This window comes from Chryseobacterium hilariae, from assembly GCF_051400735.1.
GTDB lineage: Bacteria > Bacteroidota > Bacteroidia > Flavobacteriales > Weeksellaceae > Chryseobacterium.
In genome coordinates this window covers 397419-455089 of the sequence record NZ_JBLFFJ010000001.1, presented here as the reverse complement: position 1 = coordinate 455089, position 57671 = coordinate 397419, and the positions used below count along the sequence as shown (strand labels likewise).

Below are 57671 nucleotides of genomic sequence, written 5' to 3'. Positions count from 1 at the left end.
CTTTTTTTCCGGCATCAGTAATTTCCATAGCAGCAGTTAATCCTGCTAATCCTGTTCCCACAATAATAACATCAGGCTGGAATTTTTCTTCCATTGTATTGAATTGCTTTTATTTATACTTGCATATATCTATAATAAATATATAAAATATTCAGACGTAAACCTGAAGATTTTTATCTTCAAATATCTCATTAAGATCAAAAAACAGGTCAGAAATATTCTAACCTGTTTTCATTTTACTCAATAAAGCTTTAATTATTATCATAGTGGCCTTTTGCCGGAAATGATATTATAAAGTATTACAATAATGGCAATTACCAAAAGAACATGCACTAAGTAACCGGTACTCATTCCCGGCACAATACCTAACATTCCCAGAAGCCAGACAACGATACAAATGACGGCTACTAACCATAATAAATTTCTCATGACTTAAATTTTTTAATGTTATTCTCTTTATTTAATACATATTCCATGCCTTTATGAATAAAATTCTCAATAGTAATGAAAATGTGGTACTTATAATATATATTTAAGAAATAAAAACAGCTAGTAAAAGTATTTCAAAAAGTATTGAAATGCTTATAGATAAAACGTTTGCAGGCATATAAATTCAAAATATAAAGAGATTGAAGTTAAATATCTTTAAAATTACCTTATCTTAAAGCTATGAAAACAAGTGCCGGCATTTTGCTGTTTAAAAGAGAAAAAAACAGTCATTATTATTTTCTTGTTCATCCGGGCGGTCCGTTCTGGAAAAATAAAGATGCAGGCTCGTGGTCTATTCCAAAAGGCGAGATCATGCCTGATGAAAATCCGCTGGAACGGGCTGTAATTGAGTTTAAAGAGGAAACAGGTCAAACCATAGAAGGAGAATTTATCGCTTTATCACCTGTTAAACAGAAAGGTGGTAAAACTGTTTATGCATGGGCTTTGGAGAGCGATCTTGAAACATCAGGACTTTACAGCAATACATTACAGATGGAATGGCCACCAAAATCCTCTAAAATGATTGAAATTCCTGAGGTAGACCAGTGGGAATGGTTTGAATCGGAAGAAGCTCAGAGAAAAATCAATCCCGCGCAGGCGGCTTTTATAACAGAACTTGAAAAAATACTAAACGAATTGAAATAGCTTTTTATTTTTTGATTCCGATAGACTCCAAAGCATTAACCGTCAGATAAATATCATTAAAAACCGTCAGTGATTCAATATCTTGAAATGCAGATGACATCATATCGCTTTTGTTAAAAGAGAGTTCAACTGCTTCATCATAGGAAGCTACGATTCTTACCACGGAATATCCATTGTAAGCAATGGTAAAACCTTCGAACAGGCAGTTCTTTTCTGCAGTCTGATATTCGCTGTATTCTTCAAATCCTGCAGTATCAGTTCTTTTTACAGCATTATGATCAAGCGATTTCCAGGAGGTATAATTCTTCGGCTCTTTCAATACATTTCCTTTTAGATCTACAGGAACAAACATTCCAAGCATCAGAGGACGTCTTAGAAAATTAGCATAGTTTTTCATCAGACGTAATGTCTGAAGATCGGCATATCCTTCGTTAGAGTAGTACTCAATAACAAAATCTGTCATAGGAATCAGCTTGTGGGAAGCTTCAGTCGGCATAATTAGTGTTTTCTTTTATGAAAATAAAAATAGTACTTTTATTTGCTTTACCAAACATTAATCTGTTCCAGATACAGGAAAAGCTGATGCCGGAATTTTATAAACGTCCGGAAAGCAAACAAACGATCAGGCGGCGGTGCACTAGGTTCTATACTTTGGAACATTTCGGACATATTCCGCTTACTATAAAATTATATTCCTGTGCTATAAAGTCTGGCGGAAGGCTGATATCAGGAACCACATTTTCAATGCAGGTCACTGAATGGCATTCTTTACAGTTGAAATGAATATGATTGTGGAAATGCTTTTCTGAATTACATTTTCCACTGCATTTTGCGAAATTCACAACACCGTCAACGTTAACAATTTTATGAATAAGCCCTTCATTTTCAAGTCTTTCAAGAACCCTGTAAATTGTCACTCTATTGCAGAGATCACCCAGCTTTTTCTGGATATCCGGTTGTGAAAGAGCTACATCAGAATGATTAATGACATTTAAAATTTCAGTTTTAGCCTGTGTATTTCTGGTTTGTTTCATTTTTAATGCAACAAAGTTGCGTTATTTGGAATTTTATCTATACTTTTGCAACAAAGTTACAATAAGAAATTTAAATCCCCATCTTTATGAAATCAAAAATTCTTGATGCAGTAGGAATTTCTGCAGCGGTCCTCTGTCTTATCCATTGTATTGTTTTTCCTCTGTTAATGATCATTCCGTTGGGAATATCCCACAATCCTTATATTGATCTTGCCTTCCTTATCATTGGTGCTGTTGTAGTCTATAGAGTGACTAAAAATATAGCCAGCCGCTGGCTTAAATTCCTTTTTTGGATTTCTATTATCCTTATCTCAGTTTCTGTTTTGGCCGATTTAATCTTTGAAACCCATATTCCTTTGATTTATGCAGGAGCAGCGGGATTAATTACAGGCCATATCGTCAATTTTAAAAATCACAAGCATTAAGTATAATGATTCTGATTAGTTTGAGATTCCTAAGCCGGAATGGTTTGGAATATTAAATATGAAAATTCATAATTAATTAACGCAACGTGATTTCATTAGTTAGTATTACCCTCTAAATTGCAATACGAAATTTATCAAGATGAACAGACGCAAATTTTTAAAAGGTTCTGCATTGCTGTCAGGCCTATTTACCCTAAATCCGGTTGATTTTTTTGCCAACAGTGCAAAGGAAATTTCGGGTCCCGGGAAAAAAGCAAAAAATATTATTTTCATGATCAGTGATGGGATGAGCTCAGGAACTTTGGCAATGGCTAATCTGTATTCTCAGAATATCATGGGAAAAAACGGAAACTGGATGAATCTTTATCTTGAAAATAAAGTTTCCAGAGCTTTGATGGATACTGCTTCTGCCAGCTCTATTGTTACAGATTCTGCTGCAGCCAGTTCATCTTTTGGAAGTGGATTCCGTGTGAAAAATGGTGTTCTTAATATTGGAGCCAATGGAGAAAGATATGTTCCAATCTGGCAAAAATTTAAAAAGGCTGGAAAAAAGACAGGCTGTGTGACGACAGTAACTATTACCCATGCGACTCCGGCAGGTTTCTGCGTTAATTCAGACAGTAGAAATGCAGAAAATGAAATCGCAGAAATGTATGCTGAAATAGGTTTTGATGTGATGATGGGTGGCGGAGATGAATTTTTTAATCCCTTAAAAAGAAAAGATAAAAAAGATATTTATGCCTTTTATAAGCAGAAAGGCTATCAGGTTCTTAAAAATAGGGCAGACATGAAAACTGCAGAAAATGGAAAGAAAGTTTTAGGGGTTTTCAATTCCGGTGCTCTGCCATATTCCATCGACAGGGCGAATATTCCTGAGCTGCAACAGATGCCTTCTCTTGCTGAAATGGCTAAAACCGCTATTCATCAGATGAAAGATCATCAGGAAGGTTTCGTCTTACAGATCGAAGGCGGAAAAGTTGACTGGGCAGCACATGCCAATGATATTTCTGCTTTAATTCATGACCAGCTGGCTTTTGATGAAGCTATAAAAACCGTAATGGATTTTGCAGAGAAAGATCAAAATACATTGGTGATCATCACAACAGACCACGGAAATGCTAATCCAGGAACAATTTACGGACCGGATGCCACCAAAAACTTTAACAGCATCTCCGATTACCGATACACCAATGAATATATTCTGAACGCTATTCACCCGGATTTTAATCTTCAGCAGATGAAAGACTGGATCTATGAGACCAACAAAATACGTCTTGCTGATGATGAGGCCAAACATTTGCTCAGTTTTTATTCAGGGCTTGAAAAGCAGGAAGCTGGACTTTATAATTATAAAAAATTACCTTTTAAAGCCTATTCGGAAATTCAGAGAAAACATAATTCTGTCGGATGGATCAGTATGGACCATTCGGGAGATTATGTAGAAGCTGCTGTTTATGGCCCGGGGAAAGAACTTCTGTCACCTTTTATTAAAAATACAGACCTGCATTACCTGATGTTAAAAGCTGCACAGATATAAATACCACGAACAGACATTTTTATTGATATTAACATTTTTAAACAAGAATTCTCAGGATCTGGGTTTGCTTACATATTTGTTGCCTCTGACATAAAAACGCCATAGCAGCAATGCATCTTCCTGAGCGTAGGCAACTCCAATCCGCGGTCCCGAAACAATCTCGTCCGGAGAATATTGAATTCCGTGGTCTTCGATCCATATTTCATTTCCGGTTAAATCTTTTTTATTAAAAGAACGGTCAATACCCAAAGCTTTAGCAGCTGACCCCGGCCCTGATGAAATAGCAGTTTTAGAAGCCGGCATATTCCGCCTGAGCTCCATAATTTCGGAGCCTACTAATGGTTCTACGGCTCTTACCAATACTGCATGGGGCTCGCCTTCAACGGAGCTTACGACATTAAAGAGATGATGAATTCCGTAACATAAATAAACATAGGAAACACCGCCTTGGGTATATAATGTTTCGGTACGTCCGGTGCGGCGGCCTCCATAAGCATGGGAAGCTTTATCTATGACACCGAAATAGGCCTCGGTTTCTACGATGATTCCCGCTGTGATGTCCCCATTTATTTCAGTGAAAAGTACTTTTCCCAAAAGATCCTTAGCCAGGAAAATAACATCCTGATTCAAATAGTAAGAAAGTGGCAACTTCAAATCCGTTTATTTATTTGCAATTTTAAGATAAAACAAAGTTAAACAACTGATATTAATTATTGTTATGATGATAAGCTTAAAAACAAAACTGATATAAAAATTATATCTAAGATTAACCTAAGTTCAGGATAAGATTATTCAAAATTCAAGTTAAAATTATTAATTTCAAGGATGAATGATTTAACTTAGAAGATTATTGATTAGAATAATTTAAACTTATGGACAATTATCTTTTTTCAGAAAGACCGGAACCGGACTCCGTTGCGTTTGGAGTAAGGCTCGCCAATCTTGTTGCGGATAAATTACAAACCGGCGCTGTTCTGGGCTACAGTCACAGGGATTATTGCGGAATGGGTATGAAAGTAAATGAAGATCAGAAGTTTATATACGGAGAAATATATGACGGTGATTTTGATCCTCCCAGAATCTTTGAAACCCGGGAATTATTTGTGACCTGGCTTTCCTCTCAATCTACGGCATCACTGGCACGCTTAGATGATGAAGAATTCTATAAAGAAAACCAGGTGATCACAAAAAAGCGTCTGCTGGATTTTATAAGCTGATAAAATGGTATAAAAATCAAAATTTCTGTTATGAAAGCATTCAATATTTCAAAAGGCAAGTATGAAAAAAAATCAAGGGAAATGATAGTCTCTTTCAAATCAATTCATATGGTATTAGTCCTTCCTTTTTATATTATTTCCTGTACGCCGGATGTTACAAAAAAAACCGCGCAAAAAACAGAACCTCTCTGCTGGAAAGATATCCGGGTGGGCGAACTTCCCCCGGAAGGAGCCTATAGCGGTATAGACAGTCTGGTGAAAAAATGGAATTTGTGCTATGAGCGGATAGAAACCGGATGCGAGATAACCGACAGCATTACCCGATTACAAAAACAGTATGAACATTCCAATACTATTTATTTCAAAAGCCTTGAGAAAAAGTTGGGAAAGAACTGGAAACAGCAATTTGACAAAGAACTCCGGGTATCAGACAGTATCAACTGGATAAAGATCAACCGGGAAATAGACAGTCTGAATCAGTAATTGAACAGACATGATTATTAATAATAAAAAAAGAGACCTGTTTCCAGGCCTCTGTCGATTTATTATATAATATTATTTTGCTTTACTGTTAATGGCAGTATCCGCAATTTTAGTGAGCAGTTCATCACATTTTTTTTCTTCATTAAGAGTTGCCAAAAGGTTTTTTAAGCATACTTTCTCATTCAAAACTTTAGCATAGGCGGCCAGCGATCCATAAGTTGCAATTTCATAATGTTCCACTTTCTGTGCAGCTGAAATTATTCCTGCATCCCTTACAGCTCCTGCCTGGGTTTCTTCCATGATGCTTTTACCCTCATCTAATAGTCCCTGCATGGCATCACATTTTTTAGCCTGTGCTTTTTTGCCAAGAGCAGCAAAACATTCTTCAAGTCTTTTTACGTGAATTTCTGTTTCATTAAGATGCTGTTCAATAGCGGTTTTCAGTTTTTTGTCTGTTGCATTCTTATGCATTTTAGGAAGCGCCTTTACAAGGGCTTTTTCTGCCCAGTAAATGTCTTTAAGTGAGTCTTCAAACAAATCTTTCAGTTGCTTGGCCGCATCTTTTTTAGCAGGCGTTTTTCCTGTTTTTTTTGCTGCAGTTTTCGAAGCTGCTTTTGCTGTTGCTTTTTTAGTTTCCATAATAATATAATTTAGTGATTGATTATTCGATGATACAATATCTGCAATTATGGGACCAGCCTGTATTTTCGGGTATGTATGTGGCAGATCATAACAGTTTATGAATACGGAAATTTTTAATAAACCAATAGGGAAGAGGCTCTTAATCTTCCGTTTCCTTTTTGAAGCTCATCACTTCGTACTCATCATTTGAACAGTATTTTTTACAGCTGCTGTCATTAAAATCATCAGGATTTTTCGAAAAATCCTCTATATATTTTGCGCTTTCTCCGGTATCCGCAGGGGTAATAATGATATGAAAATTCTGGAGTACAGATTTATCCGCTTTTTTTAGAGCTTCTTTTTTATATTCTAAGGCTTCACTATATTTCATAAGCTTCTTTTTATTTTTCAAAAATAATTCTGCCGTCGAATGGCTCACTCCATTTTATAAAGATGCGGTCATTCAGCCTGGTGATCATAATCTGAACTGTTTCAAATTCTCCGTTTTCGTTTTTCCTTTCAACGATAAGGTTCGATCCCTGACCAATTTCCTGAATGGTAAATTCTAACTGGTACTGATTTTCATTATTCAGTACAAATTCTGCTTTTGTGAAATTTTTATTTAACATGGAATAAAATTTTATTTTTAATGTAATGAATAAATTATGCCAATATAAAACGAAATTTTATTTTAATTATAAAATGTATTCTACATTTAAAATACCTTATTGCTGTTCAGTATGATGGAATAATTATTGCCTCATAAATACAGATCCAGAGTTTCTAAATCATCTCAATATGAAAATAGCAACATATAATGTAAACGGAATCAATGGCCGATTACCGGTCTTGCTGCAGTGGCTGAAAGAAGCCGGACCGGATATTGTCTGTCTCCAGGAATTAAAAGCGCCACAGGAACGTTTTCCTCTAAAAGAAATCAATGCTGCAGGATATGAGGCTATATGGAACGGACAGAAAAGCTGGAATGGGGTAGCCATACTTGCCAAAGACCTGGAGATTACAGAAGTTCAGAGGGTCCTGCCTGGAAATTCTGAAGACGTGCAAAGCCGTTATATTGAAGCTATTATTGACCAGATGGTGATTTGCTGCCTGTATCTTCCCAACGGAAATCCTTATCCAGGGCCTAAATTTGATTATAAACTAGACTGGCTTAAACGTTTTAAAAAGCGAACTAATGAATTCATCAAAATGGAGCTGCCCGCAGTACTTATCGGTGATTTTAATATTATTCCCGAGCCCAGAGATGTTTATAAGCCTGAACGCTGGGAAAATGACGCATTATTCAGGACAGAAGTAAGAAAAGTCTAGAGAGAGCTGTTAAATAAAGGCTGGCTTGATTCCATCCGTACGCTATATCCCGACGATACTGTTTACACTTTCTGGGATTATCTGTATAAGGCATATGACCGTAATGCAGGCATTAGGCTGGATCATATTCTGTTAAGTCCATATCTCCATTCAGGCTTACGGTCCGGCGGTGTCGACAGCCATGTCCGTGGCTGGACGAAAAGCAGTGATCATGCGCCTGTATGGATTCAATTGGAGAAATAAATACCTGCTTCCTATATTTCATGAACCAGACGGAAAGTAAGGTTAATCCGTGGTTTCATCAGTTTTGCAGATTTGGCAATGCGGTGTTCCCAGTTTACCTGCAAATCACCTTTCATAATCAGCAGGGATCCGTGCTGAAGTGGTAAGCTGTATTTATTCCGATGGTCATCTGCCTTCCGAAAATCAAAATTTCTTACCTGACCCAGGCTTACGGAAGCAATGACGGGACGGTTTCCCAGCTCACTTTCTTTGTCACGATGCCAGGCTACCGAATCGTTTCCGTCACGGTATAAATTCAGCAGTACAGAATTAAACTTATAACCGGATGATTTTTCTATCTGCTGTTTTAAGGATAATAATTCAGGAAGCCATGGATTGACATTAAAAGAGTTGCCACCTAACTGATAGGTCCTGCTTGCATCTCCGTACCATGCTGTCAGTCTCGGAGTGAGAACCATTTTATCATACATTTTCTGGGTTCTCTGCTTCCATGGAGCCGTACGAAGCAGAAGCTCCTCAAGTTTTGATGCTTCATCTTCCGGCAGAAAATGCTCGGTGTATTCGAGCAATTCTTTCGGGAACCGGAAATATTCATCTGAATTAAATAAGCTTAATTGATCCATTATACTGTTGATATCAGCTTTATTTAGATTTACGGCGTCCGGAAACCTTTTTGTCCAGCTGCTTAATATCCTGCTTCAGTTCGCGGAACATTTCTTTAAAATTATAGTTATCATAGTCACCCGGCTCAAAGTCTTCAGGAAAAATTCCTGATGCATACTGCCAAATCTCTACAATTTCTTCAAAAGGAATATCATAAGGTTCGTAGAATGAATTATCGGCACTTACACAGATGGTGTTTCCTTTTTTTTCTTTGAAACGTTTGTAGGTAATTCCGTCATTTAAGGTGATGAAAACATAGGTTTTTCCCGGCTTCAGTTCATCAATTCCCTCTACATATTTCCCTACGATATAGGAACCGTTCCTAAAAGGCGGCATGGAATCTCCATCTGCAGGAAAAGCTCTGTATTTGCCGTTAGTCAGGAAGGGTAGGGCAATTCTCTGCAGACTTTCAATATAACCAACATCACTGTAGCCCTCAAGGTAACCCATTGAGGCTTTCTGCGGAATAATCTCAATAGTATCATTTCCCAGATCATCTACAGCTACCGGAAGGACAATCCTGTTGTCCGAAAGCTTCAGCATGTCTTCAACCGGATATTTTTGGATATCTACAGAGACCAGAAGATCAATACTGACGTGAAAATATTTAGATATTTTTATAAGAAGCTCAATAGGTGGTTCCGAGACTCCGTTTTCATATTTGGAATACCGTACACGGGAAATTGTTAATTCATTGGCTACAGATTGCTGGGAGAGTTCTCTTTTATCTCTCAAAAATCGAATATTGTTTGAAAAAATAGACATTGATACAAAATATATCAACAAAAATACAAATTCAGATTAAAAAAGCATCTGTTTTTACAGTACAAAACTTATAAATCACATGCAACCTGTTTTTTAGGTAAATGCCTATCCGGTTATTTTTCCTTAAGATCGCTGTGAATCTGCTTTTCCGCATTTTTAGCTTTTTGTTCCTGAGCCTGTTTTTCCTTCCGTTGCTGGCGCCTTGTTTTTTTCTCGGCACGTCTTTCTTCACGAATTACTTTATTGGTTTTTTTATTATACAGGGCATCAATAATTCCCTGGCCTGTTTTACTGAAAATTTTAATTTTCGGTTGCGCATGGGTTCCGGTTACAACTATAGGAAAACCAATCCATCCGCCCGGCGGCAGCCCAACTCTTATTCTGAGGTCCAGTAGTCCATTGAAGCTTGTTGTTCCGCTTATGGAAGGTCTCAGTACGGAAACTTTAAATGTAAATTTGTCAACATGGATCAGGTTGTTTTTGATATGAGACTCAATATTAACCCCTTTCATATCAGGATTATCAAAAGCCTGCGCGCCGATATTATCACCTACAGCAGAAAGCATTTTTAAGTTTTTCACTTCCACATCACGAAGATTAACAATTCCACCGCCTTCCAAGGATGGATAAATGGGCTTCATATTTTTATCAAAATCACCTTTCAATTTGTAATCCAGCGACACGATTCCTTTAACATTCTTTGCCGCTGTGGCCATTTCACGCACCATCTCAATTTCTTTATAGGCACGCTGAACATCAAAATCCTGAACTTTGAGGGAGATATCATAATTGGCAGTCAAAGGAGACTCATCCTGATAACGGGCATCAATGTTCATGCGGCTTCCGATAATGTCGAATGACGTGTTTTTAAGATAAACCTGGCCCGTATTAACAGAAGCATTTCCTTTAAGATGATGAAACGCCAATCCTTTGAATTCAACTTTTTTTGCATTGGCTTCCAGGGAAACATCAAGGTTTTTCGGAATAATGACAACACCGCTGCTTTCCGGGTTTTCTACTTTTGCATATTCAACTTCTATAGCCTTATCGGTATTATCTCCGCTTTTAAGTGCCATAAACTCATCAATTAGGATATAATTGGAGTTTAAGCTAAATTTTCCGTGAAGAGTTCCTTTTCTTTCAATAAAATAGTTGATGGTATTTAAAAGATAACCGTTTAATGCAAAATCGGATTTCCCATAAGTAGCAAAGAATTTTCTGAACCACATTTTTTCATTCTCAAACCGAAAATTTCCTTCTTTGATAAAAAATGACTTTGGAAGATATTCTGTAGTCGCTTTAATATTCTTTAAAATCAAGGTTCCTTTATTGTCAAGCTTGCTGTACTGGCCTGTTGTTGCATAGCTTTGCCGGCCATTGAGCGAGAGATCCGCCATGATGAGTCCGCTGACATCAAATCCTTTTTTGGCAAAAACTTTATAAATTCTTCCAACATTCAGGACTCCTTTTGCCCGCACTTTATACAGCAGGTCTTCAAAATCCTGCAGATCAGCATCGACGAAAACAGGGTTTCCCTCAAAATCGAAGCTGAAAGGATCCAGTTTCACACCAAGACTTCTGAAAGTACCGTCTGTATTGATAATGTTGGCTACCAAATTGATATTCTGGATAGGATTGGGGTAATATTTTGTTTTGATCAGACCGTTTCTAAGATGAAGATAACCATCGGTTTTCGGGAACAGCTTTTTGTCCAGACTAAAAATACCATTGGCTTTGATATTGGTGTTCATTAGTCCCCGGACATCAATATCTTTCAAGCCTAAAGCCTGGTCAAGCGTCTGAAGATCTACAACACCTTTTATATCTGCATTTACCTGCATTTCATTCAGGCCTTTGGTTTTCACAAAAGCACGGAATTTGTTGTTTGGGCCGAGATCAAAGCTCAGTTTTTTTAAATCTACAGCAAGCTGATTGGTATCTAATGACGGGAGATCTATATTCAGATCCATATTCAGGTTATTCATAGGGACGGGTGCCTTTCCGTTGGAGACAAAACCGTTTTTAACCAAAAGACGTACTTTGAGTCTTGGCTTGATGTTTTTAGGCTCGCTGAACCTTCCTTTTATATGGAAATACAGATCGCTGTTCCCTTCAATTTGGGTATCTTTTGCCCAATCGAGATACTGTGGCGGTAATACGGAAATCATTTCCCGGATCGTAGTTTTTTCCGAAGCGGCATTGATATCCATATTGTAGCCATCCCTGAGAATACTGATAAAACCAATGAATTTTAAAGGAAGATCATTAATTCTTAATTCATTTTTCTTCAGAACAAAAGTTAAGGCATTGGTATTAATTCTTGTAATCAGGTCAGCATGCAAGGTTTTTTGTCTGGCATAATAAATCCTGTTCAGGCTAAAATCCACTTTATCAATATCAAGATTAGTCTCAAGATCGAAAATATCTTCACTTAAGCCGCCTTTGCCGGTATAGTTCAGGCCTTTAGCATTCACCAGAACTCTTGCAGAGTGATCATTGTATCTGATATTCCAATTTCTGAATTTAATCAGATCCAGCTTTATAGATGCTCCTGTTTCTGCAGTATTTTTGGACTTTTCGGAAGGTTTGGAAATGTATACGTTGTAGTTTGCCTCGCCTTTACTGTTCACAAAAACATCCGCATTGGCATCGGTTACATATATTTCATCAATTTTTACTTCACGGTTGAAAATCAGATTTTTAAGATTAATTCCTACCGCAACCTCTTTCGCTGTCAGTAAGGTATCATTTTGAAAAGGTTTTGAACCCTGTAAAACAAGATTATCCACTGAAACCGTAAGGGAAGGGAAGTGCCGGAAAAAAGTAAGATGTGTCTTTTTATAGTCGAGTTTTCCCGCAAGATGTTTATTGGCAAATATTTTTACCTGCTGAGAAATTGTTCCCGGAAACAGTATGGGAATAATAAACATCAAAAACAAAATGGCAGCTATTGAAATTCCTGTCCACTTTAGAATTTTCAAAATTATTTTTTTAAACCTTTCCATGGATTCATAATTTTGATTGGTTACGTTATAAACCTTATAACAATAATGAGTTATTACAATCTAAAATCAAGCCATTTGTTAAAATTTTTATCCTAAAGCAAAGTCAAGCCCATACCATATCCATCCGCAGGAATTCCTAATATCCCTCCGTTTTGTAAGCAGATAAGGAAATTAATTACAAAGAAATCCTGACCGAAACAGCCAGGATTTCTTTGCAATTGAGAAAATTTTTCAGGTTTTCATCAGTTCTACATTTTAATTGAGGTGATTTAAATTTTTAGCAATACTTTTTATGTCACCTATTTTAATAAAAGTTTTAAAAGGCTCATTGTACTGGTCTTTAATACATCCTATGATTTTGCTATCCACATTATCATCGAATTTTCTTGCAAAAAGATGGTTTCCTGTTTGTAAAAAGTCCAAATCTGTTTCAGTAAAAGTTTTTGGTCTCAATTTAATATCCCCATCGGGAATCCAGATAATTGCTCTTTTATCATCATCTACCAAAATGCCATCAAAAGAAGTATTCATCAAAACGGTCTGGAAGAAAGACTCATCTGCAATTAAGGTATTCAGATAATAATCCTCAAATCTTTTCACCTCATTGCTGTTGCAGATGAATTCACAGCAGCTTCTGGTGAGGATCATCCATTGCCCGCCAATATAGGGAATGACACCTTTCATAAAATCTCTTTTATAGGTTTCCTCCGAAATTTTATCTTCTGATTCTTCGAAGTAATTTTCAATCCGGTTCATTGTTTCTGGCCTGCTTTTCTTCTGGTCCGCAATTTTTATATAACTCTTCCCATTGTTTTTTGACAGAAATTCTTTGATGATCTCCTGTGATTTCAAAGGGTAATCCTGGCCGCTCAAGTTGATAAAGTAGTCCCATTTCATCTCCATGTCCAGCAGGTATTTCATTCCGTCCAGCTCTGCCTGAACCATGCTGTAGCCGCCCCAAATAACATTTTTACTTTTAAGAATATGTACATTAGGATATTTCTGCAAAAAGACACTGATTTCTTCACCGATTTCCTGATTGGCTTTTTTATCGATGTGAATAAGGTAAAAATTGGAAGGATCGTAAAGTGCCTTAAAAAGTCGCTTGAATTGATCAGGTAAACGATGTACTAAGATTAAGTACGCAATATTGATAGATTTCATCGGAATATTGCCGATATCGTGTCCATTACTGTCGTCCGGGTAAATATTTATCATTTTACATTTATTTAAAAATTATGAATGTTTATAACTTATTTTATAAAGTATTAATAGACATTTTCGTAAATATACAAAAATTTAATGACATTTTTTGTATAATAAATAATCCAAAAAAACTACAATCTCTAATTGTCCTAAAACTATTCTATTTTATTTTTAAAGATAATCTCTGAAAATTCAAATAAATTAAGATCATCAAAAAGCAATTTATTAAATGTCTTGTAAATTATTCATTTTCATTAAAATAAGCATGACAAATCAAATAATGACATATTCATTAAATACAATTTATTATAATCAAATACTAATAAATAACCATTTTTAATTATTTATTTAAAAATAAATGAATCATATTATAATTATTCCTATATTAGTGAAGTAATAATCACATAAATTTTATATCATGAAAAACTTTAAAAAATTAGACAGAAAAGAATTGAAAGCTATTTCAGGTAACGGGATATTTGATAATATCGGCGGCGTTATTGGTGGCCTTGGCGGAGTAGTAGGTGGTGTTGGTACTATTGTTGGCGGCGTAGTTGGCAGTGTTGGTGGTGCAGTAAATGCAACAGGTCAGCTTGTAGGAACTACATTATGCAACGTACAGTGCGTAATCAATGGAGTAGTACACATTCAGGTACTTTCATGCGGTTCTACTTGCTAATCCAAAGAAGCAAGAATATAATGTATACCGCTCTTTCAGAGCGGTTTTTTTATGGACTTATCTATCGAAGTAAATAAGAGTATTTTTAATTAAAATTAATGGCATACTTTTTTATATAAACTACTTAAAAAGTGTGATGAAAATAATTAAAAGTATTGGAGTTATTATGTTAGTCGGATTATTCGTAACATCTTGTGCTCCGAGATTAAAGCCTAACGGAAATCATGGCCTTCCGCCTGGACAGGTCAAAAAAGTAACTGGTGCTAAATCAGCAAAACATTACGCACCAGGAAATTATAAAAAATAACAATTTAGAACCTCTCAATTCAATTGGGAGGTTTTTTTATGCACGCTATTTATACAGTTACTAAGTTGTTTGCTTTCTTGCGCAAAGTAACCTGAAAAAAATAGATTATCTTGGCAAAATTGAGTTGTAAATATTATTCTGTTGGAGAATGGATAAAGTATCAGAAAATACAAAAAAGATTTATTACTTCCGAGAATGGTTTGCCCTTTAATCAAAAAACGGCTAAAATTAGCCGTTTTTTAATCAGTTACTTCCAAACGTTGTATTTGTCCGTCAACAATTTCAAAATGAAATTTTAATACAATTGGACTCCCAGGAAATGTACCTGAACACTCTGCAGATAAGACACTTGAACTGCCATTTTCTTCATAACTGACAGGCGTCATAACCGATTTGTAACGCTCGTTGGAATCTGCGATCCAATGCTCTATTTCTTTTCTTCCATTGTGTGTTTTTCCTTCATCAAAAACAACAGCTGTATCAGAAAAACAATTTGCGTAGGCAACGCTATTAAAATCGTTCTGAGCTTTTACTAATTCTGTGATTACTTTTGGTAAATTCATTTTTTATTTTTTAAATTATTAAATTGTTGGTACAGTACCACCGTCGATTACAAATTCAGTTCCTGTTAAATAATTGGCTCTTGGTGACACAAGAAAACCAACTAATTCAGCTACTTCTTTTGGTTCGGCAGGTCTTCCGAAAGGTATTCCACCTAATGCATCCATTACACCTTGTTGTGCTTCTTCTACAGTACTATTTGCGGTTCTTGCAATTTCACCAAGCCAAGCTTCAGATGCTGTCGTATTAATCCATCCTGGGGAAACAGTCAGTACCCGAACACCTTTAGGGGTAACTTCGTTCGATAAACTTTTACTGTAGTTTCTTAATGCTGCTTTTGCAGCTGCATAAGGCAAAGTTGAATCATAAAGAGGTAATTTACCCTGAATTGAAGCGATGTGAATGATAACACCACTTTTCCTATCGATCATTTGTGGTAAAAAACCTCTGTCCAGTCGAACAGGAGCAAGCAAATTAGCTTGTAGGGTTGATTGCCAGTCATCATCTGTTAGTGCAGCAAAACCGCCTGCAGGCGTAGATGATCCCCCAAGGTTATTTACAAGAATATCCAGTCTTCCATAAGTAGACAATACTTCGCTGATTACTTTTTGTGTTCCTTCTTCCTTGCTCAGATCGGAGGCAATAAAATGCAGATTGCTGTTTTCTTTTTCAGGTGTATTTCTAGCAGAAATGATAACTGTTGCGCCAGCTTGTAGCAACCTTTCTGCAATTGCTTTTCCTGCACCTTTTGTACCTCCTGTTACCAATGCAATCTTGCCTGATAACTCATTGTTGAAATTAAATTGTTCCATTTTCAAGAATTGTTTATAGGACAAAATTGGGGTATAACAACAGTTTGCACAAGTACGGAATTACGATTCATATAGGGATAAATTATTCCCCTATTGCACTAATCGGAACATACGTTTAATTTTGCAATATGTATGAGAGAAAAATAATACCGAACTTAAATTGCGGTCTTGATCTGATCGGTGAAGTACTTTATGGTAAATGGAAAATACGTTTGCTTTGGTTCATTGATCAGGGACATAAAAGACCAAGTGAATTGCAGCGTAAGATACCGGATGCAACACGACGGGTTTTAAACATTCAGTTAAAGGAATTGGAAGACCACGAATTGGTTACAAAGAAAATTTATCCGGTCGTACCTCCAAAAGTAGAGTATAGTTTAACTGAGTTTGGTAAAAGTTTGATTCCTGTAATAGGTATTTTAGGTCAATGGGCGGATCAACATGAGGATCGGCTAAGAACGTTGATTATAAAAAGAATTCAAGGATCTGCTGATATAGAAAATTTCAGCTAAATTAATCTCAAAAAATAATTATTAATAATTGTAATCTTTTATATGAAACTTTATTAAACGTTCTAATAAACATACAATTAATTCATTAATATAAATCTAGTAATTAATTAAATATTAAGCTTTTAATTAGTATGAACAAATATGCTATTATATGCAATTTAACATAATATAAATTATAGGACAAATAATATTCCAACAGGATAGAACTGTAACCTCTTCAGATTCTGCTATTTTCAAAATTTTCCTGCTAAATAGTCTCTAACGGATTCTGAGAACTTTTCTTATTCAATCTTCCCAAAACTTTTAAAGCTTCCATCATTTTCAATCTCATCAAATAAGATTCGTGGTCTCAGCTGCTAAATTTTTTTTTTCTGCTACAAGCCTATAGCCGGCTAAATTATTCCTGATCTGCTTAGCATGCTTATATAGCGTAAAAATCCAATCTCTGAAAAAAAATGACCGTACGGCATCTCATTGTCATAAAAAAATGTTCAAGCAGTTCTCCATGATTTTCCTATCATAAGATGATTGAAACTGATGCTCTGTCGGTTTCAGCAAAGTTTTTCCCAGTGTTCACTCTCTTCATTTTACTAGCCAGTTCATGTTTATCCAATATATTATGTTAAATTGGACCATAAATACAAAATCTTGTCTCATGACAATTCTAGTTTCCTTAAAAGCCTATATCTTTATTATATCCAAAAAAATAGAATAATATGAAACCTAAAATGATCTGGGCCAATCTTGGAGTAACCAACCTTGAGCGTACCCAAAAGTTCTATACAGAACTCGGGTTCAAGCCTAATAATCCTAATTCATCTAATGAACTGGTCAGCTTTTTCTTCGGTGAAAATGAATTTATCATACACTTTTTCCTGAAAGAAATACTGGAAGCCAATGTAAAAAATGTAAAATTCAGCGACGCACAGAATCCCAATGAAATCATCTTCACTCTGTCAGCAGAAAGCATAGAACAGGCAGATCTGTGGGCCCGGGAAGTTGTGAAAGCCGGCGGCACTATTGTTTCGGAACCTGAAAGCTTTGGAAATCATTATTATGGCTTTGTCTTTGCTGACCCTGACGGCCATAAGTTTAACGTCTTTTATATGTAGGAATACAAAATTGCCCGTATATCTCCCCTGTTTTCAGTCAGATAGCACAGTTCCTGACTTGAAAAACACGGCTTATTTGGACGTTTTATCATTTTTTGTACAGTGGGTTTATACGTGATGTTTGCGGAAGTTTATTATTTACTTCTGTAGTTTTACAGACATCATAAGCTAATAAGTTGTAAAATACTACCCATTCATACCCAAACTGTTATACAGCTGTACCTGCCATATTCCCAGAACCTCTTTAAGCATCACAAACGTAAATGCTGCATTATAGCTGTTAGGAAATATCGTGATTTCCGTATCTATAAAATCGGATGCCTTCGGAACAGGATTCAGTCCGAATGTCTGAAACAGAGAAACAGATCTTTTCATATGAAACCCTGAAGTTACCAGATAAACATTGGAAGGAGCCATCTGCCTGACTATCTTGCTGGAATATTTTGCATTCTCATAAGTATTCATGCTTTTATCTTCCTTTATGATATCAGCATCTGAAACACCCATTTTTTTAAAATTTTCACTGAATAATTCTGCTTCACTCGTATGCCCTCTTCCCTTTCCGGAAATTAATATTTTACAAGGGAGATTATTTTTCCTGTATTCATGATACAGCTGATAGGCTGTTACCATTCTGGAATAAGACATGGTATGCAGCTTTTCTGTATTGTCAAAATTTACAACTCCGCCGCCCAACACTACAATAACAGGATTTTGAGAAGCTGTATTCTTATTTATCGTAGTATGAAGGTAGCTTTTCTGCAGATATCCGGAAGTTAATTTTCCCAGAAAACCATTTCCTATAAAGATGATCATCAAAACTACTGCGATGAAGATTCCTGTTCTCAGATTTTTACGTTTATTTTTCTTTTTCAGCAGAGCAATGATAACTACTGCAAGAAATACAAGGAAATAAGGTTCTGTAAAAAGTTGTAAAACACGAAATAAAAGGTCTAATAAAAATTTCATCTATAGATAATATTGATTAATGTAGAAACATCGGATCTTCAAAGATAAGGTAATTTCCTAAGTACAGCTTTCTACAGCAGACCATTTTGTACATGCATTCAGTCTCAACTAGCAAATCAAATCAATAGATCAGGAATAAGTAAGGTATAAAAAATAAAAAAGCTTCTATATTAATTCAAGACGCTTTTCTATTTTCTCAAAAAAAACTTGCGTAGTTAAATAACTACACATATATTTGTAGTCATATAACTACACAATGAATTTAAGAAGAGATGTATTTCAGGCGATAGCAGATCCTACGAGACGATCTATATTGATGTTGGTGGCGGCACAGTCGATGACGGCGGGAGCTATTGCTTCCAATTTTGATACGGCAAGACCTACCGTTTCAAAACATCTCCAGATCCTTACAGAATGCGAACTGCTGAGATCTGAACAAAACGGCCGCGAAATTATCTATCACCTAAATCCCAATAAAATGAAAGAAATAGCCGATTTTATAGAACCTTTCCGCAAGATGTGGGACGAAAAATTCGACAAGCTGGAAAGTGTGATGAAAGCCTATCAGATGAAGATAAGTAATGAGTAATGAGTACTATTCTCATTCAAAACTCTCCTGCTCTAATGCACTTTAACCCAAACACTCAAAATCATGGAATTAAAAACAAAAATTCACGCCGAAGACGCCAAACAGGAAATCTTCATCATCAGAGAATTTGATCTTCCTGTAGAACTTCTTTTCAAAGCGTATACAGAAGCTGAACTTTTCGAGCAATGGATGGGAACCAAAGTAACCAAATTCGAAAATAAGCAACACGGAAGTTACCGTTTCGAAACGTTAAATCCACAAGGTGATGTGGTTTTCAGTGCCAACGGAACCATTCATGACATGGTTCAGAATGAGAAAATTATAAGAACTTTCCAGATGGAAAATACACCTTTCCCTGTTCAGATCGAGTTTTTAGAATTTGAAAAATTAACGGATACCACCAGCAAAATTACCATCCAAACGATTTATAAATCTGTAAACTTCAGAGATCAACATCTGAAAATGCCATTCGCTCAGGGTATTAATATGGCGCATAACCGTTTGCAGGAGATATTAGGCAGCAGATAATTTCTTGTAAGTTATAGGTCTCATTATCCCGAAACTAAATAACCCGCACCCTGAACCCCAACTCTCAAACCCAAGAAACCCAAACCACATGAATCCAAAAGTTAATTTTTTCTTCGAAAATGCCGGACAATGGCAGGAAGAATTTGAAAAATTAAGAGCTATTGCCCTCAGCACCGAGCTTGTAGAAGATTTAAAATGGGGCTGTCCCTGTTATACCTACGAAGGGAAAAATATTTTCCTGATCCACGGTTTTAAAGAATATTGTGCCCTGCTTTTCTTTAAAGGAGCTTTGATGAAAGATCCCGATCATATTTTGATCCAGCAGTCTAAAAACGTACAGGCTGCAAGACAGATCCGTTTTACCGATATAGAACAGATCAATGATTTGGAGCCGGTTATCCGCAGCTACATGTTTGAAGCAGTGGAAATTGAAGAATCAGGTGCTAAAGTGGAAATGAAGAAAACAAAAGAGTTTGAAATGACCGCAGAGTTTCAGAATGAACTGGATCAGAACCCGGCATTAGAAGAAGCTTTCAAAGCACTGACTCTGGGAAGACAAAGAGCTTACCTACTCCACTTTTCCTCTGCAAAACAGTCCAAAACCCGTGAAGCCCGCATCGAAAAATGCATCCCGCAAATAATGGACGGTATAGGATTAAACGATTAACATTCAAAAAACTATTTTTATGGAAACACAGAACAAATCTCAAAAAAGAAACAGGATCATCTACTGGATCTTCACGATCTGGATGGCATTGGGAATGGTATCTACAGCCATTGTCCAGCTTATGAAAAATGAGGATGAGCTCAAAAATTTCACCCATCTCGGCTATCCAGCTTACCTGATGACAATAATCGGGGTATGGAAACTCCTGGGTGTTATTGCTGTACTGATCCCAAAACGTCCACTGCTTAAAGAATGGGCCTATGCCGGATTTTTCTTTATAATGTCCGGAGCCCTTATTTCCCATATCATTGTGGGAGATACTTTTGGAAGAACTTTTCCGGCTCTTCTATTGCTAATTTTAGTTATTATTTCATGGTATTTCAGGCCTTCTGACAGGAAAATCACAATGGTTGATCTAAATGGCCAGTAGAAACTATTATTTAAAATCAAATATTAACAAAAACTGATATGAGCAAAAAGAAACTGACAGCCGAACAAAGCGCAGAGCTTTTAAAGGTATTAAGAACCCGTTTTGAGAAAAACATGAAACGTCATAAAGACCTGACCTGGGAAAAGATCCAGTCAAAACTGGAAGCAGCCCCAGAAAAACTCTGGTCATTGAACGAAATGGAAGAAACGGAGGGAGAGCCTGATGTGATAGCCTACGACAAAAAAACAGACGAATATATCTTCTGCGACTGTTCTCCGGAAAGCCCTAAACGCAGAAGCCTCTGCTATGATTACCAGGCTTGGGAAGCCCGTAAAGCCAACAAGCCTGAAAATAACGTTATTGATAAAGCCACTGAAATGGGCATTGAATTATTAACAGAAGAACAATACAGACAGCTGCAGGAATTCGGAAAATTTGACCTGAAAACTTCCAGCTGGGTAAAAACTCCGGCAAATATCAGGGAACTGGGCGGAGCCATTTTCTGTGACAGACGCTATAATACGGTTTTTATGTATCACAACGGAGCAGATTCTTATTATGCAGCAAGAGGGTTTAGAGGAGTATTAAAAGTTTAAAGATCAGAATGAATAAACTTAACTATCCTTATTCCTTAAATTCTTCTTAATGGTTTAAATTTTTAATCAACAATATATAAAACAGTTATATTTATAAATAATTTTCTTTCATATCTAAATACTATTACTATTTTAGTACATTTAAAATTTGAGTTTAATATAATAACATTAGGTATGAAAAAATTACTCTTACTGGGGTCATTATCGGTTTTTCTTATGAATTGTAATAAAAAAACGGAAACACCGGCTCCAAAAACCGAAACTGATACAGCAGCTGTCATCGAGCCTGTGATAGATACGCTCGGACCCAAATCATTCTGCTATATTGGGGTTACAGGAAAAGACAGCGTTTTTGCCTCTATTGATGATAACCTGGGAACCATCACCGGGAAATTAGCTTATAAAAACCATGAAAAAGACAGTTCTAAAGGAGATGTAACAGGTTTTAAATCAGGAGACACCCTGAAACTAACCTATGAATTTCAGTCTGAAGGAACAAAAAGCAAAAGAGATATTTTCTTTATTCAGAAAGACAATACTTTAACAGAAGGAATCGGGGATCATAAAGAGGAAAACGGACAGTCTAAGTATGCTGATGAGAAAAAAATCAGCTATAAAGACGGGCAAAAATTGGAAACCGCAGACTGCAAAGCAGTTTCAAAAGCTTTAAAATAATATAAAAAATTAATTATTCTCCATAATTGAAAAGGTGGCTTTGAAATTCTCAGCCACCTTTTTATTTTCCTAAAGTTCTTTTTCAATGATATCTATAAAACGTTCTACCGCTTCATCACCCGTATTCCAGGAAGTAATAAGACGAATGGCAGAAAAGTTTTCATCTGTTTTTTTCCAGACAAAAAATTCAAAATGTTCTGACAGGATTTTAATAAGATCATTACTGATGACAGGAAATATTTGATTCGTATAGGTGTCAGCAAGAAACTGTATTCCCTTTTCCTTCAGTGCATTTTTAATCTTCATCGCCTGCTGGTTGGCATGTCTTGCGAGATCAAAATACAGATCGTCTTTCATCAGTTCCATAAACTGTATGCCCAGGAGGCGTCCCTTGGCCAGCAGTGCTCCTTTCTGCTTGATATTGAATGCAAAATCCGGCTGTAAAACCTGGTTATTAATAACAATGGCTTCTCCTATCAATGCTCCGTTCTTTGTTCCGCCCAGATAAAAAATATCCGTCAGTTCCGCTACCCTTTCCAGTGTAAGATCGCTGTTCTCAGCTGTAAGTCCATGCCCTAACCTGGCCCCGTCCATAAACAGATACAGCCCGTTCTGACGGCAAAAATCCGAAAGCTCTTTCAGTTCTTCAGCCAGATAAATCGTTCCCAGTTCCGTAGAATTTGATATATACACCAGCTTTGGCATAACCTGATGTGGAATATTGCTGTGGCTTTCCAGAACCGGAATAATATCTGAGGGCTTAAGTTTCCCGTCTGCTGTTTCAATGCTTAGAACTTTGTGCCCTGTGGCTTCGATAGCTCCGGTTTCATTATTCAGAATATGGCCCGGTGCTGCAGATATTACGCATTGATATGGCCTTAGAACCGAAGAAATCACAATCAGATTCGCCTGTGTTCCACCGGAAACCAGATAAACCTCCGAATGCGGATTATTAATTTTTTCTTTGATCAGTTTTTTTGCCTGTACAGAATAATCATCTTCACCGTATCCGGCCTGCTGTTCAAAGTTAGATTTTAAAAGTGCTTGTAGAATATTCGGGTGACATCCCTCGGAATAATCGTTTTTAAAAGAAAATTTCATAGAGTAAAATTAAAAAAAGTTAAAATAACAAGGCCCGATTTTACATAATATTTTGTTAGATTTGTATTGAAAATCATCTAACATTTTGAGAACAACATTAACAGAAGAAAATTATCTGAAGGCATTGTTTCATTTAGTTGACAATGAAGGGAAAGTGACAATCAATGAGCTCAGCAAGTTTTTAAACGTAAAAATGCCGAGCGTCAATAATATGATGAAGAAGTTTGCCGACAAAAAATGGGTTGTCTATGAAACGTACAAGCCGCTGGTAGTGACAGAAAACGGAAAACGGGAAGCTGCGCTTGTAGTCCGCAAACACAGGCTTACCGAAATGTTCCTGGTAAAAAAGATGAACTTTGGCTGGGAAAATGTTCACGAGATCGCAGAACAGCTGGAGCATGTCCATTCACAGATTTTTTTCGATAAAATGGACGAAATTCTGGATCATCCTAAATTTGATCCGCACGGAGAGCCTATTCCGGATAAAGACGGAAATATTATTGCACAGGATCTGCAAAAATTAAGTGCCTGTACAGTTGGCGAAACCGTAATATTTGCTTCAGTTACTCTTTCAGATGATGGTTTTTTAAGTTATTTAAATGAAAGAAAACTCCTTCTTAATACCAGAATCAAGATCGTTAAAATCGAGGATTTTGATAAATCAATGACCATTGAGATTGGAAATTCTAAAGAAATTCTCAGTAGAAAGGCCACAGAAATAATACTGGTGAAGAAATAGTATTGTTTTTCCGATAATTTTGCCAATGCTCAATTCACCATGTATTTACAGCTTAATTTGTTTCATCATTATGAATTGTTTAAAATCCAGCTATGAAATAAAAAATTAATCAATTCCTTTCAAACCAAAGAGGGACAATAATTTACATTTAATTTGAAGACTATTTTGACATTAAAATTTCTTCTGCTTTCTTCCATAAAAGTTCTTCCATAAGTCTTTTAATTGCAGGAATATGAGGATCGTTTTCATTTTTAGATGTACTTCTGGACTTCAAATTTGTAATAACTTGTTCCAGTGGACCTTTATCTCCGTTTTTTGCATATTCACAAGCCCATTCCACAGAATATTTAAACGCCTGAAATTCATTTTCAACTTTTTTATCAAAAGAAGATAAGTTTTCAAGCTTGTCTCCTTTCATTCTATTGAACAATATGTGTCCATATTCATGTACAACAACGATTAATAATCTGTCTTCGGGAAATTCTAAATTTTTCTTAATAAAAAAATCCGGGTTTAATTCCATAACTTTACCCTTTGCACGCCCAGGCCCATGCATTTGTGCATTAAAAACAATCGGAACATCATTTTGTTCTATTGTTTCTAATTCTTTCCACATTTTCGGAAGATTCTTTTTACACTCACTTCGTATTTCTTTCTCTGTCATTACTTGCTCCTTAGATAAGCTTTGAGCACATATAAAAAAAGGAAAGCATATCATCATCGTCATAACTAAGATGATACTTTTTGATTTTAAATACATAATCTTATAATAAAAAATTTAAGCTAAAATAAAACTAAATTTATATATATCCTTTTCTTATTGTGCATTTTATATTTTTTTTGTGAGAAAAAAAATGATAAAATTGAGGTACCAAGGACCTCTTGTAATTTTGTTTCAAATAAAAAGTCCTGAAGAAATCAGGACTTTATACTATTTATAATTATAACTGCTTTTTAATCTAAAACACTCCAGCCTCTTTTCGGATTGGTGTTTGAAGAAACTTCCTGTTCGTTAACAATAATGTTTTCTTTTCTCTGACCGATATAGTCAAGCTCGCTTAATTTAGAGAAAATAATTTCCAGGCTGCGTAACATCTGCTGGATATACAATAATGGCTCTCCGCAATTATGATGGTCATAGTTAGTTTCTGCTACAATAGAAAGCTGGTTTAACAAGGTATGCGGAGCAATTTCGCTCCACTCCAGGCTGTAGTTCAGCATTTCTTCCAGCTCTGCAGGCACCAGAAGCTGCGTTGAATTGTAAAGATGAAGGGCTAATTTTGCAAATGCCTCGATCAAAAAAACAGGCGGCTGCCACGGAATAATGTTTCTGAACTGGAAATACATATCTCCAAAAGTATTCACCATAGTTGTACACAAAAATTTAACGTTCTGTGCCAATGCCGTATTTTGGTTTTTGTGAGATGCTTTCTGAATGATCTTAAAGGCGTACTGCTGCAGATTTCCTATTGATTTTGCATAACTACTATAGTAATCTATCAGAGCAGGATGGCTCTGGATAGAGGTACACGGCGGAATAAAATTAGAATCTACCTGTGCGATATTGGCTCTTAAATCTACTTTTCCGATAATAAGATAGTTTCCTCCGGAATAGCTGCTGTTTAGTGAAGTAACCGGAAGAAGCTCGATATGGTGATTCGGCTGTGCGTTTGGATGACGAGGCGGAATTTCCTCCGGGTCAATATCTCCAAAAGGTACCTTATCAAAAGGATTTACAGAGATCAGGATGTAGTAATCGCCGTCTGCCTGTTCCTCGCTCATAGATTTCGCCAGTGACTTCACGCTTACTCTTCTGTCGCTCAAATCTATACGGTAACCCGCCATGGTAATAGCGCTGCATCTTTTGATAACAAGCTGTACGTCATTGGTAGCGGTATTGTGAACATCAAATATCGTTTTGTCCGTAAATTCATTAGAAATAGGCAAAAGCCCATAATTATATGTGTTGATTCCCAGCGAGCTGGAATCTCTTATCGTGTCAATTAAAAAATTATCCTGATCATTAAGGTGTCTCTGGGAAACTTTCATCCCGTCTACCCAATTGATCGCAAAATGCTTAATAGGCTGTATCATAGTTAATACTTTTTAAATTTTCTGTGATTATGATTTTTTCAATACTCCTTCTTCCTCATGCTGGATGACTCTTTTACAGATCACTACTTCATTTTCTGAAATGTTATTGGTAGAGATATCCTGGTCGAAATCAATATATTTTCTAAAGCTGAAAAACGATTTTTTGGTGTAAAAAATCCAGTAATAAGGCTCTTTTTCTGTATCTGAAAGATGAATGATGGAATTGGGATTCTTATGATTATAATCGTCCACTACCCTATAGAACCAATCTCCGAAAGTGACTCCGGTCGGCAGCGTTTTGGCTTTGATCCTGAACCTGTTTGAATCTTCAAGTTTTTTGCTCAGTTCAACATTTAATACCATCAATCTGTCAAAATCAGCTCCTTCAAAGTCAGGCAGCTTCTGATCAGGAGAATATCTCCATGTTTTATAGATATCAAAAGGAATGCTTATAAACTGAACGTAACAGTAATAAAATACCATCGGAACAACAAAGATCAGCATGCTTGTAGCGGCCATTACGGCATAGCCTGTACCTTTGCTTATCCAGTTAAAGATCAGTGTAAATAAATATCCTCCAAAAGCAATGCACGTTAATGAAAGTATAGATTCAAACAAAATACTCATCGCTAAGGAATCAATATGCTTTCTGAAGTATTTATGCAGTAAATTAACATGAATAATACCAAAAATAAGATAAATAACCTGTGCAATAAGGTACCAGTAAGGATTAAAAAGGTTTCCTGCAAAGCCAAAAATCCCTGGCAGTGCCAGACATAAGCTGCACAGAAGAACATATATAATAATTACTTTAATTTTGATCGCAGGTTTGTTTCTTCTGATAATACCCAGAATGACCATCAAAATCACTGCGATTAAAGGCATTAGAATATACCTTAAAAAAATACCTTTTACTGAAGAAATTTCCATTAGTTTCTTTTCAAATTTATACTGTGTTGGTAGTTGTAAATATAATAAATTATTTTAGAGAAATGTAGAATATCCGAGACGGCTGGCATTTCTTTCATCGTCTTCAAGACTGAATGAATATTCTTCCTTTTCGGTAATAAAATTTTCTTCCACGTCTACCGTTACCGGAAGAAAATAATCATATAAAGCTTGCAAAATATTTCTGAACGGACTTCCGGAAATATACTTTTTCATTTCTGTATAAGGAATCGGCCCTATATTCACTACCCAGTTCCTTTGTCCGTCCATATGTTTTCCGCTGGGAATATAGGTAACCCCAAGCTTGGAATTCCCCAGCAACATGGAATCGTCATTTCGTTCTATCCTGTCTATAATATTCGGGGCAAAAGTAACTTCCACCGGTACCTTAAGAAAAGCTGTCATGCATCTTTCAAACCACCTTTTATCTCCTCTGATCTGGTGAAAAAAGGGTAAAATATAGATAAAAATATAGGCGTTCTGCTTATCAAGCATTTTTATAAGGGGCCAGAGCTCACTTACCGTATCCAAAAGACTATCCGTATCGCTTGAAATATCAAATTCAGATTCCTTAAGCAGGGAACTTATTTCCGTAAAAAAAACTTCCAGCTCGAAAGGACGGAAAAACTTCCGGGCATCCTCTTCTACCTTTTTCTGCTTACGGATCTCACGCACTACAGTATCCACATTTTTTCGGGAAGCTCCCAGAGACGGCGGATGAAACAGCCCTTCCGGAAGATAGTCATAAATACTTTCTCTATAGGTTTCTATGGTAAATACTTCCTCGTCAAATCCCAAATAACTGCTCGAAATACTTTTGATATCCTTAAGGTAAGCACGGTCATTGATCCCGATCCTTTCTATAAATATATTGCTTACCGCGCGCTGATACTTCAAAAGATTTACCGCTACGGCTTCAGCTTTGAAGTCGGTCTGCAGTTTATTGTAATACATGTCTACAATATTATTCTCATACATAGTGTTTCCTGTGATTATGACTTGTAAAGATAATATATCTCATAAGTTTGAAAAAATAATTTGGCTATAATTTTATTTTAAAAATACTAATTTATTGACATTAAAAGGAATATTACATAACAAATTCCGTAAAAATACGGTAATATCGGTTTATCAATATTTTAGATTGCAGGTTCGAAATAAAATTTTTCAGCTGATAAACAGTATTTTATGTCTGTTTTGTCGACATTTTTAACACTGTTTAGAATTTTATCCTGCATTTATTTATTTAGATTAATTTTTATTAACATTTTTTGAAACAAGAAAATGATGATAATTGATACAGGTTCGGAAACCGGAACGTATCTTTGCAGCTTGTAAAATGTTATTTATAATGAAAAGTATTTATTCTAAAATTCTGATTTTAGCATTTATTTCATCTTCACTTTATTCTTATGCATGGGGGCTTACAGGGCACCGCGTCATTGCAGAGATCGCAGAAAATCATCTGTCGGGCAAAGCAAGAAGAGAAATAAGAAAAATAATGGGTAAAGAACGTCTTGCCTATTGGGCAAACTGGCCGGATTTCATCAAATCTGATACTACAGGAGTATGGAAGCAGGCTTCATCATGGCATTACGTAAATATTGATCCTCAGGTAGATTTTAAAGCTTTTGGCCAAAACCTGAAAATACAGGCAGGTCCAAGCCTTTATACTCAGGTAAACACTTTATCCAGCCAGATCAAAGATGAAAAAACTTCTGAAAAAGACAGGAAAATTGCTCTGATATTCCTTATTCATATTATGGGAGACCTTTCCCAGCCTCTTCACGTAGGAAGAGCCGAGGATCTTGGAGGAAATAAAATCAATGTAACCTACTTCGGAGACAAAACCAATCTTCACTCTGTATGGGACGGAAAGCTGGTAGATTCACAGAAATACAGCTATACGGAATATGCCAGCCTTCTAGACATCAAATCTAAGGAAGAAGTAAAGCAGATTCAGGCCGGAACTGTAGAAGACTGGTTATATGATTCTCATAAAATAGCGAATAAAATCTACGCACAAACTCCAAACGATTCAAAATTATCATACGATTATCAGTATAAATTCAATGAGACTCTTGAAAGACAGCTTCTTTACGGTGGATTGAGACTGGCAAAACTTTTGAATGATTTGTTTTAGCAGTTGAAATTTAAATCTTAAATAATATAAGCGGGACTTCGGTTTCGCTTTTTTTGTTGGGAAAGGTAGCATAATTGATCCCTAATGTCTCTTATCTTGCCTCTATACACCTAAAATTAAAAAATAATTAAAACTGGTGTAACCTTTTTACCACTTCATACGTATAATATATAGTAACTCTTTTTTGAGGATAAAAATAGATGAGACAATTAAAAATCACTAAGCAGGTTACCAACAGGGAAACTGCTTCATTAGACAAGTATTTGCAGGAAATTGGTAAAGTGGAACTGATCACTGCGGACGAAGAAGTAGAATTGGCACAAAGAATACGTGCAGGCGACAGAGCAGCACTGGAGAAATTAATCAAAGCCAACCTTCGTTTCGTAGTTTCTGTATCTAAGCAATACCAAAATCAAGGTCTTTCTTTACCCGATTTAATTAATGAAGGTAACCTAGGGCTGATGAAGGCAGCAAAAAGGTACGATGAAACTAGAGGTTTCAAATTTATCTCTTATGCGGTATGGTGGATTCGTCAGTCAATTTTACAGGCTTTAGCTGAGCAGTCAAGAATTGTAAGGCTTCCGCTGAATAAAATCGGCTCCATCAACAAAATTAATAAGGCATACGCTCACCTTGAACAGGAAAATGAAAGACCACCTTCTCCGGAAGAACTGGCTGAAGTTCTTGATATGAGCGAGGAAGATATTAAAGAATCTATGAAAAACTCCGGAAGACACCTGTCTATGGATGCGCCTTTAGTAGAAGGTGAAGATTCTAATCTTTATGATGTATTGCGTTCAGGAGAATCTCCAAGCCCGGACAAAGATCTGATGCTTGAGTCTCTTCAGATTGAAATCGAAAGAGCATTGAATACTTTGACGCCAAGAGAGGCTGATTTAGTAAGATTGTACTTCGGGCTGAACGGGAAACACCCGATGACTTTAGAAGAAATCGGTGAAACTTTCGATCTTACAAGAGAGAGAGTACGTCAGATTAAAGAAAAAGCAATTAAGAGACTAAAACATAATACCAGAAGTAAGATCCTTAAATCTTATTTAGGTAAATAATTTTAGCGTAAAAACAAGTAACGGAGTCTGTTTTCAGGCTCCGTTTTTTTGTTTTTTATTTTAAAGAGTTGGTAAGGCAGTCTCTAAATATATAATAACTGAATCTGGAATAAGGATTAAAATCTAAACGCAATGATAAACAAAGCTTTATAAAGAAATTTAGTGGATTTTAACGTAAACAAAGCCGTTTCACACTGGAAAAATACACTTTGTTTGTCTTTGCGATAAGAATACAATTGTTTTCAGACATTTCTAATCCCAATTCAGTTCAAAAACTATTTTTATTCTTTAAATCTGAAAATAAAAATATTGATTTACATTCAATTGTAAAATACTGTAACAATTTTTACAGTATTTTCAACTAATAAGAGATAAAAAATCAATCTAAAAACTATGAAAAAAATACTTTTCGCTTCTGCTTTAGCCATATTAACAATTTCCTGTAAAGAAAATGAACCCAGAAATACTACGGCTGTAGAAAATGCCGTTGACAATGCAGAATCATCCGTTTCCAGTTCATTAAAGAGCTATCGTAAAGGAAATATGGTTGACCAGATTTATAATGAACTGATCAAAAACGATCAAAGCCTGAAAACCCTGGATAACAGGATTATAGAAATAAATGAAGAAAGCGGAAAAGTTCTGGCCGTTTATGGTGAGACCCTCCAAAAATCCGAGTCTTTTTATCTTGATGCTCATACCTATGCCGCTTCCATTAAAGATTCTCTTCTGAAACAGCAGCTGGATAAAGAGATTAAAATAAGCTCCGATCAATATGATCTTAAAATCAGTAAAGTAAAAGAACTGATCGCTAAAGTCAATACAAACAATGATAACATCAGTAATCTATATACTGCTTTCAAAATCAGAAAAACACTTCCGGAAATTGAAAAATACCAGAAGGCACATCCTCTGAAAACTGACAGTCTGGAAAATTTCATCAATAAACAGAATCAGTTGCTGAACGAACTGAAAAACTTAAAATAAAATGAATTACACCACAACATGGCTTACGGATACTACGCGGACGGAAGAACTGGTTGATTTCTTTATTGCCCATAAAACAGATTCCTATATCTCTCACGGAGAAATTATTTCAGGAAGAGCTTTGGATTCTAATCACTGGAATCCGGATCTTAAAGCAATATTGACCCATCAGCTTAATTCGGGTTTTGATGCTGATCATACGTCAAAATTGAACATCCTGATTGCTGAAAATGAAGAAGGAAAAATCATCGGAATGCTGATTTTCAACATTATTCGCGGATTTAAAAATTATGCAGTACTGGAAGATATGCTTTTAGATGAATCACTCAGAGGGCAGTCGCTCGGAAGTACATTATTGGAAAATGCTGTGAAAGAATCCAAAAACTGGAATATCAGCTTTATGATGCTGGAAAGCGGGATCAGTAATACGGGAGCACATCATTTTTTCAATAAATACGGATTTAAAAAAGTATCTGAAAACTATATTTTAAGCCTGTAAAAATAAAATCCTCATTCTGATGAACACCATTTCAATCATAGGAGCCGGAATTGGCGGACTGGCTTTGGGAAATATCCTGAAACAGCATTCATATGACTTTACCATCTTCGAAGCTGCTCCGGAAATAAAACCTGTGGGAGCCGGAATCATGATGGCCGTTAATGCTATGCAGATCTTTGACAGATTGGGATTAAAAGAAAAAATAGAAAATGCGGGAAATAAGGTTCATGGAATTTCCATAACCGATGAATCTTTAAAACCTATCACAAAAACAAGCATTCCTGCACTGGAAAAAAAATATAACTCCTGCAATGTAGCCATTCACAGAGCTGAACTGCAGAAAATACTGGCTGAAAATATCGGTAATGAATATATTAAGCTCAATCATTCTTTAAATAAGATCGAAAAGAACAGGAACTATTCTCTGTATTTTGAAAACGGAGAACAAATGGAAAGTAAAATCATTTTTGGGGCAGACGGTATAAAATCCAGGATCCGAAATCAGATTTTGAATACCGGAACTATCCGGAATGCCGGACAGAAATGCTGGCGCGGACTGGTAACACTTGATTTACCGGAACAGTTTGATCATGAAGCCATCGAAATGTGGGGAAAAGGAAAGCGCTTCGGCTTTGTGAAGATTTCAGAGAAAAAGGTATACTGGTATGCTTTGATCAATGACAATAAGCATAAACGTTATTTCGACCTGTCTGAAAATTTTAAAGAATTTCATCCTCTTGTTCCCAATATTATTGAAGCAACTTCAGAGGATAACATCATTCTCAATGATATTACAGACCTGTCTCCTATTCCATCATGGTATTCTGAAAATCTGTGCCTGATCGGAGATGCTGCCCATGCAACCACGCCAAATATGGGCCAAGGAGCCTGTCAGGCTATTGAAGATGCTTATATTATTGGAAGATTACTGGAAAGCAACAAAAATTTTAATGCTGTTTTTGAAGAATTTCAAAAGATAAGAAGGAAAAAGGTAGATTATATCGTTAATACCAGCTGGAAAATCGGAAAAATTTCGCAGTGGGAAAAAGGAAATACCTTACGTAATTTCTTTATGCGGCTGATTCCGGATAGTACCAATCAAAAATTGGCAGAAAAGATTATCCGGCTTGAAATGTAAGCCAATGGAAAAAAATAATGTGCAAATCCAGTAGGAACAGAAAGTCCTTCCTTTTACAGTAAATTCAATACATATCCCAGAGACGATCCCAATAAAACAATCCAGACACTATTGATTTTTTTGAAGCCGAAACTTAGTAATAAACATATTACTGCTATAAGAACTGCCCGCCAGTCGCTGATACTTTCTTTTGCCATCACATAGCAAACGGAAACAATTATCGCTACAGATGCAATATTCACGGCATCTAAAAATTTAGAAAATAGACTTGAATTCCGCATCACTTTTACAGTAGGATTTAATAATGCTACAAATATAAATGATGGTAAAAAAATACCTATCGTAGAAACTGCTGCTCCTGACCAGCCGTTGATCTGATATCCAATAAATGCAACTGAAGAAAATACAGGCCCCGGCGTAAACTGTCCCACCGCAATTGCATCTATGAGCTGTTGTCTTGTCAAAAAACCTTTTTCTACCAGTTCGGCATCCAAAAAGGCAAATAATACATAACCGCTCCCATATAAAATTGCGCCTATTTTAAGAAATGTCAGAAATAGACTTACATTAGCAGTTGAAAATAAATTAAAATCTGAAACCTGTAATATACCAAGAGGTAAAAATGAACTGATCGTTTTCCTGTTTGACAGCAATGATAATCCCATAGCTAATAATCCGGCACCAAATAACAGCAATATTTCATTGACACCCACTAAAGCCAATATCAGTACTGCTCCACCAATGACCCCAAGCTGTATATTTTTTAATGATTTTTTTGCCAGCGGTAAAATGGCTATCAGAATAATTGAAATAATAGCAGGCTTAATCCCATAAATAAATGGCTGAACCTCTGGAAGCTGCCCATATTCTTTATAAAGCCATGCAAAAAATAACGTAATAATTACGGCCGGAAATATAAAGCATAATCCTGCCACAACCAAACCTCTCCAACCCGCTCTGTCCTGCCCGATATGCATTGCCATTTCGGTACTGTTAGGCCCCGGAATAAGATTTGTAGCTCCCATCAGATCCAGGAAATGCTCTTCACTCATCCATTTTCGTTTAGCCACCACTTCCTGCTGCATCATAGCTATATGGGCTGCCGGACCACCAAATGCAGTAACTCCCAAAGTAATAAAAACACGGGCAAGTGCCTTCAGTTCATTATTTCTGTTCACGGCTTATCAAATTTTTATCTATTGAAAAATTACCACTTCCAAAATACAGTAAAAAGATCAGAAGCATCGTCATTGCAAAATCTGTTCTGTATTCATGGGCAAACACCCAAAAGCCTTTATTCAGTAAAGTTGGGATTTTCGTTGTAACAAAAGCCACGATCATAATAATTAATAAAGGAAGAGCAGCCAATCTGGAAATAAAACCTACGAGCAATAAAGTTCCACATACAATTTCTACCGAGCCTACCACAGATGCCCAAAGCTCAGGGTTTTGAAAACCTATTTCTGCAAATCTTGCTGCACCTACACTTTCGGGATTTATAAATTTCTGTAATCCTTCTGACAGGAAAATTAATCCGGCTGTTAAACGTAAAATGAATAACGGAAGCGGTTTTGTCTGAATAATCCTGTTGATCATGAGTAGCTCATTTTATACAAAAATATGTTATATTTTGAATATGAAAATAAAAAAGGAACCCAAATTGGGTTCCTTTTATCTAATAAGTCAGGGTAATTCCGGCTCCCCAGCCCATTTCATTATCATAATTGCCTGAAACTGAAACCCATTTCTGTACAATATATCTCAGTCCGGTTGAGAATTCTCCGTCAGAATTGAGGCTAAAATTTCCTCTTATCCTTCTGGATATCGGAATATCTTCCCGGCTTAGTTCCAATAATACTTTTCCATTTTGGTCCACGCTTGCATCTGCTGTAATGAGCATGGGTAAAAGATACTGTACCCCGACCATAAAAGCATATTTGTCTTTTGAAGCTTTCTGCTGTCCAAACCACGATTTTTTTCCGTGAAATTCCATTCCCATATCTTCCGCCATCTGCCTTTCCATAATTTCATGATTTTTCTGAATCCTGAATCCTGCATATGGAAGCGCCCACTGGAATTTCCCAAGGAATCTTCCGACTTTCACATTACCTTCAAAATGATCAAAATCCCAGTTGGAATGAAATTCGTTCAGGTTAGCCCATCTCGGTCCGAACATCGTCATCGTTTCCGCATGTACTTTATTGCTCGCAATATCCAGCATTGCCATAGAGCTTATCATTTTGTTGTCCTTCAGAAAATTTTTCCAGGCCAGTTTTTTATCCGGCAGCTGTGGATTAGGTTTTGAATTTTCATAACTGAATATTCTTCCCATTCCGGCCATCATATGGTATAAAATATGGCAGTGGAAAAACCAGTCGCCATCCTGGTTGGCCGCAAATTCAATTGTGCTGGTTTCCATCGGCATTATATCTACTACATTTTTCAGGGGAGAATATTCTCCTTTTGAATTGATCAGTCTGAAATCATGACCGTGAAGGTGCATCGGGTGGCGCATCATTGAATTATTATACATGGTAATTCTCAGGATTTCCCCTTTTTTAACTAAAATCTTATCTGTTTCCGTAACCGTTTTATTGTCTAAAGTCCACAGATAATGATTCATATTTCCTTCTAATGTAAACTTCAGCGCTCTTACATTTTCGCCCGGAAGAATAGTTTTTTCAGGAGATTTTAGGAGGTTGTATGAAAGTCTTTTAATTGATTTTTCTTCCTTCATATCCATTCCTGCATGATTTTCGTGCCCGGTGGCTGAGGCTCCCGAAGCCACCATCGAATGATCTTCCTTTTTACCTTTATCATCTTCTTTGGTTTTTACTCCCATCATTTCATTCATATGCTTCATCGTCATTTTTCTCTGACTTTCGGGAAGTTCGGGATACATCACTTCATTCATATCCATCATCTGATTGCCCATCGTCATATTCATCGGCTTCATATTCCCGCTCATTTCCATCATTCCGTTCATCATTTTCATTCCTTCAAAAAGCATCAGCCTCGGCAGATTAGGCGCTTCTACTTTTTCGCCGGAACCCAGCCACAGCGAAGCGTGTCCTACCCTGTCTTCTGATGTGGAACGGAATTCAAAACTTTTGTTTTCAGGAATGGTTACCTCAATATCATAAGTTTCTGAAACTCCAATGATAAGCCGGTCAACTTCTACCGGAACCACATCATTTCCATCATTTCCCACTACTTTTATTTTTCCGCCTCCGTAATTCAGCCAGAAGTATGTGGATGATCCTCCGTTGGCGACTCTTAATCTCACTTTATCACCGGCTTTCAGGTTAGAATAGTCGGAGCTTGGAAGTCCGTTGATCAGGAATTTATCATAATAAACATCACTCACATCCATAGCTTCCATCCTTTTCCATTCATTCAAAGCTTTTGTCCCAAAGTTCCCTGATTTAATGGCTTCCCAATAACTCTGTACTGCATTTTTCTTAATAGCATACCAGTCTGTATTAGCCATATGAAGTCTTCTTGCAATCTGCATAGGATCTTCATCGCTCCAATCTCCTAATAGTACAGGGATTTCTTTGGTATAAGACGGTTTAGGCTCTCCTTCTCTTTTATTGAATACCAGAATTCCGTTCATCCCGATCTGTTCCTGCAAAGCTTCATGGGAATGATACCAATACGTTCCGTTTTGAGAGACTCTGAATTTATATAAATGAGTTTCTCCAGGTGTTACAGGTTTTGTGGTAAGGTATGGAACCCCATCATGCTCATTGGGAAGAATCACCCCGTGCCAGTGAAGCCCTGTATTTTCCTTAAGCATATTGTGAAGATAAATCTCCGCTGTATCTCCTTCAGTGAAATATAAGGTCGGAGCCTGCAGCTTTCCGTTGATCGCAATCGCTCTACGGTTTTTTCCTGTAAAGTTCACGATTGTATCTTTTACATACAGATCATATCTCACTGTTTTTCCACCAAATGTCACTTTTCCGTTTTCAGAATTTCTTTTGAATACAGACTGATCTGTTTTCGGTTCTTCTGTAGCTGTATGTTGGTGATTTTCTTTCTCTACCAATTCCATCCCGCATTTTGGACACCTTCCGGGTTTATCTGAAGTGACTTCGGGATGCATCGGACAAGTGTACACAGCAGCAGACTGAGATTCAGCAGGTCTTGCCTGAACATGAGATTTCGTTTTAGTTTTATCTATTCTATTCTCTTTAGCTTTTGGCTTTTGAACAGTCTTAGTTTTAGCTTCAGTCTTTATTTTGGATTTATTGGTATTGGTTTTAGCTTCCGTTGCTTTTTGAACTGTTTTGGGCACAAGTTTGGGTTGTGGCTGCACCGTAGCTTTTGGTTTCACCACAACTGTTTTCTTTACCAGCGTCATTTTGCACTTCGGACAGTCTCCAGGTTTGGACGATACTACCTCAGGATGCATAGGACAGGTATAATAGGTTTTCGTTGTTTGCGCAAAAGTAAAAACAGAGAACAAAAGCACCAGAAATATGATCAGTTTTTTCATAATATTCCGAACTTTTAAAAGATACACAGCTTAAAGTTAATTATAATTCATTCTATGTAACTTATTGTTTTAAAATTAAATACAATAATTAATTTAATTCTGACTTTACACTTCCGCAAGAAAGCATAGATTTTCCGTAGTATGGATTAACGATTTGTTTTTCATCGCTTAGCCAGCTGGAATCAGCCATTGGGCAATATTGTACGTAAACCGGTTTTTCTGAAAGTTTAAATTCTTTTGTCAAAGCGATCATATTCTCAGAAAGATTGGAAAAGGTTTCTCTCTGGGCTGTAATATTCCGCGCATCGGAAATCACTGTAGCATCCTTTCTCAAAATATTAAGGTTGCCTTCTGAAACCAATTTGTAGTCTACAGTTGAAGCTGTCTTGATAAACTCTGCAGCGGCTTTTGAGGTTTTATCTGCATCATCAGAAGCTAAAGCTGATTTAATGGCAATGTAGTTCTGATACAGTTTTGTAACCTGAGCGTCTTTTTTAGACTGTGCAGAAAGTGAAATGATTGAAAATAAGGATAATGCTGCTGTAATGATATATTTTTTCATTGTTTTAAATTTTAGAATTAATTTTTAATAGAGAATAATTGAAACGCATCATGCGTCGAGCCGTGTTGCCCGCAAAGGTATGATCACCTGATTCACACCAGACAACAGACGGATCTTAAATTCTAAAATGACAATGATTGATATAGATGGGAACCGGCCTGTACTCAGGTGGCCCATTGATTCTTATCTGGGTAAATTTAGTAGCTGAAAAAGACCTGTCAATAAAGAAAAACTGGTGTTGTGATAAATTCGGAGCAATCGGACTTAAAAAATTAATCATCAGCAGATCAGATTTCTGGGAATCATCTACTTTTACGACCTTAATTTCAGTCTTACAGCATCCTTTTTTTTCTTTGACACCACATTTGCCACAAATATCTGAGGTTTTCTGGCTTACGGAAACAAATTCCTCCATACAAAAATGTACACTGAAAGCTGCTCCGGAAGAGAATCCAAAGTAAAAAACAGAGAATAATATGGCAAGAATCTTTTTCATTGTAAGACAAAGGTAAAAATATCCAGGAAACTGCTGTTATAAATTTCTGTATACTTGTTATAAAATTCTGCTTAATGAAAAAGCTTCTGAATATTCAGAAGCCTTATTTATTTTTACTCTCACTGATTTTGCAGATTGAGCTAATTTCTAACTTATAAAATCTAACCTCTATTCTACAATTTGAATTCAAGTTTTACATTAAAGAACCGTCCTGTAAGACGCACCGGAACCGGATACATTATGCTTGAGTTGTAATCTGTGACCCATTGATTGGCCACGGTATTGTTGATATTAAATGCATTAAACACCTGAACTCCCAATGTTAATTCTTCAAAATTGCCCCAGAAACCGTAACGCTTTTTCTTGTCTTTAGAATCAATAAATACTTTTGAAAGTCCTAAATCCACTCTTTTATAAGCCGGCAGCGTTTTCTGATACTGGTAAGGATCTGTAAAAACAGGTGCTCCGTTTGGAAGTCCCATAGCGTATACCAAAGTAAGGTTGACACGCATCGATGGAAATTTTGGCATATAATCCTGATAGAACACTGCAAATCTGAATCTCTGATCGGTAGGTCTAGAAATATTTCCTCTTCCGTCAATATTTTCGTATACCCTAGCATAACTTGCAGACAGCCATGAATCTACACCCGGAACAAATTCCCCGAATAGCCTGGTATCAATTCCATAGGCATATCCTGAAGCATTATTTTTTCCTGAATAGCGGATTCTTACATTATCCATATAATAAGGAATCAGATTATCCATTTTTTTATAATAAGCTTCTGTAGTCAGCTTAAATGGCCGGTCATACATATAGAACTCATAGTCGTTGGCAAGAATTAACTGCATGGAACGCTGAGATTTTATATCGGAATTGAAGTTTCCGTCAAGATCTTTGATCTCTTTGTAGAAAGGGGCCTGGTAATAGATTCCTCCGGAAAGCTTGAAAAGCATATCCGTATCCCAATCTGGTTTTATGGCAAACTGGAATCTCGGTGAAAAGATTGTTTCTTTATTGAAGCTCCAGTTTGAGACTCTGGCTCCGGCATTCAAGAATACCTTGCTGGCTCCCCAGTAAAACTTCTGAGAATACTGCGCATAGGCAGAAAGCCTTGAAGGTTCTATCTTATTTTTGCCTGCGATCTGGTAAAACAGCTCAAGATCTCCAGATTCTCCTGTCCGGGGATCATCAATAGGACGCGGAATACTATATCCTGCGGCATCTACCAACTTCCATTCGTTGGTATTATCATTCAGGTTTTCTTTTTCGTATTTAAATCCGACTTCTATATCTGTATTAATATTGGGAGAAAACTTTGCTCTGAACTGGGTTCCGTAAGTTCTTACAAATAAGTCATTCCTTGCATGCTCAATCTGCCCGCCGCCATCAAAAGAAGGAATAGGCGCTCCTGTCACAAAATCAAAAGTCTGGATCTCATAGCTTGAAGCAATAGAATAATATTCTTTTTCTCTGTTCTGATAGGCAAAGCTGTCCAATGTAAACTTCCATTGGTCCGAAGGCTTATAATTCAGGGAAAAAGTTCCCATCATATTTTTGTACATATCCTGTTCCCGTCCACCATAGCCAATATTTACAGTAATTGGCTGCTTAAGGCTTCCAAAAGTTACACTTTTGGCTTTCGGAATCATTTCATAATCGTTCTTAGAGTAATATCCAATGAATGACATGGAGAACTTATCGTTGAGATGATAATTGATATATGACTGGAAATCCCAATAGGTAGGGTTAAAATCCGTATCCTCGTTCAGTGTATTCAGAACTAAATTGGTATTTCTGTATCTTCCTGAAAATAAAGCAGTCAGTTTTTTATTCTTTGATGCCAAACCAGCTGTTAGCCGTCCGCCAATCAAACTTGCTTCTCCGGAAAGTTCAAATTTTTCAGGCTCACGGTAGTAAATATTCAGTGCTGAAGACATTTTATCGCCATATTTCGGCTCAAATCCTCCGGCAGAGAAATTGACAGTCGAAACCATATCAGGATTGATGATACTCATCCCTTCCTGCTGTGAATTTCTGATCAGAAAAGGCCTGTAGATCTCAATATCATTGATGTAAATAAGGTTTTCATCATAGTTTCCACCTCGTACCATATATTGTGAAGAGAGCTCGGTATTGGAGTTTACGGAAGGCAATGTTTTAAGAAGACCTTCAATTCCTCCACCTATGGTAGCGATTCCTTTTGCATCTTTTGCAGAGATTTTTACATTGGTAATGTCATTTGTTTTCCCGATCACTTTTTTCTGGAAAACGACTTCCTCAATATCGGTTACTCTATCCGCAGTATCTTTTTTTCTGTTTTGAGAGAAAATCAGCACGGGAACCATAAGGCTTAGTGGTAAAACTAGTTTTTTCAAAAGAAATATTTTAAGAATTTCTAAAAATAGGGATTTTTTAACAATTACAAAATTGATTCTCTAATTCTTGTCAATTTCTGTAACAAATCTTCTAATAAATCTAATCTTAACATGTTGGCTCCGTCTGACAAAGCGGTTTCAGGTGTAGGATGGGTCTCAATAAAGATTCCGTCTGCTCCTACAGCAATTCCTGCTTTGGCTACTGTTTCTATAAGATCCGGTCTTCCGCCTGTAACTCCGGAACTCTGATTAGGCTGCTGCAGGGAATGGGTAACGTCCAGAATAACCGGCGCATACTGTCTCATTGTAGGAATCCCTCTGTAGTCTACGATCAGGTCCGTATATCCGAAAGAATTTCCTCTTTCAATAATAGCCACTTTCTGGTTATTGGAATCTGTAATTTTCTGAACGGCAAATTTCATAGATTCAGGAGAAAGGAACTGTCCTTTTTTCAGGCTTACACATTTTCCGGTTGCAGCCGCAGCTACCAAAAGATCGGTCTGACGTACTAAAAACGCAGGAATCTGAAGGACATCAACGTATTGTGCAGCCAGTGCAGCGTGCTCATTTTCGTGGATATCCGTTGTGGTAGGAATATTAAAAGTCTCTCCCACTTTTCTAAGAATTTCCAGGGATTTTTCTTCACCAATGGTCGTAAAAGAATCTACACGGCTTCTGTTTGCTTTTTTAAAGCTTCCTTTGAAAATATAAGGGATATTGTATTTATCTGTTAAGCTGATTACTTTTTCTGCTATTCTCAATGCCATATCTTCGCCTTCAATAATGCATGGACCGGCAATAAGGAAAAAGTTTTTTGAATCTTTATGGTGGATATTATCTAAATACTGGATCATTTTATGTAAAATTAAAAAGTTCAGTAAAAATACTTATAAAGTTTCAGAATCGGAAATTATTTGAGTGGAGATGTAAGATTATAGATTCAGGGTTTAGGGTTTAGGGTTTAGGGTTTAGGGTTTAGGGTTTAGGGTTTAGGGTTTAGGGAATGTAGAAAAGTTTTAAAAAGCGATTTGTGAAATTTATAAGATCTCCCGCATATTTTACAGATGCGCAGATTATGAATTCATTTTTTTCAGAATCTTTTCAAAAGTATTGATATTGCGGCTGGTGAACTGATCTTTAAGGCTTTTCTTGCCCAGAACCTTACCAAAAGAAGAATCTAAAGTGTTTCCTTTCGGAACCTGCCAGTAAAATATTTTGTCAACGATCTCAGCTTTTTCGTTTTCAGCTTTGGAAGCAGCTTCAAATTCCGCATTCAAAACATTTTCTATTCCGGGATTTCCTACAAAGGCATAAATATGCAGATCATCTTTTTTCTCAAAAGGAATGCTGTTCCAGAAAACTTCAGTTTCTTCCTGTGATTTTATGAATAAGAAAGCTTCGTAAGAAAAATGATCAGACATTGCTTTTTCTAAAATTTTCTTTAAATCCACGGCATTTTTATCAGAAGTGAACACAATATTTCCGGAAGCCAGTACCGAACCTACATCCTGCATTCCGGCGTCTTTAAAAACCTGGCATACATCCGCCATTTTCATATTGGTTCCTTTTACGTTGACACCACGAAGAAAAGCACAGTATTTCATATTTTAGGGATTAGATAACAGGTATGAGGTTACAGGGTTTTAGTATATAAATGTGTACTTCTTCCCTCTTTTCCATCAATCTTTAAAATCTTTAAAATCTTTAAATTATTCAATCTTTTAATCATTCTTAATATATAAATTATAATCCGTTCCGGATGGCTTAAGGTGATAAATTTTTTCCAGGATAGGGTTATCGCTTTTCAGATTATCTTTTATTCTGAATTCTTTCATCAGTTTATAATGTGTTTGATAATACACAGAATCATTTCCTTTAAATAAATTCTTATAGGAAAGAAGATATTTTGGCTTCCTGCTTTTTACAGTATTAATCCAGTAATGAACTTTGTCTTTTTTTATTTCCGTCTGGATCTGCTTATCTACCAATCCTACTTCATCAATCGTTTTTAATCCTGAAAAATAAGGTACATAACCTGCAGGTTCCAAAAGAATCCACTGATTTTTATCTTTTTCGAAGGTATCCAAAAACAGTCCGATCTCTCTTCGGTAATTCCATTCTCCGTGTCCTGTCGCAATGGCATGCATGGTTTGGAAAGCCAGCATTGGAACTACATAAAATACAACTAATAAGGATAACCATACATTTTTCTTCTCTTTTTGCTCCAAAACAAAAATAAGGATGGGAACAAAAAGCAGAAGCTGAGGCACCCAGTAATACCAATCGAATAAGCTTTTTTGAGAGATGAAAATAATTTGTTTTACCCATCCGAAAATAAAAATTATCCATAGAAAATAATTTCTCTTTTCTCTCTGTCTTACAAGATAAATAAAGCACAGCAGCTCAAAGATCAGTATGATGATGGTAACGGGATTGAAGTTTCCGGGAAGTTTCAGCATTCCCCAAAAATTCCCAAAGCTTTCCAGAAAATAGTTGATATGCTGCACAAAAGTGAAGTTCTGTTCATACAGAAGCTTTTTGGCCACAATGGTATTATTAACCAGCTCTCCAAAATACAGCCAGTTAAAAGACAATACGGATAAAACACCTAACAATCCTCCAAAGACATATTGCCATCTGCTTTTTCTGTTCCAAAAAATATCAACAAGAAACACAATGCCTAAAAAGATCACCGTATCAATTCTTGTAAACATAATTAAAATCGGTAAGAGAAGCAGTGCCCATCTTTTGTTTTTGCTGAAACCGTAATACAGAAGTGCCATTTCCAGAAAGAAAAGTAACCCGTACTCCATTCCAAGGATAGAAATTTTAATGGAGGGCGGCAATATTCCGATTAAAAATATAAAAATAGCTTTATGCCACGGATTTTTAAGAGTCAGATGCGCAAGAAGCAAGGTTCCTATGGTAAAAAGTATGGAATTGAAGGTCAGCAGGGGTTCAATAAAATATTCTTTTCCTAAGATCAGATTGAAAAGATAGGACACGAAAACATACAGATGTGTGGTAGAAGCTGAAATTTTGGTTTCTCCGTTGAAACCTATTACTCCATAATCTAAGAGGTTCTGGGCAACTCTCCAGGTAATGAATGCATCTTCCTGAATATAGTGAGTCAATAAAAAGAGAAGTTTAAAAACAACCGTAAAAATCACGGCATAGATTGGGAGTCTATTATTTTGAGCCATCACGCATTTTTAGTATCACAAATATAATCTTAAATTTATGAATCCAATAACAAAAAAAACGGAACTAAAAAGTCCCGTTTTTTTTAATATTTTTATTAATATTTTTTATTGTGTTGCTTTAATGATCGCGGTAGTGATCTGATCCTCCTTCTCTTTTGAATACGTAGAATCAAAAGGTTGCATCACATCAAATAAATATTGATAGAAAGGAGTGATCTTCTGTACATTTTCAGATTCTTTCATTGCCTTTTCTTTACCCATCTGCTGAAGCTCTTTGATGAAAACATTGAACTTCTTATCGATAGGTTCTATAGATTTCACGAGGTAAGCATATGCCTTTTCATTCTGTCCCAACTTTTTATAAGCATCTGTAACAGCGGCTACCACAAGAGAATATTCCATTGGTTTGGATCTCATCTGTCTTCTTGCAAAGTTCTGATCAGCCCGTGAAAGACTCAGATAATAATCGTATTCTTCAAAAATACCTTTTTTCAGGATTTCTGCCAGCTGAAGGCCTTTCTTCTCCTGTCCTGCAATGATATATCCTGTGACCATAGAGCTTAATGAACGCGGATCGTTAAATTTCTCAGCTGGAATTTCTTTTGAAGCCAGGTCCAATAATTCTACGGCTTTAGCCTTCTGCCCCTTTAAAGCCAATGCCGAAGCGGCTCTGCTTGCTGACATTCTATAGCTCATAATATTTGAAGTAGCAGTTTCATCAAAATGAGTATTCAGATCTTTAAAATTTCCCCATCTGAAGTTTTTTACAACATTGTAAAGGGAGTTGACATCTACTCTTCCCATATCTCCGTCTTCATTTGGAGCGGTATGGATAGGAACCAGCCTGTAGCTGAAACCGTCAAACTGAAGATACTCATCAAGATAAAAGATATTCTCGCTGTCGTAAATTCCCCCTGATGAGAAGTTGATTGGACGCTTCCAATCGAAATTCGCCAGCATATCCAGCATGATCAGGTTGTTTTTATAAAGCGTGTTTCCTTTATAAGTGATCATAATCTGATTTACTACATCCGGAAGATCTGCCTGGGTGATGATTCCTGCTTTTAAAGCATTTTCTTTATTAACAGGAAGAATGAATTTGTTCACTGGAAGAATATTATACTTCTCAAATTTTTCTTCACCAAAATACATTTTCAAAAGCTCATCCTTTTCAGGAGATTTGAATTTGATAAAATCAACAGCCTCTTTAAGGGTCAGTGAATCCTGCGTAAGGTATTTTCTGAAAGCTCCAAACTGAGTATCCGGAACACCCTGTTCTTTCAGCATAGAGAAAACGCCTTCCCAGTCTTCTTTCTTCATCATATAGATCTGGTCATTCACTCCGTCTCTGTAATCTTCATGAGTCAGCTCGCTCGGAATTCCTGCTGCATTATATGTTTTTCTCTTTACCTGATCTAGGTTCCACGGAGTTGAAGCAAGGGTAAAATTAACCACCTTCACATCATCTCTGAACCTTTCCGTCTCCTGGATAGCCCATACAGGGTATGTATCATTATCTCCGTAAACGAACAAAATATCGTTCTTCGGAAGTGACTTTAATACTGAATAAGCATAATCATAAGCTGTATATCTATTACTTCTGTCATGGACGTTGTAATTCTGGAATCCCATCATAAAAGGTACACCTAATAAAACTACTCCCAAAGCAATGTTTGCTCCGTTTGATTTTATCTTAGACTGGATAAACCATAAAATAGCTCCAGCTCCAAGGCCGATCCAGATCGCAAATGCATAGAATGAGCCTACCATCGCATAATCTCTTTCTCTTGGTTCGAATGGCTTCACGCCTGTGTAGAAAATAATTCCGACACTTGTTAGAACAAATAATGAAAGCAGTGCATAGAATCTTCCAAAGTCCCTGTTAAACTGGAAAAAGAAACCGATCAATCCTAAGATTAAGGGTAAAAAGAAGAATTTAACCGTGCTTTCATTCTTGAATTTTGCAGGCATTTTATCCTGGTTCCCAAGTAAGGCATTGTCTATAAAAGGAATTCCGGAGATCCAGTTTCCTCTTGTATTCTCCATTTTGCCTTCAAGATCATTCTGCCTTCCCACGAAGTTCCACATCAGGTATCTTACAAAGTAATACCCGTTCTGGAAGGTAATGAAATAATCCATATTCTGAGCCAGTGAAGGCTTCTGAACATTGATCAGGTTATAAGGTTTTACTTTCAGGTAATCAGCTGCCGTAATGGATTTGTCTTCATATTTTGCTCTCAGCTCATCAAAGATCTGTTTAGCCTGTGGATTGTCTGCCACTTCTTCATTGGCATAATTGAAGGTGAAATCAGGAGCTCCGTACATAGAAATGTAGTTTGCCATTACGTCTTTATCTTCATTAAACATTCTCGGCATTAAGCTGATCTGAGACTGACTGAATGTATAATTGAACCGGTCACCGGTTTTTCTGTAGGTTCCGGTTTTTTCATCTTTTTCATAGATTTCTCCGGTTTTTTTGGTCTTGAAGCTGCCGTCCTCATTTTTCTCAATCCCGTTCGCATCAAGGAAAGCAGTATAATTTTGACCGTAGATAGTTGGCCAGTCACCATACTGTTCTCTGTTATAATAATCCAGCATACCAATGGCAGTATCAGGATCATTAAGGTTCATCGGAGGATTGGCATTGGCTCTGATAGGAATCACCATCCAGCATGAGAAACCAATAATCATGAAAACTATTGACAATGCAGCAGTCTGATATATATTTTTCTTGGCTTTTCTGGCATATTTAATCAGGAGATAAGATATTACAACCATCAGAAGAAATGCTACTATCGTTCCTGAATGGAAAGGTAGTCCAAGCCCGTTGACAAAAAATATTTCCAGTCTTCCGAACATGGTCATGATCAATGGGAAGATAATTTTGAAAACAATGATCAGAATTCCCAGTGTGATCGCATTGGCCCAGATAAAATTCTTCCAGGTAAATTTGTAGTTTCTTGCATAATACACCAGGCAAACAGCCGGTACTGCCAACATCCCCATCATATGTACTCCTACAGAAAGCCCCAGTACAAAGAAAATAAGGATGATCCATCTTTCGCTGTCTTTCGCAAGGTATTCGTTTTCCCATTTGGTAATTAGCCATACCAGCAGGGCAATAAACAGGGAAGCCATGGAATACACCTCTCCTTCTACGGCAGAAAACCAGAAAGTATCTGAAAAGGTAAAGCATAATGCGCCTACCGCTCCTGCAAAAAGAATGGAGATTTCCTGGTGTTTTGTAATTTCATCAAAGTCTTTGTTCAAAAGCCTTCTTACAAAATGGGTAATCGTCCAGAATAAGAATAAAATCGTCAATGCACTGAACAATGCAGACATCGCATTGATTACGATTGAATAATTTTCACCTTTCCCTAAAGCAAAAATGGCTGCCACGGCACCCACAATCTGGAATAAGGCCGCTCCGGGAGCATGCGTTACTTCAAGTTTTACAGCTGAGGAAATGTACTCGCCGCAGTCCCAGAAACTGAAATTGGGTTCTATGGTCGACAAGTACGTGAAAAATGCAATGACGAAAATCACCCATCCTAAAACGGTGTTCCATTGCCTAAAAGTCCAATTTTTCATAGTATTAAATCAATTACGCGAAAATAAGGCTTTTATACCATTCTGTGGTGTTTTTAACAAAATTTAAAAATTTTGGCGTGGTATTTGTGATTGTACTTCAGCTAAGATTGCAAATCAGAAAATAAATTTTGCTGAATCGCTGGCTTGAAAACAAACAAAAGTTTAGTAATTATTTATTTTTTTGTATTTTTGCGGTCAGATTTTTATTGAAAATAACAAATAATGAGTAATGTTTACGATAATATTCTTGGCCTAATAGGAAATACTCCTATGGTGAAGCTTAATACTGTTACAAAAGATATTCCTGCAACCGTTTATGCCAAGTTAGAATCATATAATCCTGGACATTCCACAAAAGATAGAATAGCACTTCATATTATAGAAAATGCTGAACAAAAAGGTTTATTAAAGGAAGATTCTGTAGTTGTAGAAACTACTTCAGGAAACACCGGATTTTCTATAGCGATGGTCTGTATTATCAAAGGATATAAATGTATTCTGGCGGTAAGCGACAAAACGAAGCCCGAAAAAATTGCCTATTTAAAAGCATTAGGGGCTACGGTATATATTTGTCCTGCCAACGTGGCTGCAGATGATCCGAGATCTTATTATGAAGTAGCTAAAAGAATAGCTTCAGAAACACCAAATTCAGTTTACATCAATCAATATTTTAACGAATTAAATATTGATGCACACTACCAGACCACAGGTCCTGAAATTTGGGAGCAGACACAAGGCAAGGTTACCCACCTTTTTGCCTGCACTGGAACGGGTGGAACATTGTCCGGTTCGGGTAAATTCTTAAAAGAAAAAAATCCGGATATCAAGATTATCGGAGTGGATGCTGACGGTTCTATCCTGAAGAGCTATCACGAAACGGGAGAAATCCATAAAGAAGATGTTCATCCCTATCAGATTGAAGGAATGGGTAAAAATTTGATCCCTGCTGCCCTGCTTTTTGACAAGGTAGATGAGTTTGTACGAGTAAATGATGAGATGTCCGCATACAGAACCCGTGAAATAGCCCTTAAAGAAGCTATCATGGGAGGATATACTACAGGAGCCGTAACTCAGGCGCTGATCCAGTATGCACAGTCTCACGAGCTTACCAAAGATGATATCATTGTCCTGATCTATCCTGATCACGGATCTAGATATATTACTAAGGTATACAGCGATAAATGGATGGCCGAACAGGGTTTTGTAAATAACTGCGTACACAATTACGATGAAGTTTTCAAGACAGAATTTATTAAATAGATTTAATTAAACCACGATACAAATTAAGCCTTTTGTGCTCTGCAGAAAAGGCTTTTTCACTTAAAAATTACGATACAAAATGTTAGATATTTTTGACCGCATCAAACAAAATCCGGGTCCGTTGGGACAATTTGCTGATTATGCTGAAGGATATTTTGTTTTCCCAAAACTGGAAGGTCCAATTGGCCCAAGAATGAAATTTCAAGGCAAGGATGTAATTTTCTGGAGTGCAAACGATTATTTAGGACTTTGTAACCACCCGGAAGTTTTAGAAGCTGATGCAAAAGCAGCTGCAGAATTCGGAATGTTTTATCCGATGGGTGCAAGGGCTATGTCAGGTGAAACCCAGCAGCATCAGCAATTGGAAAAAGAATTGGCAGAATTTACTCAAAAAGAAGCCGCTTATTTATTAAATTTCGGTTATCAGGGAATGGTTTCTGCGATTGATGCATTGGTTACAAGACATGACGTCATTGTATACGATGCTGATTCTCATGCCTGTATCGTAGACGGAGTTCGTCTTCATATGGGAAAAAGTTTTACTTTCAAACATAATGATATTGCCAGCTTAGAGAAAAACTTACAGAGAGCAACTAAGGTAGCAGAAGAAAATGGAGGCGGTATTTTAGTAATTACCGAAGGGGTTTTCGGAATGAGAGGAATGCAGGGAAAACTGAAAGAAATCTGTGATCTGAAATCAAAATTCAATTTCAGACTTTTGGTAGATGATGCACATGGTTTCGGAACTTTGGGTAAAACCGGAGCCGGAGCGGGTGAAGAGCAGGGCTGCCAGGATCAGATTGATGTATATTTCTCTACTTTTGCCAAATCTATGGCCGGTTTCGGAGCTTTTCTTTCCGGAGATGAAACCATCATCCGATTTTTAAAATACAATCTTCGTTCTCAGATTTTTGCTAAATCTTTAACAATGCCAATGGTCGTTGGAGGTTTAAAAAGACTGGAGCTTTTGAGAACCCGTCCTGAAATTAAAGCGAAATTATGGGAGAACGTAAAAAAACTTCAAGACGGTCTGAAAGAAAGAGGTTATAATCTTGGGAATACCAATACGTGTGTAACACCTGTTTTCATAGAAGGAACTACTATTGAAGCTACTCTTTTAGCTAAAGACCTTAGAGAGAATTATGGAGTTTTCACGTCAGTAGTGGTATATCCTGTAATTCCTAAAGGAATGATCTTATTAAGATTGATCCCGACGGCTTCTCATACAGATTCAGAAATTAATGAAACACTGGCTGCTTTTGATGGCATCCGTGAAAAATTAACCTCAGGACATTACAGAGAAATGGAAAAACAGATGAATATCGAATACAAGCAAATGTAATTACGATATCATCATATAATATTAGAAAAACCACTGATTACTTTCAGTGGTTTTTTATAAAATAAATTGGAATGAAATTAAAGGGCTATTTGTTAGGCATTTTATCATCCGTTTCATTCGGATTGATCCCTATTTTCATCCTGCCGATTAAGCAGGCTCATTTTTCTATGGACATTACTCTGTTTTATAGATTTTTGTTTTCTGCTTTAATGGTTGGAGGATATCTGCTGTATTCCAAAGAAAGCTTCAGGATCAATAAAAAAGAAGCTTTGATCCTTGCTGTTCTGGGAGTCTGCTATGCCCTTTCTTCAGAATTTTTATTCATTGGCTACGATTTTCTTACCCCGGGAATTGCCTCTACCGTCCTGTTTATTTATCCGGTTATTGTAGCTTTAATCATGTTTTTCTTTTATAGGGAAAAACTCACAAAACTTTCTATAATATCTCTGTTTCTGGCTTTTGCAGGTGTTATTGTTTTATGCTTAAAAGAAAATGGTCTGGAGATCAATTTTGCAGGTCTTGGAATTGTGATGTTGAGCTCATTATTTTATGCTCTTTATATGGTGATCGTTAATAAATCTGATCTTAAAGTATCGGGATTCAAGCTTTCATTCTACTCTATGCTTTTTACTTCAGCATTTTTTATGATAAAAGCTTCTGCCGAAGGTGAATCTTTTGCCATCCCTTCCGTATCCATCTTTTTAAATTTTATTGTTTTTGCTTTTCTCACTACCGTTATTTCAGGTCTGTGTTTGGTGTATGCCATAAAATATATAGGGTCTACTCCCACTGCTATTTTAGGAGCATTGGAACCTGTGGTTGCGGTGATGGTAAGTGTCCTTATGTTTCATGAAAAATTCACTGCCAATTTACTCATTGGGATTATACTGATTCTTTTGGGAGTCATTCTTAATGTTCTTGCTGATAGCAGAAAATCAAGACGTAATAAATCTACGGCCTTAAAGGTCACTGACTGATAATTAGTATTCCATAACAAAATTTTTATATTATATTTACCCAACAAATTGATGGGCTAATACAGTATGCAAATTATTCAAAAGATTATTTTTTCTCTTATCACAAGAATATTCTTATGTACCGTCTTATTGTTTTCGGACCCGATATCATGGCAATTCAGGTTTCTGTGTGTGATCATTTTTTGTATTCCCTGGATAAGATTTTTCATGAATGATACTGATAGGAAAAATATTGATCTGTATCTTAGCTATAAGCTTCTGTTTCTTACCACACCTGTTTTATATGGCTTTATCCTGTGGAAAATTTTTGAATTATATGATTTCAGCTTAACTATCCAATTAATTTTATTCCTTTTACCCATAATGACAGGGCTTTTTATTAAATTGAAAAGTAAAGATATACCAAACAACACTCAACATATCTTACTGACAATGAGTTTCTATAGCATCCCATTCTTTTTAGCTGTTAATGCATCTTTTGATTTTTCCAAACCATCATCGAAAGCATATATAATTACCGATAAAGCCAGTGCTGTAGAAAAAAAATACGATTCAGAAGGTCCCTACGAAGTTACAAACTATGAGTTTAAGATTATTCCAAAAGAAAAAGACATATCATCGACGGAGCATTCAAAACCTGTTGCAACCAATGTAAACCGCAAAACGTATCATCAATTTGAAAAAGGAGATTATCTCGATATTGAAACTTATCCCGGATTATTGGGTATAAAATGGACCTATTATCATTGGAAATTTAATAACTGATATCGACAGGATATTTAAAGAATTAAGAAAATACTCTTAAACTTTCCTGCTTAGATTTTTCATTTTAGATGAATTTAAAATAACTTTGCAAAAATTTCCTGTTGAAAGATCTTCTTCTCATTACTCCGCCTTTTACCCAGCTCAATACTCCTTATCCGGCAACAGCTTATATAAAAGGCTTTCTGAATACCAAAAATATTTCCAGCTACCAGATCGATTTGGGGCTTGATGTTATTTTGGAGTTATTTTCAAAAAACGGACTTGAGAAAATTTTCAGCACAAAAATCAATCTTCAGGAAATATCAGAGAATTCACAGCGAATCTATGCATTACGGGAAGAATATTTAAGAACAATAGATCAGGTCATTCCTTTTCTGCAGGGAAAAACCCCTACGCTGGCCAGGCAGATCTGCAGCATGAATTTCCTCCCCGAAGCCTCCCGTTTCAACCAGCTGGATGATATGGATTTTGCATTTGGAAACATGGGACTTCAGGATAAAGCCAAGCATCTTGCTACCCTATATTTAGAAGATCTTTCTGATTATATAATTGAAAATATTGATTCGGATTTTGGATTCAGCCGATATGCGGAACGCCTCGGAAAAAGCGCTAATTCTTTTGATGAGCTGTATTCAAATCTATCAAATAATCAAACATTTATTGACAATTTTACTCTTAAAATTCTTCAGGAAAAATTAGAATTAGTTCAACCAAAACTGGTCTGCTTTTCAGTCCCGTTTCCGGGAAATCTGTATGCCGGATTTAAATGTGCCCAATTCATTAAAAAAAATTATCCCCACATCAAAACTGCGATGGGCGGCGGTTTTCCCAATACAGAATTAAGGGAAGTGAAAGATCAGAGAGTCTTTGAATTCTTTGATTTTATTACCCTTGATGATGGTGAACTTCCTCTTGAGCTCCTTTACAACAGTTTACATATTTCAGAAGAAACTGCAGAATACAAGAGAACATTTTTACTTGAAAACCAAAAAGTTACCTATAAAAATAATTCCAAAAGACACGATTATAAACAGGCGGATATCGGTACACCGGATTATACAGATTTGAAATTAGATCAATATATTTCAATGATTGAAATTGCCAACCCAATGCACAGTTTATGGAGTGACGGAAGATGGAACAAGCTGACCATGGCCCACGGCTGCTACTGGGGAAAATGTACATTCTGCGATATTTCTCTGGATTATATCAAAATCTACGAACCTATTTCTGCTAAAATTTTAGTGGACAGAATGGAAGAGCTCATTAAAACAACTGGCGAAACGGGATTTCATTTTGTGGATGAAGCTGCTCCACCGGCATTGATGCGGGAAGTTGCCTTGGAAATTTTACGAAGAAATCTGGTAGTTACGTGGTGGACCAATATCCGGTTTGAGAAAAGCTTCACCCGTGATTTATGCTATCTGTTAAAACTTTCGGGATGTGTTGCCGTCTCCGGAGGACTGGAAGTAGCCAGTGACCGGTTGCTACAATTGATAGATAAAGGTATTTCTGTAGAACAAGTCGCAAAGGTAACAAGAAATTTTACGGAAGCCGGAATCATGATTCATGCGTATCTGATGTATGGCTACCCTACTCAGACTGTCCAGGAGACGGTAGACTCTTTGGAAATGGTAAGGCAGATGGTTGAGATGGGAATTCTTCAAAGTGCTTTTTGGCATCAGTTTGCCATGACCGCGCATTCGCCTGTCGGAATTAATCCTGAAGAATTCGGAGTGACTCCTCTGAAGCAGGAAATTCTGTTTGCCAATAATGATATTGATTTTAAAGATAAAACCGGAATCGATCACAGCCGATTCAGCTTTGGATTAAAAAAATCGCTCTTCAATTATATGCACGGAATCAATTTTGAGTTTCCGCTCCAGGAATGGTTTGATTTTAAAATCCCGAGAACTACAGTTCATCCTGATTATATTCATGACTGTCTTCTGGATGATGGCCAATTCGGCTTTAAAGGCAACTCAAAAGTTGTTTTCTTGACCAAAAACGTAATCGCTGAGAATCGCATAAAAAATAAAAAGAAATACTCCGGTCCATATACGCTTCTTACATTCCACTTAAAAACGAACATCGTAAAGATTGACCTAGAGCAGGATAAAGCAGAATGGCTAATGAAAGTGCTGGAAGAAAATTCCATAGAAAATCCTAAAAAAGTTACAGCTCAGCAACTTAAGGGTCAGTTTGAAGAAAATTTTGAAGATTTTGAATTATTCTGGTTTTCGAAACCTATGCAGCAGCTTAAGGAAAACGGAGTGATTTTAAGTCTGTAATTTTTTAAAATAAAATGAAAAAATTCCCGAAAATTTAATCCCGGGAATTTTTATGAGTATTCAAAGACAACATAATCTTTACTTTTCAGCATTTCCTTTCACAACGTCACCAACAATTACTTTTTCCTGAACTTTAATAAAATTCGGGTCCATAATTGCCATTCTTTCTGCAATAGCTTTATAAGTAGGAAATTTTAACAGAGAAGCTCTGCCGGACATTTCCCTGTAGATGGTGAAGATTTTCCCGTTAGCTGTTTTGATCTGTTTGGTAGTAGTAATGTATTTTCCAATGTATTTACTCTTAGCGTCATACACCTCGATATCTATGAAAGTTTTGTCGGTAATGGTATCCTCAGAACCAAAACTTACCGGAAGATTAGTAAAATATCCGACAGGAATGCCGTTACTAATGATCTCACCTACTTTATTAACCTCAATGTTGAGCTTATCAATTTTACTTCTGGTGGTATAGGCATCTTTGGTTTTGGCATCCAGCTTCCTTTTTGGAATATTTTTAAATATATCATCCAGGTTTTTAATATTGATCCCTTTATTATCAATAATTTTCAGACCTTTAATAGAAGTATAAACTGCTGATTTTTCCTCTCCGGAAAAGGCTGACGGAGAAATATAGTCCATTTCTATTGTCTTATCCCTGTTGTACACCCTGTTCAGTTTTATATAACTGTCTCTTACAGAGTCCACTATACTTTTATCTATGAATTCTATAGTATACATCGGGGTATCATTCAGGTCCATGAATGTATAGATGCTGGATTTGTTTGTGATCTTAGCAACATGGGTACCATCAAGGCTTATGATACCTCTTTTGGTTTTAAAATTTTGGGCATTACACAGGATCCCGAGAACGGTAAAGAATATGATTGTACTTTTCTTCATAAAATCAGACTTTTACACAACATAAAAAAAGTGTAACCAAAGTTACACTTTCTTGAAAATATATTTAGCTTTTCATTTAATTATTCACAAAGGATGATTCCTTTATCATGATTAAATTCTACAACACCGCTTTTGATAGGGTAAGAAAAAACAGAGTCTTTCTCATTTTCTTTAGTAAAGTTTTTAGCGTAAGCCTCACCCACTGAAGATGTGAAAAGCTTTACTTTACCTCCGATTAAAGAAGAAACGATTGCTGCGTGGTTTTTCATAATGTGGAATTCACCACTTTTTCCCGGCAACAATACAGAATCTACTTCTCCTTCAAAAACTACGTATTCTGGTGTTAAAATTTTTATATTCATTTTAATTTAGATTTGAAGATTTCAGACTTCAGATTTCAGACATTAAAGTCTCATGTCTATAATCTGATATCTTAATGTCTAATTTAATTACGCGTTTTCAGCTAACATTTTTTGTCCAGCCTCGATAGCTTCCTCGATAGTTCCTTTCAGGTTGAAAGCAGCTTCCGGTAAATGGTCTAGTTCACCATCCATAATCATGTTGAATCCTTTGATAGTATCTTTGATGTCTACCAATGATCCCGGAATACCTGTAAACTGTTCAGCTACGTGGAAAGGCTGAGATAAGAATCTCTGAACTTTTCTGGCACGGTAAACTACTGATTTGTCTTCTTCAGAAAGTTCTTCCATACCAAGAATCGCGATGATATCCTGAAGCGCTTTGTATCTCTGAAGAATTTCTTTTACTCTCTGAGCACAGTCATAGTGTTCTTCACCGATAATTTCCGGAGCAAGGATTCTTGACGTAGAAGCCAATGGATCCACAGCAGGATAAATACCTAATGAAGCAATTTTTCTGTCTAGTACCGTAGTTGCATCCAAGTGAGCAAACGTAGTTGCAGGAGCCGGGTCAGTTAAGTCATCCGCAGGTACGTAAACCGCCTGTACTGAAGTAATTGAACCATTTTTAGTAGAAGTAATTCTTTCCTGCATCGCACCCATTTCAGAAGCAAGAGTTGGTTGGTAACCTACCGCTGAAGGCATACGACCAAGAAGTGCAGATACCTCAGAACCAGCCTGTGTAAAACGGAAGATGTTATCTACGAAGAAAAGTACGTCTCTACCTTGTCCGGTTTCACCACCATCTCTGTAGTACTCGGCCAATGTAAGACCAGAAAGTGCTACTCTAGCTCTTGCACCTGGCGGCTCGTTCATCTGTCCGAAAACGAATGCAGCTTTAGAATCTTTCATAGCTTCCATATCTACTTTAGAAAGATCCCAACCTCCATTTTCCATAGAGTGCATGAAATCATCACCATATTTGATAATTCCTGATTCAAGCATCTCTCTCAAAAGATCATTTCCTTCTCTCGTTCTTTCACCTACTCCGGCAAAAACTGAAAGACCTCCGTGTCCTTTTGCAATATTGTTAATCAACTCCTGGATCAATACTGTTTTACCTACACCGGCACCACCGAACAATCCAATCTTACCTCCTTTTGCATAAGGCTCGATAAGGTCGATTACTTTAATACCTGTAAATAAAACTTCTGCAGAAGTTGAAAGTTGATCAAATTTTGGAGCTGGTCTGTGAATTGGCAGACCACCTTCTTTAGAAATATTTTGAAGTCCGTCGATAGCATCCCCAACAACGTTGAATAGTCTTCCGTTCACAGCTTCACCAATTGGCATTGTAATAGGATTTCCGTATCCGATTACTTCCTGCCCTCTCTGAAGACCGTCTGTAGCATCCATTGCAATACATCTTACTGTATCTTCACCAATATGCTGCTCTACTTCTAAGACTACTTTTTCACCGTTTCCTTTTGTAATTTCTAACGCGTCATAAATACTTGGAATTGCTTCCACATCTGTGAAGACAACGTCGATTACCGGACCAATAATTTGAGAAATTTTACCTTTAATTTGGTTTGCCATTGCTAAATTTTTTCTTGGTGCAAATATAATGATTCTTCATAAACCTACAATTGGTAAAAAAAAGATTTTTATCATACTTTTTTGTTAATGTACCAATATAACAATTTACCAGTCTAGCAATTATTTTTCCGCAAAAAATATTGGTACATTGTTATATTGATACATTGTTACATTATGTATATATTTGCAGTCAAATTTTTTCCGTTTTGAAAGTTTTCAAGAATTTTAAAGATTATTCCTCCCAAAAACCTTTAGCATTGTCTCTGGGAATGTTTGACGGAGTACATCTGGGGCACAAAAGTATCATCGATGAACTGATTAATGTGGGTACAGAGAATAATCTGGAAACAGCTATCCTTACTTTTTGGCCGCATCCGCGTTTTGTTTTTAACCCGAATGAAGATCTTAAGCTTCTGAATACACTGGATGAAAAGAAAGAGCTGATCGAAAAATACGGAATCAATCATTTGTTTTTGAAAGAATTTGATGAAGAATTCAGAAACCTTACGGGAGAAGAGTTTGTACGCCAGATCCTTATTGACAAACTGAATGTAAAATATCTTATTATAGGTTACGACCATTCATTCGGGAAAAATAAGAGCGGAAATTTTGAGCTCCTTCAAAAGCTTTCC

60 protein-coding genes and 1 pseudogene (2 of these 61 cut by a window edge) are annotated in these 57671 nt (G+C 36.5%); 28 read left to right on the top strand and 33 right to left on the bottom strand.

What is annotated here, in order from left to right; all coding sequences use genetic code 11:
* On the bottom strand, window positions 1-94 hold the 5' end (the start) of the coding sequence (locus ACMGDK_RS02215) for an FAD-binding dehydrogenase (protein WP_436806424.1). 1565 nt of this gene lie to the left of the window's left edge; 94 of the gene's 1659 nt are visible here — the first part of the coding sequence; the start codon lies at window positions 92-94; its stop codon lies off the left edge, out of view.
* A 167-nt stretch (window positions 95-261) separates the two neighbouring features.
* Window positions 262-429 carry a lmo0937 family membrane protein gene (locus tag ACMGDK_RS02210; RefSeq protein ID WP_436806423.1) on the bottom strand — a complete coding sequence of 56 codons (168 nt, stop codon included), beginning with the start codon at window positions 427-429 and terminating at the stop codon, window positions 262-264.
* A 240-nt stretch (window positions 430-669) separates the two neighbouring features.
* Here ACMGDK_RS02210 and ACMGDK_RS02205 point away from each other — a divergent pair, with 240 nt between their 5' ends.
* A complete protein-coding gene (locus ACMGDK_RS02205) occupies window positions 670-1134 on the top strand; it encodes an NUDIX hydrolase (RefSeq protein ID WP_436806422.1) in 465 nt (154 codons plus the stop codon).
* Between the two features lie 4 nt (window positions 1135-1138).
* Here the strand turns inward: ACMGDK_RS02205 and ACMGDK_RS02200 are convergent, their stop codons facing one another.
* Together ACMGDK_RS02200 and ACMGDK_RS02195 are read right to left on the bottom strand one after the other, a co-directional pair.
* Window positions 1139-1630 (bottom strand): hypothetical protein, encoded by a 492-nt coding sequence (locus ACMGDK_RS02200; RefSeq protein WP_436806421.1) that lies wholly within the window; start codon window positions 1628-1630, stop codon window positions 1139-1141.
* A gap of 148 nt (window positions 1631-1778) precedes the next feature.
* Window positions 1779-2168 carry a Fur family transcriptional regulator gene (locus ACMGDK_RS02195; protein WP_436806420.1) on the bottom strand — a complete coding sequence of 130 codons (390 nt, stop codon included), beginning with the start codon at window positions 2166-2168 and terminating at the stop codon, window positions 1779-1781.
* Between the two features lie 86 nt (window positions 2169-2254).
* Here ACMGDK_RS02195 and ACMGDK_RS02190 point away from each other — a divergent pair, with 86 nt between their 5' ends.
* Both ACMGDK_RS02190 and ACMGDK_RS02185 read left to right on the top strand, forming a co-directional pair.
* Window positions 2255-2593 carry a MerC domain-containing protein gene (locus tag ACMGDK_RS02190; protein WP_436806419.1) on the top strand — a complete coding sequence of 113 codons (339 nt, stop codon included), beginning with the start codon at window positions 2255-2257 and terminating at the stop codon, window positions 2591-2593.
* Window positions 2594-2732: 139 nt separating this feature from the next.
* On the top strand, window positions 2733-4130 hold the full coding sequence (locus ACMGDK_RS02185) for an alkaline phosphatase (protein ID WP_436806418.1): 1398 nt from the start codon (window positions 2733-2735) through the stop codon (window positions 4128-4130).
* A 51-nt stretch (window positions 4131-4181) separates the two neighbouring features.
* On the opposite strand, the gene ACMGDK_RS02180 is transcribed toward ACMGDK_RS02185, so the two are convergent.
* Entirely contained in the window at window positions 4182-4784 is a 603-nt protein-coding gene (locus ACMGDK_RS02180; RefSeq protein WP_436806417.1) for a DNA-3-methyladenine glycosylase, read from the bottom strand.
* 218 nt (window positions 4785-5002) lie between these two features.
* On the opposite strand from ACMGDK_RS02180, the gene ACMGDK_RS02175 reads away from it, so the two are divergent.
* Both ACMGDK_RS02175 and ACMGDK_RS02170 read left to right on the top strand, forming a co-directional pair.
* Window positions 5003-5347, top strand: a complete 345-nt coding sequence (locus ACMGDK_RS02175) for a hypothetical protein (protein WP_436806416.1) — start codon at window positions 5003-5005, stop codon at window positions 5345-5347.
* A gap of 30 nt (window positions 5348-5377) precedes the next feature.
* Complete coding sequence (locus ACMGDK_RS02170; RefSeq protein WP_436806415.1) at window positions 5378-5830, top strand: hypothetical protein; 453 nt, start codon at window positions 5378-5380, stop codon at window positions 5828-5830.
* A 72-nt stretch (window positions 5831-5902) separates the two neighbouring features.
* Here the strand turns inward: ACMGDK_RS02170 and ACMGDK_RS02165 are convergent, their stop codons facing one another.
* The 3 genes from ACMGDK_RS02165 to ACMGDK_RS02155 form a co-directional block, all read right to left on the bottom strand.
* On the bottom strand, window positions 5903-6469 hold the full coding sequence (locus ACMGDK_RS02165) for a YciE/YciF ferroxidase family protein (protein WP_436806414.1): 567 nt from the start codon (window positions 6467-6469) through the stop codon (window positions 5903-5905).
* 142 nt (window positions 6470-6611) lie between these two features.
* Entirely contained in the window at window positions 6612-6842 is a 231-nt protein-coding gene (locus tag ACMGDK_RS02160) for a hypothetical protein (protein ID WP_436806413.1), read from the bottom strand.
* A 10-nt stretch (window positions 6843-6852) separates the two neighbouring features.
* Window positions 6853-7080 carry a glutathione synthase gene (locus tag ACMGDK_RS02155; RefSeq protein WP_436806412.1) on the bottom strand — a complete coding sequence of 76 codons (228 nt, stop codon included), beginning with the start codon at window positions 7078-7080 and terminating at the stop codon, window positions 6853-6855.
* A gap of 169 nt (window positions 7081-7249) precedes the next feature.
* Between ACMGDK_RS02155 and xth the strand changes: the two are divergent.
* Window positions 7250-8023, top strand: a pseudogene (xth, locus tag ACMGDK_RS02150) (exodeoxyribonuclease III).
* Between the two features lie 11 nt (window positions 8024-8034).
* Here the strand turns inward: xth and ACMGDK_RS02145 are convergent.
* From ACMGDK_RS02145 to ACMGDK_RS02130, 4 genes are all read right to left on the bottom strand, one after another.
* Window positions 8035-8646, bottom strand: a complete 612-nt coding sequence (locus tag ACMGDK_RS02145; protein WP_436806411.1) for an alpha-ketoglutarate-dependent dioxygenase AlkB family protein — start codon at window positions 8644-8646, stop codon at window positions 8035-8037.
* 19 nt (window positions 8647-8665) lie between these two features.
* Complete coding sequence (locus ACMGDK_RS02140; protein ID WP_436806410.1) at window positions 8666-9451, bottom strand: XRE family transcriptional regulator; 786 nt, start codon at window positions 9449-9451, stop codon at window positions 8666-8668.
* A 113-nt stretch (window positions 9452-9564) separates the two neighbouring features.
* Window positions 9565-12432 (bottom strand): AsmA family protein, encoded by a 2868-nt coding sequence (locus ACMGDK_RS02135; RefSeq protein WP_436806409.1) that lies wholly within the window; start codon window positions 12430-12432, stop codon window positions 9565-9567.
* A 279-nt stretch (window positions 12433-12711) separates the two neighbouring features.
* Window positions 12712-13674, bottom strand: a complete 963-nt coding sequence (locus ACMGDK_RS02130; RefSeq protein WP_436806408.1) for a beta-1,6-N-acetylglucosaminyltransferase — start codon at window positions 13672-13674, stop codon at window positions 12712-12714.
* 406 nt (window positions 13675-14080) lie between these two features.
* Here ACMGDK_RS02130 and ACMGDK_RS02125 point away from each other — a divergent pair, with 406 nt between their 5' ends.
* Both ACMGDK_RS02125 and ACMGDK_RS02120 read left to right on the top strand, forming a co-directional pair.
* Complete coding sequence (locus ACMGDK_RS02125) at window positions 14081-14341, top strand: bacteriocin-like protein (protein ID WP_436806407.1); 261 nt, start codon at window positions 14081-14083, stop codon at window positions 14339-14341.
* A gap of 166 nt (window positions 14342-14507) precedes the next feature.
* Window positions 14508-14648 (top strand): hypothetical protein, encoded by a 141-nt coding sequence (locus ACMGDK_RS02120; RefSeq protein ID WP_436806406.1) that lies wholly within the window; start codon window positions 14508-14510, stop codon window positions 14646-14648.
* Window positions 14649-14887: 239 nt separating this feature from the next.
* Here the strand turns inward: ACMGDK_RS02120 and ACMGDK_RS02115 are convergent, their stop codons facing one another.
* Both ACMGDK_RS02115 and ACMGDK_RS02110 read right to left on the bottom strand, forming a co-directional pair.
* Window positions 14888-15211 carry a nuclear transport factor 2-like protein gene (locus ACMGDK_RS02115; RefSeq protein ID WP_436806405.1) on the bottom strand — a complete coding sequence of 108 codons (324 nt, stop codon included), beginning with the start codon at window positions 15209-15211 and terminating at the stop codon, window positions 14888-14890.
* An 18-nt stretch (window positions 15212-15229) separates the two neighbouring features.
* On the bottom strand, window positions 15230-16021 hold the full coding sequence (locus ACMGDK_RS02110) for an SDR family oxidoreductase (protein ID WP_436806404.1): 792 nt from the start codon (window positions 16019-16021) through the stop codon (window positions 15230-15232).
* A 128-nt stretch (window positions 16022-16149) separates the two neighbouring features.
* Here ACMGDK_RS02110 and ACMGDK_RS02105 point away from each other — a divergent pair, with 128 nt between their 5' ends.
* Together ACMGDK_RS02105 and ACMGDK_RS02100 are read left to right on the top strand one after the other, a co-directional pair.
* A complete protein-coding gene (locus tag ACMGDK_RS02105) occupies window positions 16150-16533 on the top strand; it encodes a winged helix-turn-helix transcriptional regulator (protein ID WP_111953557.1) in 384 nt (127 codons plus the stop codon).
* A 716-nt stretch (window positions 16534-17249) separates the two neighbouring features.
* A complete protein-coding gene (locus tag ACMGDK_RS02100) occupies window positions 17250-17645 on the top strand; it encodes a VOC family protein (protein WP_436806403.1) in 396 nt (131 codons plus the stop codon).
* A 186-nt stretch (window positions 17646-17831) separates the two neighbouring features.
* On the opposite strand, the gene ACMGDK_RS02095 is transcribed toward ACMGDK_RS02100, so the two are convergent.
* On the bottom strand, window positions 17832-18614 hold the full coding sequence (locus ACMGDK_RS02095) for a YdcF family protein (RefSeq protein ID WP_436806402.1): 783 nt from the start codon (window positions 18612-18614) through the stop codon (window positions 17832-17834).
* 256 nt (window positions 18615-18870) lie between these two features.
* On the opposite strand from ACMGDK_RS02095, the gene ACMGDK_RS02090 reads away from it, so the two are divergent.
* The 6 genes from ACMGDK_RS02090 to ACMGDK_RS02065 all read left to right on the top strand — a co-directional run bounded on the left by ACMGDK_RS02090 (window position 18871) and on the right by ACMGDK_RS02065 (window position 22099).
* A complete protein-coding gene (locus tag ACMGDK_RS02090; protein ID WP_436806401.1) occupies window positions 18871-19203 on the top strand; it encodes an ArsR/SmtB family transcription factor in 333 nt (110 codons plus the stop codon).
* A gap of 63 nt (window positions 19204-19266) precedes the next feature.
* Window positions 19267-19731, top strand: a complete 465-nt coding sequence (locus tag ACMGDK_RS02085) for an SRPBCC family protein (RefSeq protein ID WP_436806400.1) — start codon at window positions 19267-19269, stop codon at window positions 19729-19731.
* An 88-nt stretch (window positions 19732-19819) separates the two neighbouring features.
* The gene (locus ACMGDK_RS02080; protein ID WP_436806399.1) at window positions 19820-20398 is read left to right on the top strand and encodes a YdeI/OmpD-associated family protein; all 579 of its coding nucleotides are present in this window, start codon (window positions 19820-19822) and stop codon (window positions 20396-20398) included.
* Between the two features lie 19 nt (window positions 20399-20417).
* On the top strand, window positions 20418-20828 hold the full coding sequence (locus ACMGDK_RS02075; RefSeq protein ID WP_436806398.1) for a DoxX family protein: 411 nt from the start codon (window positions 20418-20420) through the stop codon (window positions 20826-20828).
* Window positions 20829-20866: 38 nt separating this feature from the next.
* Entirely contained in the window at window positions 20867-21424 is a 558-nt protein-coding gene (locus ACMGDK_RS02070) for a DUF4256 domain-containing protein (protein ID WP_436806397.1), read from the top strand.
* Window positions 21425-21598: 174 nt separating this feature from the next.
* Complete coding sequence (locus ACMGDK_RS02065) at window positions 21599-22099, top strand: hypothetical protein (RefSeq protein ID WP_436806396.1); 501 nt, start codon at window positions 21599-21601, stop codon at window positions 22097-22099.
* 69 nt (window positions 22100-22168) lie between these two features.
* Here the strand turns inward: ACMGDK_RS02065 and ACMGDK_RS02060 are convergent, their stop codons facing one another.
* Entirely contained in the window at window positions 22169-23200 is a 1032-nt protein-coding gene (locus tag ACMGDK_RS02060) for a threonine aldolase family protein (RefSeq protein WP_436806395.1), read from the bottom strand.
* An 85-nt stretch (window positions 23201-23285) separates the two neighbouring features.
* Here ACMGDK_RS02060 and ACMGDK_RS02055 point away from each other — a divergent pair, with 85 nt between their 5' ends.
* On the top strand, window positions 23286-23939 hold the full coding sequence (locus tag ACMGDK_RS02055; RefSeq protein WP_436806394.1) for a metal-dependent transcriptional regulator: 654 nt from the start codon (window positions 23286-23288) through the stop codon (window positions 23937-23939).
* A gap of 160 nt (window positions 23940-24099) precedes the next feature.
* Here ACMGDK_RS02055 and ACMGDK_RS02050 read toward each other — a convergent pair whose 3' ends face one another.
* The 4 genes from ACMGDK_RS02050 to ACMGDK_RS02035 all read right to left on the bottom strand — a co-directional run bounded on the left by ACMGDK_RS02050 (window position 24100) and on the right by ACMGDK_RS02035 (window position 27935).
* Window positions 24100-24603 carry a hypothetical protein gene (locus ACMGDK_RS02050; protein WP_436806393.1) on the bottom strand — a complete coding sequence of 168 codons (504 nt, stop codon included), beginning with the start codon at window positions 24601-24603 and terminating at the stop codon, window positions 24100-24102.
* 290 nt (window positions 24604-24893) lie between these two features.
* Window positions 24894-26033 (bottom strand): hypothetical protein, encoded by a 1140-nt coding sequence (locus ACMGDK_RS02045; protein ID WP_111960990.1) that lies wholly within the window; start codon window positions 26031-26033, stop codon window positions 24894-24896.
* A gap of 27 nt (window positions 26034-26060) precedes the next feature.
* Window positions 26061-26963, bottom strand: a complete 903-nt coding sequence (locus ACMGDK_RS02040; protein WP_436806392.1) for a TssN family type VI secretion system protein — start codon at window positions 26961-26963, stop codon at window positions 26061-26063.
* Window positions 26964-27017: 54 nt separating this feature from the next.
* Window positions 27018-27935 carry a type VI secretion system baseplate subunit TssG gene (locus ACMGDK_RS02035; RefSeq protein ID WP_436806391.1) on the bottom strand — a complete coding sequence of 306 codons (918 nt, stop codon included), beginning with the start codon at window positions 27933-27935 and terminating at the stop codon, window positions 27018-27020.
* A gap of 397 nt (window positions 27936-28332) precedes the next feature.
* Here ACMGDK_RS02035 and ACMGDK_RS02030 point away from each other — a divergent pair, with 397 nt between their 5' ends.
* The 5 genes from ACMGDK_RS02030 (at window position 28333) to ACMGDK_RS02010 (ending at window position 32815) form a co-directional block, all read left to right on the top strand.
* Complete coding sequence (locus ACMGDK_RS02030; protein WP_436806390.1) at window positions 28333-29124, top strand: S1/P1 nuclease; 792 nt, start codon at window positions 28333-28335, stop codon at window positions 29122-29124.
* A gap of 200 nt (window positions 29125-29324) precedes the next feature.
* A complete protein-coding gene (locus tag ACMGDK_RS02025; protein ID WP_002979276.1) occupies window positions 29325-30191 on the top strand; it encodes a sigma-70 family RNA polymerase sigma factor in 867 nt (288 codons plus the stop codon).
* A 393-nt stretch (window positions 30192-30584) separates the two neighbouring features.
* Window positions 30585-31178 carry a hypothetical protein gene (locus ACMGDK_RS02020; RefSeq protein ID WP_436806389.1) on the top strand — a complete coding sequence of 198 codons (594 nt, stop codon included), beginning with the start codon at window positions 30585-30587 and terminating at the stop codon, window positions 31176-31178.
* Window position 31179: 1 nt separating this feature from the next.
* Window positions 31180-31677 carry a GNAT family N-acetyltransferase gene (locus ACMGDK_RS02015; RefSeq protein WP_436806388.1) on the top strand — a complete coding sequence of 166 codons (498 nt, stop codon included), beginning with the start codon at window positions 31180-31182 and terminating at the stop codon, window positions 31675-31677.
* A gap of 19 nt (window positions 31678-31696) precedes the next feature.
* A complete protein-coding gene (locus ACMGDK_RS02010; RefSeq protein ID WP_436806387.1) occupies window positions 31697-32815 on the top strand; it encodes an FAD-dependent monooxygenase in 1119 nt (372 codons plus the stop codon).
* A 53-nt stretch (window positions 32816-32868) separates the two neighbouring features.
* Here ACMGDK_RS02010 and chrA read toward each other — a convergent pair whose 3' ends face one another.
* The 10 genes from chrA to ACMGDK_RS01960 form a co-directional block, all read right to left on the bottom strand.
* Window positions 32869-33993, bottom strand: coding sequence for a chromate efflux transporter (chrA, locus tag ACMGDK_RS02005; RefSeq protein WP_436806386.1), 1125 nt, complete (start codon window positions 33991-33993; stop codon window positions 32869-32871).
* Window positions 33980-34411 (bottom strand): DoxX family protein, encoded by a 432-nt coding sequence (locus ACMGDK_RS02000; protein WP_436806385.1) that lies wholly within the window; start codon window positions 34409-34411, stop codon window positions 33980-33982. The genes chrA and ACMGDK_RS02000 overlap by 14 nt, the downstream gene beginning before the upstream one ends.
* Before the next feature lie 79 nt (window positions 34412-34490).
* Window positions 34491-37316 (bottom strand): multicopper oxidase domain-containing protein, encoded by a 2826-nt coding sequence (locus ACMGDK_RS01995; RefSeq protein WP_436806384.1) that lies wholly within the window; start codon window positions 37314-37316, stop codon window positions 34491-34493.
* A gap of 88 nt (window positions 37317-37404) precedes the next feature.
* Window positions 37405-37878 carry a DUF3347 domain-containing protein gene (locus tag ACMGDK_RS01990; RefSeq protein WP_436806383.1) on the bottom strand — a complete coding sequence of 158 codons (474 nt, stop codon included), beginning with the start codon at window positions 37876-37878 and terminating at the stop codon, window positions 37405-37407.
* Between the two features lie 115 nt (window positions 37879-37993).
* Entirely contained in the window at window positions 37994-38374 is a 381-nt protein-coding gene (locus ACMGDK_RS01985) for an HYC_CC_PP family protein (protein WP_436806382.1), read from the bottom strand.
* Window positions 38375-38547: 173 nt separating this feature from the next.
* Window positions 38548-40752, bottom strand: a complete 2205-nt coding sequence (locus ACMGDK_RS01980) for a TonB-dependent receptor plug domain-containing protein (RefSeq protein ID WP_436806381.1) — start codon at window positions 40750-40752, stop codon at window positions 38548-38550.
* A 44-nt stretch (window positions 40753-40796) separates the two neighbouring features.
* Complete coding sequence (gene kdsA, locus ACMGDK_RS01975) at window positions 40797-41606, bottom strand: 3-deoxy-8-phosphooctulonate synthase (protein WP_436806380.1); 810 nt, start codon at window positions 41604-41606, stop codon at window positions 40797-40799.
* Window positions 41607-41825: 219 nt separating this feature from the next.
* A complete protein-coding gene (locus ACMGDK_RS01970; protein ID WP_436806379.1) occupies window positions 41826-42356 on the bottom strand; it encodes a DUF1697 domain-containing protein in 531 nt (176 codons plus the stop codon).
* A 117-nt stretch (window positions 42357-42473) separates the two neighbouring features.
* On the bottom strand, window positions 42474-43955 hold the full coding sequence (locus ACMGDK_RS01965; RefSeq protein WP_436806378.1) for a DUF8728 domain-containing protein: 1482 nt from the start codon (window positions 43953-43955) through the stop codon (window positions 42474-42476).
* A 105-nt stretch (window positions 43956-44060) separates the two neighbouring features.
* A complete protein-coding gene (locus ACMGDK_RS01960; protein ID WP_436806377.1) occupies window positions 44061-47546 on the bottom strand; it encodes a protein O-mannosyl-transferase family in 3486 nt (1161 codons plus the stop codon).
* 222 nt (window positions 47547-47768) lie between these two features.
* Here ACMGDK_RS01960 and ACMGDK_RS01955 point away from each other — a divergent pair, with 222 nt between their 5' ends.
* The 5 genes from ACMGDK_RS01955 to ACMGDK_RS01935 all read left to right on the top strand — a co-directional run bounded on the left by ACMGDK_RS01955 (window position 47769) and on the right by ACMGDK_RS01935 (window position 54181).
* A complete protein-coding gene (locus ACMGDK_RS01955) occupies window positions 47769-48806 on the top strand; it encodes a PLP-dependent cysteine synthase family protein (RefSeq protein WP_426048370.1) in 1038 nt (345 codons plus the stop codon).
* 79 nt (window positions 48807-48885) lie between these two features.
* On the top strand, window positions 48886-50148 hold the full coding sequence (locus ACMGDK_RS01950) for an aminotransferase class I/II-fold pyridoxal phosphate-dependent enzyme (protein WP_436806376.1): 1263 nt from the start codon (window positions 48886-48888) through the stop codon (window positions 50146-50148).
* Window positions 50149-50219: 71 nt separating this feature from the next.
* A complete protein-coding gene (locus ACMGDK_RS01945; RefSeq protein WP_436806375.1) occupies window positions 50220-51125 on the top strand; it encodes a DMT family transporter in 906 nt (301 codons plus the stop codon).
* A gap of 207 nt (window positions 51126-51332) precedes the next feature.
* On the top strand, window positions 51333-51890 hold the full coding sequence (locus tag ACMGDK_RS01940) for a hypothetical protein (RefSeq protein WP_436806374.1): 558 nt from the start codon (window positions 51333-51335) through the stop codon (window positions 51888-51890).
* 101 nt (window positions 51891-51991) lie between these two features.
* Window positions 51992-54181 carry a B12-binding domain-containing radical SAM protein gene (locus ACMGDK_RS01935; RefSeq protein WP_436806373.1) on the top strand — a complete coding sequence of 730 codons (2190 nt, stop codon included), beginning with the start codon at window positions 51992-51994 and terminating at the stop codon, window positions 54179-54181.
* Window positions 54182-54259: 78 nt separating this feature from the next.
* Here the strand turns inward: ACMGDK_RS01935 and ACMGDK_RS01930 are convergent, their stop codons facing one another.
* From ACMGDK_RS01930 to atpD, 3 genes are all read right to left on the bottom strand, one after another.
* The gene (locus ACMGDK_RS01930) at window positions 54260-55081 is read right to left on the bottom strand and encodes a hypothetical protein (protein WP_436806372.1); all 822 of its coding nucleotides are present in this window, start codon (window positions 55079-55081) and stop codon (window positions 54260-54262) included.
* 80 nt (window positions 55082-55161) lie between these two features.
* The gene (locus ACMGDK_RS01925) at window positions 55162-55443 is read right to left on the bottom strand and encodes a FoF1 ATP synthase subunit delta/epsilon (RefSeq protein WP_111957931.1); all 282 of its coding nucleotides are present in this window, start codon (window positions 55441-55443) and stop codon (window positions 55162-55164) included.
* Window positions 55444-55530: 87 nt separating this feature from the next.
* Entirely contained in the window at window positions 55531-57039 is a 1509-nt protein-coding gene (gene atpD / locus ACMGDK_RS01920) for a F0F1 ATP synthase subunit beta (RefSeq protein ID WP_436806371.1), read from the bottom strand.
* Between the two features lie 206 nt (window positions 57040-57245).
* Here atpD and ACMGDK_RS01915 point away from each other — a divergent pair, with 206 nt between their 5' ends.
* On the top strand, window positions 57246-57671 hold the 5' end (the start) of the coding sequence (locus ACMGDK_RS01915) for a bifunctional riboflavin kinase/FAD synthetase (protein ID WP_436806370.1). Its footprint extends 495 nt past the window's final position; the window shows 426 of its 921 coding nt (coding positions 1-426); the start codon lies at window positions 57246-57248; its stop codon lies off the right edge, out of view.

Coding starts and splice junctions, on each gene's coding strand:
- ACMGDK_RS02105 (WP_111953557.1), top strand. CDS start 16,150: ATGTATGAGAGAAAAATAATACCGAACTTAAATTGCGGTCTTGATCTG.
- ACMGDK_RS02125 (WP_436806407.1), top strand. CDS start 14,081: ATGAAAAACTTTAAAAAATTAGACAGAAAAGAATTGAAAGCTATTTCA.
- ACMGDK_RS02070 (WP_436806397.1), top strand. CDS start 20,867: ATGAGCAAAAAGAAACTGACAGCCGAACAAAGCGCAGAGCTTTTAAAG.
- ACMGDK_RS02060 (WP_436806395.1), bottom strand. CDS start 23,200: ATGAAATTTTCTTTTAAAAACGATTATTCCGAGGGATGTCACCCGAAT.
- ACMGDK_RS02010 (WP_436806387.1), top strand. CDS start 31,697: ATGAACACCATTTCAATCATAGGAGCCGGAATTGGCGGACTGGCTTTG.
- ACMGDK_RS02000 (WP_436806385.1), bottom strand. CDS start 34,411: ATGATCAACAGGATTATTCAGACAAAACCGCTTCCGTTATTCATTTTA.
- ACMGDK_RS02095 (WP_436806402.1), bottom strand. CDS start 18,614: ATGAAATTTTTATTAGACCTTTTATTTCGTGTTTTACAACTTTTTACA.
- ACMGDK_RS01940 (WP_436806374.1), top strand. CDS start 51,333: ATGAATGATACTGATAGGAAAAATATTGATCTGTATCTTAGCTATAAG.
- ACMGDK_RS02040 (WP_436806392.1), bottom strand. CDS start 26,963: ATGGAAATTTCTTCAGTAAAAGGTATTTTTTTAAGGTATATTCTAATG.
- ACMGDK_RS02140 (WP_436806410.1), bottom strand. CDS start 9,451: ATGTCTATTTTTTCAAACAATATTCGATTTTTGAGAGATAAAAGAGAA.
- ACMGDK_RS01990 (WP_436806383.1), bottom strand. CDS start 37,878: ATGAAAAAATATATCATTACAGCAGCATTATCCTTATTTTCAATCATT.
- ACMGDK_RS01960 (WP_436806377.1), bottom strand. CDS start 47,546: ATGAAAAATTGGACTTTTAGGCAATGGAACACCGTTTTAGGATGGGTG.
- ACMGDK_RS02130 (WP_436806408.1), bottom strand. CDS start 13,674: ATGATAAATATTTACCCGGACGACAGTAATGGACACGATATCGGCAAT.
- ACMGDK_RS02090 (WP_436806401.1), top strand. CDS start 18,871: ATGAATTTAAGAAGAGATGTATTTCAGGCGATAGCAGATCCTACGAGA.
- ACMGDK_RS02020 (WP_436806389.1), top strand. CDS start 30,585: ATGAAAAAAATACTTTTCGCTTCTGCTTTAGCCATATTAACAATTTCC.
- ACMGDK_RS01970 (WP_436806379.1), bottom strand. CDS start 42,356: ATGAAATACTGTGCTTTTCTTCGTGGTGTCAACGTAAAAGGAACCAAT.
- ACMGDK_RS02045 (WP_111960990.1), bottom strand. CDS start 26,033: ATGATACAGCCTATTAAGCATTTTGCGATCAATTGGGTAGACGGGATG.
- ACMGDK_RS02085 (WP_436806400.1), top strand. CDS start 19,267: ATGGAATTAAAAACAAAAATTCACGCCGAAGACGCCAAACAGGAAATC.
- ACMGDK_RS02075 (WP_436806398.1), top strand. CDS start 20,418: ATGGAAACACAGAACAAATCTCAAAAAAGAAACAGGATCATCTACTGG.
- ACMGDK_RS02160 (WP_436806413.1), bottom strand. CDS start 6,842: ATGAAATATAGTGAAGCCTTAGAATATAAAAAAGAAGCTCTAAAAAAA.
- ACMGDK_RS02175 (WP_436806416.1), top strand. CDS start 5,003: ATGGACAATTATCTTTTTTCAGAAAGACCGGAACCGGACTCCGTTGCG.
- kdsA (WP_436806380.1), bottom strand. CDS start 41,606: ATGATCCAGTATTTAGATAATATCCACCATAAAGATTCAAAAAACTTT.
- ACMGDK_RS02080 (WP_436806399.1), top strand. CDS start 19,820: ATGAATCCAAAAGTTAATTTTTTCTTCGAAAATGCCGGACAATGGCAG.
- ACMGDK_RS02155 (WP_436806412.1), bottom strand. CDS start 7,080: ATGTTAAATAAAAATTTCACAAAAGCAGAATTTGTACTGAATAATGAA.
- ACMGDK_RS01995 (WP_436806384.1), bottom strand. CDS start 37,316: ATGAAAAAACTGATCATATTTCTGGTGCTTTTGTTCTCTGTTTTTACT.
- ACMGDK_RS02035 (WP_436806391.1), bottom strand. CDS start 27,935: ATGTATTACAATAAACTGCAGACCGACTTCAAAGCTGAAGCCGTAGCG.
- ACMGDK_RS02015 (WP_436806388.1), top strand. CDS start 31,180: ATGAATTACACCACAACATGGCTTACGGATACTACGCGGACGGAAGAA.
- ACMGDK_RS02100 (WP_436806403.1), top strand. CDS start 17,250: ATGAAACCTAAAATGATCTGGGCCAATCTTGGAGTAACCAACCTTGAG.
- ACMGDK_RS01930 (WP_436806372.1), bottom strand. CDS start 55,081: ATGAAGAAAAGTACAATCATATTCTTTACCGTTCTCGGGATCCTGTGT.
- ACMGDK_RS02050 (WP_436806393.1), bottom strand. CDS start 24,603: ATGACAGAGAAAGAAATACGAAGTGAGTGTAAAAAGAATCTTCCGAAA.
- ACMGDK_RS01965 (WP_436806378.1), bottom strand. CDS start 43,955: ATGGCTCAAAATAATAGACTCCCAATCTATGCCGTGATTTTTACGGTT.
- ACMGDK_RS02115 (WP_436806405.1), bottom strand. CDS start 15,211: ATGAATTTACCAAAAGTAATCACAGAATTAGTAAAAGCTCAGAACGAT.
- ACMGDK_RS01950 (WP_436806376.1), top strand. CDS start 48,886: ATGTTAGATATTTTTGACCGCATCAAACAAAATCCGGGTCCGTTGGGA.
- atpD (WP_436806371.1), bottom strand. CDS start 57,039: ATGGCAAACCAAATTAAAGGTAAAATTTCTCAAATTATTGGTCCGGTA.
- ACMGDK_RS02190 (WP_436806419.1), top strand. CDS start 2,255: ATGAAATCAAAAATTCTTGATGCAGTAGGAATTTCTGCAGCGGTCCTC.
- ACMGDK_RS02205 (WP_436806422.1), top strand. CDS start 670: ATGAAAACAAGTGCCGGCATTTTGCTGTTTAAAAGAGAAAAAAACAGT.
- ACMGDK_RS02120 (WP_436806406.1), top strand. CDS start 14,508: ATGTTAGTCGGATTATTCGTAACATCTTGTGCTCCGAGATTAAAGCCT.
- ACMGDK_RS02065 (WP_436806396.1), top strand. CDS start 21,599: ATGAAAAAATTACTCTTACTGGGGTCATTATCGGTTTTTCTTATGAAT.
- ACMGDK_RS02030 (WP_436806390.1), top strand. CDS start 28,333: ATGAAAAGTATTTATTCTAAAATTCTGATTTTAGCATTTATTTCATCT.
- ACMGDK_RS01985 (WP_436806382.1), bottom strand. CDS start 38,374: ATGAAAAAGATTCTTGCCATATTATTCTCTGTTTTTTACTTTGGATTC.
- ACMGDK_RS02025 (WP_002979276.1), top strand. CDS start 29,325: ATGAGACAATTAAAAATCACTAAGCAGGTTACCAACAGGGAAACTGCT.
- ACMGDK_RS02200 (WP_436806421.1), bottom strand. CDS start 1,630: ATGCCGACTGAAGCTTCCCACAAGCTGATTCCTATGACAGATTTTGTT.
- ACMGDK_RS02165 (WP_436806414.1), bottom strand. CDS start 6,469: ATGGAAACTAAAAAAGCAACAGCAAAAGCAGCTTCGAAAACTGCAGCA.
- ACMGDK_RS02185 (WP_436806418.1), top strand. CDS start 2,733: ATGAACAGACGCAAATTTTTAAAAGGTTCTGCATTGCTGTCAGGCCTA.
- ACMGDK_RS01945 (WP_436806375.1), top strand. CDS start 50,220: ATGAAATTAAAGGGCTATTTGTTAGGCATTTTATCATCCGTTTCATTC.
- ACMGDK_RS02195 (WP_436806420.1), bottom strand. CDS start 2,168: ATGAAACAAACCAGAAATACACAGGCTAAAACTGAAATTTTAAATGTC.
- ACMGDK_RS02170 (WP_436806415.1), top strand. CDS start 5,378: ATGAAAGCATTCAATATTTCAAAAGGCAAGTATGAAAAAAAATCAAGG.
- ACMGDK_RS01925 (WP_111957931.1), bottom strand. CDS start 55,443: ATGAATATAAAAATTTTAACACCAGAATACGTAGTTTTTGAAGGAGAA.
- ACMGDK_RS01955 (WP_426048370.1), top strand. CDS start 47,769: ATGAGTAATGTTTACGATAATATTCTTGGCCTAATAGGAAATACTCCT.
- ACMGDK_RS02210 (WP_436806423.1), bottom strand. CDS start 429: ATGAGAAATTTATTATGGTTAGTAGCCGTCATTTGTATCGTTGTCTGG.
- ACMGDK_RS02145 (WP_436806411.1), bottom strand. CDS start 8,646: ATGGATCAATTAAGCTTATTTAATTCAGATGAATATTTCCGGTTCCCG.
- ACMGDK_RS02110 (WP_436806404.1), bottom strand. CDS start 16,021: ATGGAACAATTTAATTTCAACAATGAGTTATCAGGCAAGATTGCATTG.